We start from the raw sequence: 57,671 nt of genomic DNA on the forward strand, positions 1-57,671 counted from the left end.
ATGACAGGGCGTAACACGACCCCTCAAGTCATGTCGCGCCTGTCAGACACAGGATTTTATGGTGAGGTAAATCCCGGGCCTACCTGCTGGTGGGGCGTATGTCCGGACCATTATACTGGCTGCCACTCATTGGACGGTTGACGGGGGGCGAGACCAGTGAGTCTGGCCAGGCAGGTTCGTCTGCGGCGCCGGGTACGATGGCGGTGCGGCCACGCGGCAGGGATTGCGGCAGATCTTCGCGCAGGCGTTTGAGCATGCGTTCACGCAGATCGCAGCAGAGATTCCACATGCCATTGGCATCGCTGGCGCCCGCAATCAGGCGGATCGAGATTACCTGGGCATTGCTGTCGGCAACCTGACAGCCGACCGAATTCATGTCGTGATCCCAGTTTTCGCAGGCCTTGAGTTCCTCATGGAACAGGCGCCGTACCTCATCCATGGGCGTCTGGTAATCCAGCCAGAGAAACACCGAACCGATGAGAGAGGGCGAACTGTGCGTCCAGTTCTGGAAGGGGTTTTCGAGAAAATAGGCGATCGGCACGATATAGCGTCTGCGGTCCCAGGTGCGCAGCACGACATAGGTGGCGTTGATCTCTTCCACATAGGCCCAGTCGCCATTGAGAATAAGCATGTCTTCCATGCGTATGGGCTGGGTGATGGCAATCTGGATGCCAGCAATCAGGTTGGACAGGGCCGGGCGGGCCGAAAGACCTACAACGAGAGAGGCCGCACCGGCAGAGGCGAAAAGCGAGACGCCATATTGTCTGACAGATTCGAACACCATCAGCGCCGCACCCACAGTAATGACACCGCAGGTGATTTCGATCAGGCGTCGCAGGATGCGAATCTGGGTCTGGTGCGAGCGCACGGTGATATCGTCAACCTGCGCGCGGTTGGCGATGCGGTCGAGATATTTATCCGTGCCGAAACGAAAGGCCTTTATCAGCCCGAACCCGATGGTGATGATCGAGGCAAAGACGAAGAAATGGGCCAGAAACTGGATGGTCTTTGGCGTAAAGCCCGTTGTGGCAGGCAGGGCAGCACTGGCCGCCACAATCATCAGCAGCAGGCGGACATGGTTCTGCAGCCGGGCGATCGTCTCGTGAATGAAGGCGATACGCCGCAGGCCGGGCAGGCGGGGAAGTGCTTCCGTGATCAGGCGGCTGAAAAGCAGCGCGAACAGGGCGGCGGCACAGAGAAGCAGGGTGGAGGCGAGTGAGGGCGGCAGCCAGTCGAACCATGCGAGGAGCCTCGACATGGAGTGTACATAGTCTTGCTTGATCACAGTCTCTCCTGACGCTTTGCGGGAGGGGCGTCAGAATGTCACCTGTGCATGATCTCTCCTGGCGCCCCAGTCAGGGGTTTAACCGCTGACTCCTCAGGCGTTTCCCATGAAAGAGCCGTAAGAAAAGGTTTTTCAACCTTCTTCGCCGGAGGTATGGCGCGCGGCAAAGCGTCTTGCGAGCAGCGTGCAGATGAAAAGCTGGATCTGGTGATACATCATGAGCGGAAGCACGACCGTGCCGACTGCGGCTGCGGGGAACAGGATATTGGCCATGGGCACGCCGGTTGCGAGGGATTTTTTCGACCCGCAGAACATGAGCGAAATGCTGCTGGCTTCACTGAATCCGGCAAAACGGCCGATCCCGCGAGAAAGGAACAGAACCAGTGCCAGAAGCACCGTATCGAACACTGCCGTAATGAGCAGATCAGGCACCGAGACGCGATGCCAGATGCCTTCCACCACGGCATGGCTGAAGGCCGTATAGACCACGAGAATGATCGATCCGCGATCGCTGAGTGAAAGTAGTTTCTTGTTGCGTCGTGCCCAGTCGCCCAGACGTGTGTGCAGAAGCTGGCCCAGCCCGAAAGGCAGAAGCAGCTGGGTGGCGATGTCGATGATGGCGTGGCCGGACCATACATTGCCGCGCTGAACGATCAGCGCGACCAGAATGGGCGTTGCGACGATACCCGCCAGATTGGAGAGTGTTGCCGCACAGATAGAGGCGGGCACATTGCCGCGTGCGATCGAGGTAAGGGCGATGGAGCTTTGCACCGTCGAGGGCAGGCAGCACAGAAACAGCACGCCATGCCACATGTCGGGTTTGAGCAGGCCAGGCATGAGCGCGTGCAGAACGATACCGAGCACGGGAAACATCAGAAACGTGCAGCCGAGCACGCTGCCTTGCAGACGCCAGTCGCGCACACTTTCCAGCACGGCTCCGGGTTCAAGCCGTGCGCCTTGCAGAAAGAACATGATGGCGATGCAAAGCGTCGTCAGATGGGTCAGCAGCGTTGCGCCCAGCCCGTGACAGGGTAGGAACGTCGCGAGCACGATGGCGGCAATCAGGCTGAGCAGGAAAGGGTCGAGTTTGCGCATGGGGAGCGATTTCCACCGCAAAGCCATGGTTTGGCAAGAGGCCATGACGGGTTATTGCGCGGAGTGAGCGCGATCGGGAGACGCAACTCCGTGATCAGCGCGGAAGAACGGCGCGCAGGCTGTGGCTGGCAGCAGCAACGCGCCGTTTGTCTGGAGTCTGCTGGGAGCAGTCGTGTCTTCGTGGCAGCGTGGTCAGGCAGGATGACCGGACCGGGCGGAGGAAGCCGCCCGGTCTGGAAGACGTGTCAGGCCGTGATGCGATAGCAGGCCACTTCATCCTTGTCGGCAAGATAGGGGCCAGCAGCCAGAACCTGCACCGAGAGAATGCTGCCGCCGACCGGAAGGTCGATGTCCAGCGTGATCTCGGCGTTGCCTGTCGTCCATCTGGATTGATCGTTTTCCAGAGCAGTCCAGCCCTTGAGCGCTGCGATTTCGTGATGATCGGTCAGGCGCAGGGTACCCTGTGCAGTGAACACGCTTATCTCACCAACCAGAACACCGAGTTCGCGTCGATCATCGATAAAAGCGCCGATTGTATCGACAGGGCGACTTGTGCGGGAAACAAGGCTGAACTTTCTCTGGTTAGACGGCACCATGAAGATGGTGTGGCCGTTACTATGCCGCACCGGTCGAACGATCTTGCCCCCTTCCGTAACAAGATGAAGGTTGGCATCAGCGGTCAGGGCTGGCTGATTGATTTTCGTTGCCACACCCATCTGGGCTGCTCGCGCTTCGATCTTGCGATAGAGGGGCTCAATGACAGAGCGCTCGACTGTGAGCGGCGCTGCTGCGTGAGTCTCCCAGGTGATTCCTTTTTTCGGAAGGCGCACCACCGTATCGTTTCGGTCCATACGCAGGCTGTTGCCTGTGTCGAGATAACTTTCTGTCAGCACGCCATCTGCCCAGATGACCGAATGTGAAGCGGTTTCGACGTGATAGTAGCGAAACTGGGCCTCGCTCATATCGTAAAAAATACTGCTGCCATTGACGAGCATGCGCACCGGAACGAAAGCGCCATCGAGATAGAGACAGTGCTCAGCCGTAACGAGCATATCCTTGTGCGGGACGTTATCACCCAGAGCATCCTTGAGCACGCGCACCGGGAAGCCGGAGAGATCAGCAGGCAGAACGGTGCTGGCGTGAATTTCGCCACTGCCAATCCAGGTAACGGGGCGAGCAATTGTCGCGCCGGTCTTGGGATCGAAGGTGAGGATTTCGTCGCCAATCGACAGATCTTCTACAGCGGTCTCGCCGGACGGCGTGCGGATCATGGCCCCTGCGAGGAAGCAGGCCTGCGACCCGCCATAGATATTAGCGACGCCACCAGAGCCGACATTGAGTGGCTGAACCAATGTACCGCCGCTCGAAACTGTGAGAGTCGTATTCGAGATGGACGGGCCGGTAATGGATCCGCCCGACATCACCGTGACGGTGTCGTTGCCGCCATAGGTCGTATAGAAGGTATCATTGACCGAGCTGCCGCCGGCAGAGATGATGACGTCGGCAGAGTTGCCGTAATTTCCTGACATGTAGCCACCAGACTGAACGATGACGTAGCCATTATTGAGGGTCGAGTTGAGCAGTTTACCGCCATTCTGGACCGTGATGGTCGGGCTGCTCAACTGTGCCTGCAGCATACCGTCGACTGTTGCGCCAGATGTGATGACAAGGTTGGCACCGGTCAGGAAGACGGGGCCGGTGATGCTAACGGAGCCACTCTGATAATAGGTGGTGCCATTGACATTGACGGCGGACCAGGTGCCTCCGCTGAGATTGCCGTTTGTATAGGCATTATTGCTTGTGACCAGGCTGGGGTTCTGCGTCACATTGCTGGTATTGGAAGAGATGATAACGCCAGCCGATGTGACTCGCCCACCCGATCCGACGACGATGCCATCCAGAGTCGCGCCATTTACGGCGGAAAGTCTGATATTTGTGTTGACGACGGCACTTGTAACTGTCGCGCCGCTTTGAACCGTGACAGTGCTGGTACCTGTTCCCGCTACGTAGAAATCATCATTCTGCGATTTCGCACCCGTCGCATAGGTGATGGTGTTGCTATTGAATTCGTTGTTTGCAGTCGAACCGCCAGCACTGACCGTGATGACACCATTATTGACAGTCGAATGAATGAGTGAGCCACCGCTCATGACGGTGATGCGCGGTGTGCCGGTAGCGGCGGCGCCCAGGACACCGGAAGCAACGGCGCCGGATGTCACGATAAGCGTGGTATTGGCATTGAGAACGACAGGCCCCGAAACGGTCACTCCTCCGCTCTGATAAACCGTGGTGCCGTTAACATTGACGGCGGACCAAGTCGAGCCATTGAGCAGAGCCTGCTTATAGCGTTGAGCATCCGTCGCAAGGTTTTGGGTAACTGTTGAGCCGGTACCCACCGAGGCGCCATTTGCAATGCTGACGGTGCCGCCGTCGTGGCTGGTGAACGTGCCAACGCTTGCGCCACTTGCGGCGGACATGGTGGTGTTGGCCAGATCCGTGCCAGTAATATAGCCGCCATTCATGACCGTGACCGTATCGGCCGTTCCGGCAACAGCCTTGAACTGATCATTGACTGAGCTGCCACCGGCACTGACAGTTGTTTTTTGCGAGTCACCAATATTGCCTGAGGTCAGTCCGCCACTCAGGATATTGGTCGTGCCGTCAGTCAGCGTCGAATTACGCAGAACGCCACCGTTCTGCACATTGATGATGCCGCCCTTGGTCTGGACCAGACCATCCACAACGGCACCGGAGGTGACGTTAAGCGTTGCGGCGCCGAGGGTGACCGGGGCCGAAACGGTGACAGTACCACTCACGAATACCGTTTCGGTTCCCACTTTGACAGCCGACCATGTGCCAGCAGAAAGAGTTGTACCGACCGCGCGTGGCGTCACCGTAGCGTTGGCAGCGTTAGTTGTAACGCTCGAGGTAACGTCGGCCATCTCTTAGTTCTCGGTCATCAGACCGCAATACTGCGTTCCGGTAGAGTTGTTGCTCTCTACGCGCTTATTATTGTTTTGATACTTGCGACGACGTAAAAATGTCGGACAAGTCAGGTTCCCCCTAGTGAGGTTGCGATTATATAAACAATCAGCACCGGCGATTCCAATGACAAAACCTTTTTTTAATGTGTCGTAGTGAGATTGCGATTTCAGCATTCTCATTTTTATGTAAATTATGCAAAAAAAAGTGATAATTATAGAAAGATATACTTGAGATAATATGAAAAAAACTAAGTAAAGAAAATAAAGTTCACCAGCTGTGGGTTAATTTTTTGTAAATTTATACATAAGCAAATGTCGCATGGGAGAAAATATTAAAAAAATAGCTCTGTAAGTATATATTTTATGAAATGTACTAGAAATGTCATTAATGTATTTTCCGAGACATGTATATATCTGTATTGTGTCTACAAAACTAAGAGAGGGATGAGGTATTTTTTGCCGATCATATCTCCACCATTAAGGAGGAGGGGGTGGAAACGATCGGCATCTGTCTGTGTAAAGCTCTAACGGGTTGCAAGGCACGAACACGTTGTCGTGTTAAACGTCGGAGCCTCCTGACAAGCGGGGCAAGATCGCCTACAAAACGAAAATAGAATTTTCGTTTCGAAAGATCGTTTCTGATGTCCATGGGCGTTAATAGCGCGACTCTCAAACGCCGCCTTGGCATCATCGATGCTGTCAGGCGGGCCGGGTTCCTGCGCACAGAGGCGCTGGCGGATCAGTTTGATGTCTCCATGGTGACGATCAGATCAGATCTGGCCTATCTCCAAAGCCAGAATCTTGTGATCAGAACTAATGGCGGTGCGCGACCGGCCCATGATTACGCGGTCAATGCGCCGCTTGATGAAGCGCCGACCTTGTTCGAAGCCCGGGCGCTGGCAAGGGCGGTAGCTTTCCGGTTGCAGCCCGGACAATGCGTCTTTCTTGATAATTCACAGGCAGCGTCTTTCGTGCCGGTTCATGCGACCGCTGAAAATCTGCGTTTTGTGGTCAATAGTTTCGAGACTTATCATCTGGCGAGCCGATGCAGCGATGCGGCAGTCTCATTGCTTGGTGGCGAATATGACCGGCTCGGTTACCCGCTGATCAGCCCGGCGGCCAATCATGCGCTTTCATTTTATGATCTCGATCTTGCAGTGATCTCGGTCTCCCAGATCAGCAAGACCGGGTTTTCGTGTCTCGACCAGACAGGGAATTGCCTCGACGCTGCCATCTATCAGGCAAAGCAGGTTTTTCTGCTCACCGACCGGCTCGATCGTGTCGATGACGATCCGCAGCTGTTCGAATGGCGTGACACGATGTCGGTTCTGCATGGCGGCAGCCCGCCCGACGGCGCCGTGCTGTGTCAGGACTGGAGCGTTTTCGCTGACAAGCAGTCATCGCCCGACTGAGGGGCTTTTGCGCTCTTTGTTTCTCTTTTTCTCTTCCCGGATGGATATCTGACCATGGCATCCAGTTTTCTGATGGATCTCGATCCCGAAGCGCCACGCTGTATCGTCACGATTGGCGAGATTGTGGTCGAGATCATGGCCGAGACGCAGGGCGTCGGCTTTCTTGAGCCCATGACCCTGAAAGGCCCTTATCCCTCAGGCGCTCCTGCGATCTTCATCGATCAGGTGGCAAAGCTCGGTGGAGATTGCGGTGTCATCTCCGCGGTTGGACATGACGATTTCGGGACACTGAATGTCGAGCGCCTCAGACGCGACGGTGTCGATGTCTCGGCCATTCTGCGTGCGGAGTCCTATTCTACCGGTAGTGCGTTCGTGCGTTACCGCCCGGACGGCAGTCGGGATTTTGTCTATAATATACGTCAATCGGCCTGTTCGCAGGTTGGCCTGCATGAGGCGGCCCGGGGGCTGCTGAGGCGTGCCACGCATTTTCATGTCATGGGGTCGTCTCTTTTTTCCTTCCCAATTATCGATGCGGTGACGACGGCCGTGCATCAGGTGAAGGCGCAGGGCGGTACGATTTCATTCGATCCGAATATCCGCAAGGAAATGCTCGATATCCCGGATATGCGGGCCGCCCTCGAATTGATGCTGCAAGAATGCGATATCTTCCTGCCCAGTGGGCCCGAATTGCTGCTGTTCTGCACCGGTACGACTCAGGAAGAAGCCATCAGGGAAATTCTTGATATGGGTGTTTCTGAAATCGTACTGAAGCAGGGCGCTGAAGGAGCAACGTGTTTCTGCGCCGACAAGACGGTGCGCAATGCGGCATTTACTGCTCAGGAAGTCGATCCGACAGGGGCTGGCGACTGCTTTGGCGCCACCTATGTCACGTGTCGCCTGTCTGGCAAGACCCGTGAGGATTCCCTGCGCTATGCCTGCGCTTCCGGGGCTCGTGCCGTATCGGTCTTCGGGCCGATGGAAGGGACATCGAGCTTCGCAGAGCTTGACCAGCTAATCGCAGCGCAAAAGCCGGCAGGAGCCGCATCATGACCGCGTCACCTCTGTCCATGCTGCGTGCTCAATACGACAAGGGTCAGGGCCAGGCTCTCATTTCCGTCTGCTCGGCCCATCCGGTTGTCATTGAGGCGGCGCTTTTGCATGCAGCGTCGCGCAACCAGCCTGCGTTGATCGAGGCAACCTGCAATCAGGTCAATCAGGAGGGCGGCTATACGGGCATGACCCCTGAAGGTTTCAGGGATTATGTTTTCGGCATTGCCGATCGCATCGGTTTTGCACGAGAGCAGATCATTCTGGGGGGCGATCATCTCGGCCCCAATCCGTGGAAGTCTCTGCCGCCTGAAGAGGCGCTGCAAAAAGCATCCGACATGATTGCGGCCTATGCCGGGGCGGGTTTTACCAAACTGCATCTCGATGCCAGCATGGGGTGCAAAGGTGAAGCCGCGCATCTGCCCGATGCCGTCGTGGCCGAGCGTGCAGTGATGCTGGCCAGAAGGGCAGAAACCGCGGCGCCCGGTCAGGCTGTCTATGTGATCGGTACTGAAATTCCGACACCGGGCGGGGCGACAGAGGCGCTCGACCATGTGGTGCCGACCACGCCGGAAGCGGTGCGCGCAACCTATGCGGTGCATGAAGCAGCTTTCCGGGCGGCTCTGCCCGAAGCCTGGCCTCGTGTGATCGGCATTGTTGTGCAGCCGGGTGTGGAATTCGGTCATGACGATGTGGCGGTCTATCAGCCTGAGGCCGCCCGGGCGCTGGTAACGAGTCTGGCCGATCTTTCGGGGCTCGTTTTCGAGGCCCATTCCACCGATTATCAGCCGGGGGCTTCGCTGGCGCAACTCAAGCGCGATGGGTTCTGTATTCTCAAGGTAGGCCCCGAGCTGAGCTTCGCCCTGCGTGAAGCGCTGTATGGACTTGACGCGATCAACCGGTTTCGTCAGCCACAGGCGTCTTCGCTTGTTGAGACCATGGAGCGGGTAATGCTGGCAGCGCCAGCGAACTGGCAAAGCCATTACCATGGCGATGCAGAGGAACAGCGTATTCTGCGCCATTTCAGCTATAGCGACCGCATTCGCTATTACTGGCCGATGCCTGAAGCTGAAAAAGCGGTACAGGATCTGATGCGCTCACTGGGGCAGGATTCACTGCCCGAGACGATGGTCAGCCAGTATCTGCCCCGGTTTTTCGAGCGCGTGCAGGCGGGCGCCCTTGCCCCTGAGGCCGGGAATTTTCTGATCCAGTCGGTCCGGGATGTCCTGGATCGCTACGAAACGCTGTGACTGGCACAGCTGCAGGAATAGACACATGAGCACCAACAAGACGTTGCAGGATCGTGTTGCTCTTATCACCGGTGCCGCGCGTGGCATCGGCCGGGCTCTGGCCGAGCGCTACGCGCAGGAAGGCGCGAAGGTCGTGATCGGCGACCTGAACGAAGCGGGCGCCATCAGTGCCGCTGCGGCGCTGGGCGAGGAACATCTGGGCGTAAAGCTGGATGTCACGCGTCAGGAATCAATCGATGAGGCTCTGGCTGCGATCATTGCGCGCTATGGTCGCATCGACATACTCGTCAACAATGCCGGTCTCTTCGATCTGGCGCCGACAGTGGAAATAACGCGGGAAAGCTATCATCGCGTTTTTGCGGTCAATGTCGAAGGTCTGCTTTTCACGTTGCAGTCCGTGGCCCGTCAGATGATCGCGCAGGGCGAGGGCGGCAAGATCATCAATTTTGCCTCGCAGGCGGGGCGCCGGGGTGAGCCGCTTGTCGGCATTTACTGCGCGTCGAAAGCCGCTGTCATTTCGCTCACCCAGAGCACCGGGCTGGACCTTATCAAATACGGCATCAACGTTAACGCGATTGCGCCGGGTGTGGTCGATAACGAGCACTGGGATGATGTAGATCGTCGTTTTGCGCAGTACGAAAATCTGCCCCTTGGCGAAAAAAAGCGCCTTGTCGGCGCTTCTGTACCTTTTGGGCGCATGGCACGCCCTGATGAAATCGGCGGCCTGGCAGTGTTTCTGGCTTCCAGAGACGCCGATTATATCGTCTCGCAGACCTATAATATCGATGGTGGCAACTGGATGAGCTGAGGGTAGTCGTGGCTGTTATTGAGGGTCGCAAACGAGGGATCGCTTGCGGCCCTCAATAGGCAGGCCGTATCACCTGTTGCCCGAACAGGTGATTTTACCCACGATTACTGCCTCTAAGCGTCAGTTGTTTGGAAGCCCGTCAGCCACGTCGCACAGGCGGCTTTTGACCGGTCTTAGTCTAGCCTACCGCAGAACTCAGGATGGGGAGAAACCATATCTTCTACCGGTATGTCTTTTGAGACGAATGGTTCTGCTGCCGCTTTGATAGGGTGCTCTTTATCTCGCCGTTTTTCCTTGCAATCCTGCGGCGCAGGGACGGCCAGATGCAGGAGGGGTGACATGGGTGAGTGTGGTTTGTGGAAAAGAGTGGCCATGGCGGCGTTTGCTTCTCTGGTTCCTCTTTCGGCTCAGGCTGCCGAAGGCCGCTTTTCAGCGGAAGATCAGGCACGCCTTGCCGTGATCGAGCGCCAGTTGGTGCCCGTCAGACCGTTTGCCGAGCGTGTAGCGCTGGCATCGGCGATGTTTCTTGGTACGCCCTATCGTGCGAATACGCTGATCGGCGGCCCTGAGACTGCCGAGGCGCTTGTCGTGCGTTTTGACGGGGTTGATTGCTATACTTTTGTCGACATGGTGCGGGCGCTCACCCTGTCAGAAAACGAAGCCGGTTTTATCAGGGCGCTCAAAAAAACCCGGTATCATGATGGCCATGTTGCCTATCTGGACCGGCGCCATTTTCTGACGGACTGGGTGGCCCTTACACCGCAGAATGCGCGTGACATCACCCGGGCGCTTTCGCCTCATGTCGTGGTGACGCACAAGGATCTCAATCGTCGGGCCGATGGGGGCGTCTATATCCAGGGGTTGCCGGTTCATCCGCGCGAGATTGCGCATCTGGCGCCGGAATTCCTCACGCCGGAAGTGGCTGCGAAAATCCATACAGGCGATGTGATCGGGATTTATACGAAGCTGGACGGGCTGGACGTGACCCATACCGGTCTGGCCGTCTGGAAAGGTGGCGTGCTGTATTTCCGCAACGCCTCGTCGCTCAAGGCCAATATGAAAGTGGTTGACACACCGCTTGCCGCCTATCTGGCAGGCAAGCCGGGCTTTCTCGTCCTGCGCATGATGGAGGCGGGCTGAGTCACGCCGAGATCTCACTCCCTCAGGGAGAGGATGTCGTGTCCGGGGTGAGGCGGCATTCCCAGTCTTCCCCCTGAAGCGGCACGCCAAAGAGATTGTGCGGTGCCGTTGCGATGCACGCAAACCCGTTTCGTGCGTAGAGGCGGCGTGCCGTTTCAAGTACGGTATGGGTCCACAGAATGACGCGCTCATAACCCTTGTCACGTGCGAAGGAGAGGCAGTTCTGCACCAGCGCGTCACCGACGCCGCGCCTGCGTGCAAAAGGCTCGACATGCAGCAGGCGCAGCCGCGCCGTGCCGCCGCTCTCATCGGTCAGAAAAACGGCCCCTGCCATCACGCCGTCGAGTTCTGCCACCCAGCAGGCTTCGCGATCGGGGTTGAAATGGCGCAGGTAGCTGGCAACGGTTTCAGCGATCAGACATTCGAGCTTGTGTCCCCAGCCATGGCTTTCGGCATAGAGCGCCGATTGTCGTGAGGCAATCAGACTTGGTTCTCCCGCTCCTGCCAGGCGCAGGGTGAACCGGGCCTCGCTGACAGGCGCCAGCAAACGATACGCGCGGGAAAGGGAGTGCACGAGATCATTCTGTTCGATCGGGGGCAGGGCATTGAGGGTCTGCGCGAGCGCACTGTTTATCCGCTCTTCGAGCTGGGCAAGGAGTACCCGCCCTCTGTCAGTAAGGGAAACGGGGCGCGCGCGTCGGTCATGGGCCGGGCTGTTTCGTGTAACGAGGTCGTTTCGGACGAAACGCGTGATCATGCGGCTGAGATAGCCCGGATCGATCTGCATGATTTCCTGCAGTGTCGTAGCGCGCACCGGGGCACGTTCTGCGATTTCGTAAAGTAGCCGTGCTTCGGTTGCATTGACTTCCGAACCCAGAAATTGCGCGTCGATTGCGCCGACATGCTGAACGTAAAACCGGTTGAACCGCCGAATAGCCGCGATCTTCTCGTTCATGCCGTATGTCTCCTTCTTGCGGGACGCCCTCTTTGCGGGGTTCTGTACCATCAGTGTCTAGGGATGGGCATGGGGTGTGTCACGTCACCTTGCCGGGACCGGATAGGGTGGTGTGGCTTTGGCGTAGCACCCCCAGAGCGAAAGCTGACTCATCAGATAATATGCAATTGACAATGACTCGCATTCAAAAGAAATCCTGCGCGGGTTTTGAACAGTTTGATGTGAAATTTAAAGCGATGCGCAGGATAATCGGTCTCGTCGCCCTTGCCGCTGCAAGTGCCTCTTCCCTGACTGCCGCTCAGGCAGAAAACAGCCAGCCGGACTCAGTCCTGCGACAGAAACCGGCGCTTAAAAACACGGATCGGCAAAAACAGGCCGAAACGAAGCGCGACAAGGCGCACAAGGACAAGGCCGATGAGGTAATTGTCGTTTCGGCTACCGGGCTTTCGCAGGCAGGAGCAACGACGAAAACACGTACGCCCATCATCGACTCTCCGCAGACGATCTCGATCGTTACGCGTGAAGAAATCGAATTGCGGGCCTCGCCGACCATCGCCGACGCGCTTTCCTACATGGCGGGTGTGCAGGCCGAGCCTTCAGGCATCGATAATCGTGTGGATGAAGTTTCGGTACGCGGTTTCGGTGCTGGTGGATTTTCGTCCAACAACAACTTCGTCGATGGTCTGCGCCTGCCTTCGGGCGGGCAATGGACACGTACGTCATTCGACCCCTTTGCCCTGCAGCAGATCGAGGTGCTCAAGGGGCCGTCCGGTGCGCTTTACGGCCAGACAGCGCCTGGGGGTATCGTCAATCTGACAACCAAGCGCCCGACCGAAAAATCGCATGGCGAATTTTTCCTGCAAACCATCGGCTACACCAAGCTTGGCAACTGGCAGGGTCAGGCATCGGGTGATGTCTCCGGCAAGTTGAACAAGTCCGGAACGGTTCGTGGTCGTATTGTTGCTGTGGCACGTTACGGCGGCACGCAGGTCAATGATGTGAATAGTGGACGCTATTATGTCTCTCCCAGCCTGACCTGGGCCTATGCGCCGGGCTCGAGCTGGACGCTTCTCGCGCAGTATCAGCGCGATACCGGTGGCTCGACTTTCCAGTTCCTGCCCATGACTGGCACGCTTGTGCCGTCGAAGGGGCGCTATATCGCCAATGATGCAAATATCGGCGAGCCGGACTGGAATAATTTCGACCGCACGCAGGCGCTGGCAGGCTCGTTCCTCGAGCATCGCTTCAGCCGCATTTTCACGCTGCGGAACAATACGCGTTATACCTATCTCGATAACCTCTATCGTTCGACCGTGCTCTCGGGCGATACGCTCACCAAATGTACCGCCGCCATCAAGGGGTGCGTCCCTTATGACACCGTCAATCGCCGTGCGGTTGAGGGGCGTGGACGGTCACAGGGCGTCGCAACTGACACCCAGCTTGAGGTGAAGGCAAAGACAGGCATCGTTCACCATACGCTGCTCGTCGGCACAGATTATTTTTACACGAACTGGGAAAGCTCCCGCGATCTGGTGAATTCAGCGCTCGTGCTGCCCATGCTCAATATTTTCGATCCGGTCGCGCGTGGCACGACGGGTTATTCGGCCGGACTAGCACCGCAGGTCTATGGTGCGACTGAATCACAGCAGAACGGCATTTATTTTCAGGATCAGATCAAGATCCAGAACCTCTATATTACCGTGGGTGGGCGAGAGGATTGGGCGCGTGACAACACGCTCAATATCCTGACCCAGAAGCGCTATCAGAATAACAATGACAAGTTTACGTGGCGGGCCGGTGCGGTCTACCGCACGAAAATCGGTCTGGCCCCCTATTTCAGCTATGCGACTTCGTTCCAGCCTCAGGTCTCCGATCCGTCGACCGCGCTTGATAACAAGCCTTTCAAGCCGACAACGGGCGATCAGTATGAAGCCGGTCTGCGCTATCAGTACGGCAAGAATATCTATGTCACTTTCGGCGCCTATCAGATCAAGCAGCGCAATGTGACCACGCCCGCCCCGAGCGGGGTTCTGTGCGGCACCGCTACCTGCCTAGTGCAGACGGGCGAAATGCGGGCACGTGGCCTCGAGCTTGAGGGCCGGGCGACCCTGCCCTGGGATATGGCCGTCATTTTCACCGGCACGCGCAGCGATGCCAAGATCACGGAATCCAACACGCTGTCGCAGGTCGGCAATTACATGAATGCCGCGCCGAAATGGATGGCGTCGCTATTCGTCGATCAGCGTCTGCTTCATGGTCCGATGCGTGGTGCCGGTTTTGGCGGTGGTGTGCGTTATACAGGCCATTCCTATGGCGATACGGCCAATACGCTCTCAATCCCCGGCTACACGCTTTTTGACATGTTCCTGCGTTATGATTTCGGTGTGGCGCGGCCGCGCTATGACGGGCTCTCTTTCTCGCTCAACATGCGCAACATCGCGAACAAGCGCTTCGTTGCGACCTGCACTGCAGTGTCAGCCTGCTATTACGGCCAGGGCCGCAGCCTGACGATGCGTCTGGAGTATCGCTGGTGAGCCACGCACCGCTCTTCGTTCTGACGGGTGTGGTGCTGTCATCTGGGGCGGGTGTCCTGTTTTATCTGGCGTCGCACCAGCAGCAGATCCTGCCCAGGCGCCTGCCATTCAGGCCTGGCGTGACAGGAGGCATAATGCTGAGTGTGCTTACCTGTCTGGCCTTTTCCGCAGCGACGAGCCCTCTGGTCGGGATTTTCATGAGCGTTGTCGCGCTGATGACGGTCACGAGCCTGTTTCCGCTGGTCGTGGCGCTTGCGATCCATAAAAGGCGCCCCTCATGAAAAAACGCGTCATCGATAACCGGCAATGGCCCGCGAAGGTTCTGGCGGGTCTGATACTCGGCGCGATTTTCTCTCTGGGGATAATGGTGCTGATCGGTCATGTCTGTGGCAGCACGGGCAATCCGATGACGCAGTCGGCGCAATGGCTGATGTGGCTGGCAGCCCTGCTCTGGGTGATTTGTCTCAGTCTCTGTTTCCTGTTCCGCACGGGGTTGGGGGCATGGCTCGGGTTTGGCTGGCTGGCCTGCCTTGTCTGGCTGATCGACACGCTCCTTACGGGGTTTGACGCGGCAGGTGGGTCATGAAATTGCGTGCCGACATCGTGACCGTCTATCGCGAGCTTCACAGCTGGGTGGGCGTCGTGGCGGGGCTTTTCCTGTTCATCGCGTTTTATGCCGGTGCGATAAGCATGTTCGAGCCTGCACTGGAATCCTGGCTGACGCCGCGTGTCTCGCTTCCTCTGGCGGTGTCGCTCGACCGGACGCCTGAGCTGGCGCAGAAGGTGTTCGAGGCTTTTCCCGAAAGCCGCAAAAACTACACGTTCGTGGTCGCTCCCGATGCCGATCATCCCGCCCGTATGGTCTGGCCATTGACCGCATCGCGTCACGGCCATGGGGCGCAGTCTGTCATGATGGCCGCGCTCGATGAGCAGGGTGGGCTTGTGACAGCGCAGCGCAAACCCTCGGAAGTGGCGCAGCTGATCGATACGCTGCATCAGCAGATGGGGCTGCCTTTGCCTCACGAGATCGCCATGATCGTGATGGGTTTCATCGCTCTCGGTTATGCGCTGGCGCTTGTTTCCGGCACGCTGGTTTTTCTGCCAGCTCTGGCTCGGGCGCTTTTCGCGGTCAGGCTGGAGGGCAGTGTCCGTCGCAAATGGCTCGACCTGCATAATCTGCTGGGTTTCTGCTCACTGCCGTTTCATATCATCATGGCGCTGACCTCCGTGGTGTTTGCCTTCCACGATGTCATCTTCACGTTGCAGGCGGAATTTCTTGCCCATGAGCAGAGCGACGCCCATCGGGGGGGACATGCGGGCCGCGCCATGGCTGGAATGCCCCATGGCTCTCGTCCGCCCGAGGGAGCTGTGCCGCTTTCTCCGGCCGAAATCGTTTCGCGTCTTGCCCATGAGGCGCCCGGCTTCAAGCCCGATACGCTCGATTATTCAACGCATCCAAATGGCGCCATGATGCTGCGTGTTGCAGGCCATGACCCCGCGCATCTCATGCGCGGACCGAGCAGCGGTTTTACGACCATGGACCCTTATTCGGGTCGTCTGATCTGGCGTGATTATCTGCCCGGGTTCCAGCCGGGAGGCTTTGCGGCGCTTACCAGCTTTTTCGCGCTGCATTTCGGCAGTTATGGTGGCGCACCCATACGCTGGGCCTATCTGGTGCTCGGCTTTGCCGGGGCGTTTCTCTTTTATACGGGCAACCGCCTCTGGATTGCGGTCCGCCGACGAAAGGAAAAGGCGACCGGGCTTGAGACCGATACGCGCGGAACGTGGTTCCTTGGCCGCTTGACCGCCGGGTGCTGCGTAGGATGCATGGCCGGTATTGCGATGTTGCTCGACACGGCGCTCGTCAGACCGGGCTGGGTCTCTGATCATCACGCCATGACGGTGTATCAGGTCGTTTTCTGGCTGTTCGTTTTTGGCGCCTTTATCCCGCAGATAAAGGAGCGGGCCCTTCTGGCGGTCTGTGGCGTCTTTTACCTGCTGCTGACCGTGCTCGTTTTTCTGCATGGCGGACGCGACATGACGACCAGCTGGGCTGTCGCCCTTGTTTCACTGGCTCTTGGCGTCGCGCTATGCCGCCATGCCCTGCGGCGTCAGCGGTCGCGCGCAGCGTGACGAGCCTTTCTCTCGGCCAGAAGCTGTCCGAGAGAAAGCAGACTTCATTTCTGCAGTCCGTTGGCTATGGCGTTGAACATGAGGGACGCCTCCAGCGGTTGTTTGGCGAAAGAGGGTTCTGCCTCTGGCCAAGTCGACCACTGGACGATCACCAGCTTCTGTTCAGGGTCGATCGCGATAAGCTGGCCGAAAATACCAATGGCCCAGAGCGTCCGGGCGGCAGTCATGCCGTTTCGGGGGGCGACATGGCTGGCAGTGGCTGGAACATCGTTGTGCCACCACTCGAAGCCGTAAGTGCCATTGGGGTGAGACGGGGTGACCGAATGCAGCGCGCGTGTCCAGTCGCTGCATTCTTTCAGCCATGAATTGGGCAGCATCCTGCGGCCGTCGGGCAGAACCCCCTCATTCATTACGAACAGCCCGAACTTCCCCCAGTCTTCCAGCGTGGCGTTGAAGCCGTGGGCACCCACATCATGCTGGCCTTTGCGATAGCTGTGCCAGACGCCGTCATGGGTCATGCCGAAGGGCTGCCAGATGTTGTCCTGCAAGTTTTGTGCGAGGGTCTTGCCTGTCGCTTTTTCGAGAACGTCGCCCAGAACCCAAGCGCCGCCTGAGGAATAGGACCATTCGTTACCGGGTGCCGCGACCGGCTTGCGGTCTGGCGTGTTCACCAGTGTTGTGACGCAGGCATAGGGGTCCTTGCCCGCCTCACAGGCTGTCAGCTGTGAGAAATCGGAGGCCGGGTTTGTATAATCCTCGTTCCACGCGACGCCCGAGACATGCTGAAGCAACTGGCGGATCGTGATGTTACCCCATACCGTGTGCTCGAATTGCGGGTCATAGCGACTCACCCTGTCATCGAGCGACTGGATATGGCCCTGTTTGAGGGCGATACCGATCAGGGTCGAGACGACGGATTTGCCAACCGAACGCGAGGTCCAGAGCGTGTCTGGCGTGTTGCCGCTGCCATAATAGCGATAGACGATCCGGCCGTTCTTGATGACCATCAGGCCGGTGACGTTGTTGCGGCTCAGATAATCCGCAAGCGTGTAGCGTTTCGCGTCGACCTCGTAGTGAAGCGCCGAGAGATCCTGCAGGGCAACGGGGAGAGGTGACGGCGTGCCGGCTTTGAAGACATCGCCTTCATACATGCGCCAGTCATTGCGAAATCCGATGACCCGCTGTGCCTGTCCCCAGGTGAGCATGTCTTTGGCCGCAGGCAATGTCTTGTCGGCCGGTGTCGGACAGGATGAGAGGCCGAGTTTATGACACGCCTTACCGGCGGTACTGGCTCTGGCTACGGCAGTGCTGCCAAGCAGGAGAGCGCAAAGAAGGCTGACTGTTCTGATCTGCATTTTATGAGAGACCCTTCTTGTTCTTGCCGAAACGGTCAGCGGAATTCTGACCGCGATTGACGACAAGGGTGAGTCTCAAAGGGGCAAGGTCACGCCCATTTCATCAGATCGGTGCCCGGCTGGAGGCCGCGCCTACGCACAGGGCCGGGGCAGATTGCCCCCGGAGAAACTGTGCTCTCCGGGGGCGGTAACGCGTAATCTGATATCAGACTGTAATGCCGCTGGTGAGCATGGCGGTCAGGCGCTGCGCGAAGCCGGCGGCGTCGGGCAGGGTTTCGCCATCCTGGATACGGGCCACATCGAGCAGGACGCGTGCATAATCGGCAACGCTTTCGCCCTTTTCAACGCGGGCCGCCAGATCGCGGATGAGCGGATGGTGCGGGTTGATCTCCATGATCGGCGCAGAAGGCGGCATGCCCTGACCTGAGCGACGCATCAGGCGCTGCATCATCAGGTCTGGACCGCCCTCGCTCGTGATGACCACGGCGCTGCCGACCAGACGCACGGTGCCGCGTACATCCTTCACATCATCGCCAAGGGCCTCCTTGAGCGCCGGGATCAGCTTCTCGAGATCCGCAGCCTCGCCTTCCGGCGTGGGAGCCTCGAACTTCTCCAGATCGCCATGAGCCTGATTGATGGATTTCAGGGTCTTGTCTTCATAGGAAGACAGACGATCGGGCCAGAAGCCATCCACCTGATCGGAGAGCAGCAGCACTTCGATGCCACGGGCACGGAAGCCTTCGAGCTGCGGCGAAGCAGCCAGGGCCTCGGCATTTTCACCCGTCAGGTAATAGATTGATTCCTGACCCGGCTTCATGCGCGTCAGATAGGCGTCGAGCGTAGTCGGATCGTCAGACGCCGTGGAGCGGAAGCGAGACAGGGCGGCGAGTTCCTGGCGGTGCTCGGAATCCTCCCAGATGCCTTCCTTGATGATCGGGCCGAAATTTTCCCAGAACGTGCCGAAGGATTCGGCATTTTCCGTGTCCTTGGCGCGGTTCTTGATTTCGGTCATTACGCGCTTGGTCACGGCCTTCCGAATGCGCTGCAGCACCGGCGTTGATTGCAACATTTCACGCGAGACGTTCAGCGGCAGGTCTTCGGTGTCGACAACACCTTTCACAAAGCGCAGCCAGGCCGGCAGAAGCTCGGCGTCATCGGTGATGAACATGCGGCGCACATGCAGATGCACCTTGCTCTCACGCGACTGCTCCATGAAGTCGAACGGGCGCGCACCAGGAATGAACAGGAGCGCCGTGAATTCCGTCGTGCCTTCTGCGCTCCAGTGCAGGGTAGCATAGGGCTCGTCGAACTGATGGGCGACGTGACGGTAGAATTCGGTGTACTGCTCGGGCGTGATGTCGGATTTCGACTTGCGCCACAGAGCCGTGCCCTCATTGGCCGATTTGTCTTCCTCACCTTCACGCAGTGTGATCGGCCAGGAAATATGATCGGCCCATTTGCGGATGATCGAGCGCAGACGCCAGGCATCGAGAAATTCGTCGGCATCGGTTTTGACATGTAGAATGATGTCTGTGCCGGGCTGCTCGCGCGTGGCAGGGGCGATCGTATAGGCACCCTTGCCGTCAGACGACCACTGCCAGGCCTGATCGGAACCGGGCTGGCGTGAAATCACGTCCACCTTGTCGGCCACCATGAACGCTGCATAGAAGCCGACGCCGAACTGGCCGATCAGGCTGGGGCGGTCTTCAGGCTTGGCGCGGTTCAGCTTCTCGCCAAAAGCGCGCGTGCCCGAGCGCGCGATGGTGCCCAGATTGCTTGCCAGCTCTTCACGGCTCATGCCGGCGCCATTGTCGCTGATGGTCAGCAGACGGGCATCCTTGTCGGGGTGGATGCGAATGGCGGCATCGGCGGGGAGGGCCTTGGCGGCGTCGGTCAGAGCCTCGAAACGACGCTTGTCCGAAGCATCGGCAGCATTGGCCACGAGTTCACGCAAGAAGATCTCGCGCTCGGAATAGAGGGCATGGACGACGAGATCGAGCAGACGGCCGACTTCTGCGCTGAACTCATGTTTTTCGGCGCCCTGGACCTGATCTTTTTCTGTGTTTTCGGTCATGGATATCCCTTGAGACTGTGATGGCGCCGTAACGACGCCTATTTGCAGGGAGAAGTAGAAATGCGCGTCTCTTTTTTCAAGAGAGGCAGGGCCATAAGGGCAGTACGCAATCGCGCGTCAGGGGCGCGAGGGAGAGCGAAACGGCATCGTCAGGCGTGACCCAGCGCGCTTCGGCAATTTCAGCGGCGACCTTGATGGCGCCGGTCCAGCGCAAGGCGAAGAGTTCGGCCCGTACTGTATGGCCGGGCTCATTCGCCGCCGGGGCCTCAATCCGTTTCAGAAAGCGACAGGCTTCTGCCGAGGCCTGAAGGCCAAGTTCTTCGTCAAGTTCACGAAGCAGGGCGGCACAGGGTGTTTCACCGGGTTCGATCTTGCCGCCGGGCTGCATGAAGGCCGCAGTGCCCTGCTTGCGCACGAGAAGGAGGTGCCCCGCCCCGTCATGAAGCAGGGCGGCAGCAATATGGATCACAGGCATTGTCAGGCAGTCAGACTGTCTCGCCAAGAATGCTCAGACGGCCATCCTCGTTCTGATGGGCCTTGAGGGCCTCATATCCCGGAACGGTCGGGTGCGGGACGTCGACTGCATGGGTATGGGTGGCGGTAATCACCACCACGCTGGCATTGGCGGCTTCACCCGCCTTGATGCCGGCTGGCGCATCTTCGAACACGGCGCAGTTCTTGGCTTCGAAACCGAGACGCTGCGCGCCAAGCAGGAAGCAGTCCGGGGCGGGTTTGCCGTTTGGCGCGTCTTCTGCCGTGATAAGAATTTTCGGCAGGGGCAGGCCTGCAATCTGGATGCGCTTGAGCGCAAGATCGCGGGAGGCCGAGGTGACGATGGCCCAGCGATCTGCAGGCAGGCTGTTCAGAAAAGCCGTGGCGCCGGGAATGGGGTCAATCCCATGGGTGTCTTCCAGCTCCCGACTGGTAATCCAGTGCGCTTCCTCAGCCGGGTCGACACCCGGCAGTTTCTGGCGACGAATGGTTTCGATGGTCTGCACGCCATGGATGGTAGGCAGGAATTTGGCAACATCCAGACCGTGCTTCTGTGCCCAGAGGGTCCAGACGCGTTCTGCCGCGATAATCGAGGTCAGGATCGTGCCATCCATGTCGAACAGGAAGGCATCGAAGGAACGTCCGGGAAAAAGGTCATGCTCGGCCAAAAGACATCTCCGTCATGAGAACAGGGTCAGCAGGGTGGGAGACCCTGCATGACCTGTGTAACGCAGACAAGCTTGATTCAGATCAACCCGCCGTGTCGACGGCAAGACGGCCGAGGGCCGGGTCATCGGTGAAGAATCCGTCCAGCCCCATGTCGAGATAGCGTTTGACTTCGGCAATCATGCCTTGCGGATTGCGGGCATTCAGCGCGCCACCATCGCGCAATTCCTTGGGCAGACAGTAGTTTTCCGGACGCGCCGTGTAGGAATGAACCAGCAATCCGGCCGTATGCGCATCGGTGATCAGTGTGGTGGGGGTGCCCCAGGACCCGTCCGGATTGCGCGGAATCAGATCCGTATTGGATGGGCCGATGACATCGGCAAACCGGCGTATGGCGCGCAGGCCTTCGGGCTTCATGAAGTCGCCGAAGGTTTGGGCGGCACTCTTGCCCAGCAGATCGGGCGGTGTCTGGCCGGGCTCGCCCATCAGGAACATGACCCGTGCCTGCGGGTTGATCGCGCGCGTCTTGTCGCCGATCGCCTTCAGATTGGTTGTCTCGAAGGACTGAAGTTCCAGCGGGGCCTGACGGGTGTATTCATGCGCCGCAATGGTACGCAGGAACGCGGTTTCCGGGTCCAGACCGAGGCTGTGGAAATGGGTGGAATTCTTGATTTCGGGAATAAGACCGAACACCTTGCCGCGCGCGGCAGATTCACCAGCGACAAAATCGATGACCTCTTCAAAGGTCGGCACATCGAAATGCCCGTCATAGCGCGTGTTATGCGGGCGAAGCTGCGGCAGGCGCTCTTTTGCCCTCAGGGTCTTGAGTTCTGCCAGGGTGAAATCGGTGGTGAACCAGCCAGTCTCTTTCTGTCCATCAATGGTCAAGCTGCGCTTGCGGGTGGCAAATTCAGGGCGCGAAGCGACATCGGTGGTATCGGCGATATTGCTCTCATGGCGCACGATCAGCACGCCGTCCTTTGTCATGACCAGATCAGGCTCGATGTAATCGGCACCGTCTTCTATCGCCTTGGCATAGGAGGCCAGCGTGTGTTCGGGGCGCAGGGCGGAGGCGCCGCGATGCGCGAAGACCAGCGGCTTCGGTGCCAGGGAAGGAGCAGCGAACCCTTTCGTGGTCAGGCTCGGGGCGCTGATCCCGGCGAGGCCGAGAAACAGGGTATGACGACGTGACAGCAAATCAGCTCTCCTGAAGCCTGTCCCCGTCATGACCCGGCCGGGAAGAGGCGGTGTGACGACAGGAGCGATGCTGCCCGACCGGGTGGCAGATGGCGCTCCTGTTTTGTGGTCCCGGCTTTATGTCGCCTTGGGTCCGAACCGGATTACCAGGTGGCGCTAAGGGTCAAGAAATACATGCGCGGCGCGATGGGGAAGGCGGTGAACTGGTTTGAAACCTGGTTCACATTGACCGTGGACCATCCCTTGGTGTTGGTCAGGTTGGTGATATTACCCTGAACGCGCAAGGCCGGAATATGGGGGATACCATGAATGGTGTAGCCCGCATTCATGCTGAACTGCGCGGTCGGCGAGGCCCAGAGATCATTGGTGTAGGTCGTGTAGCGCTTGCCCATGACATCACCGATAAACTGGCCGTAGAAATTGCCCCAGTTGGTGGTGGCGACGAATTTCTCGGTCCAGTCAGGCTGACCGGCCACATTGCGGCCTGCAATGCGGATGGTGGACGTGCCGGAGTTGTAATTGTCGTTATAGACCGACTTGTTATAGCTCAGCCCGTTATAGAGTGAGAAATGCGGCCCGAACTGCGCGGTGAAGGAGAAATCCATACCGTCTGTCGTGACAGAGCCCACATTGGCGAGCGTCGTGGCCGAACCGATGATGGAAGACAGCGACTGCGTGGTGGCAATGGCGACCAGACGGTTCGAGAAATGCACGTGGTAATATTCGGCCTGTGCCGAGATATCGGTCAGCGGCCCAAGATTGACATGGTGATGGGTACGCAGGCCGGTCTCATAGGTCCATGAGGTCTCGACCTTGCCGTTCTTCTTGAAATCCTCGAAAGCGGCCTGGCTTGTGGCACCCCAGGGGGTGGCATTGCCGTAACCGGCGCTCTGATAGGAGCGCATGTTTTCCTGGATATTGGCGAACCACTGCTCGTTCGGCGTGATGTTCCACAAGGCACCGAATGAAGGCAGGAACGGCTTGGCCGCGGCAATCGTGCCGCCAGGCACGGTCACGGCGGTGGCAGGTGAGAGTGAGCCTGGCTTGCCAGCCACAGGCAGCGTGCCGTTGGTGTAGACCAGCTCGGATTTGAAGCCTGCCGAGAGCGTGAAGTTCTTCGTGACTTTCCAGCTGTCCTGCAGATGTGTGACGAAGGTGTTGGTATAGAAATAGTTGGTGTACTGCTTGATCAGCGCATCCTGCTGGCGATCATAAGGCGTCGTCGGATTATTGGCATCCAGCGGATACCAGCGACGGGCCTGGGTGTTGTTGTTGCGCTCGTACCAGCCCCCGACCTCAAGGTCGTGATGGCCCAGCTTGTAACGCAGCGTCGTGAGCAGGCCGCCACGGTTATCCCAATATTCCGTCGTGCGGGTGGCATAGCCCGACCCGCCGAACACGTTGCTGAGCTGGTTGGCACTCTGGTTCGGGAAATAGGCACTGAACAGCGTGGGCAGACCGGCAGCCGTGATCGGCCCCGCCACCACACCCTCACCAAGGTTGTGATGGTAATAGAGCTTGTTGTCCCAATGCAGATTGGCGTTGAAATCATGCTGCCAGCCCAGATAGGTCAGGAAATCCTCACGCTGGGCGGCTGAGTAGTAATTGCGATAATTCAGCCCGGCATTCTTGTAGGCAGCCGAGTTCAGATAGGATTTGGCGTAGGTGAAATCGGGATAGGTGAAGGGGCGCACATAGGTGCCATAGCCGTTGGGTAGCACGATCCCGTCTTCATTGGGTTCGACCTTGTCGGACCAGTCAAAGAAATAGGTGATCTTGTCCTTGCTGCCCTTGTGCACGAATTTTGCATTGACCTGATTGCCGCCCTGATGACCGGCAAAATCCCAGGCGCGGGCATCCTGACGGGCCCATGAGATATAGGCCGAGTTGCCGTTACCGAAATTGCCGGTATCGAAACGGGCAAAGGTGCGGAAGGTCGAGAAGCTGCCGAACGTCTGATCGAGTTGACCGCCCATCTTCTGCTTCGGGTCGAGCGAGGAGAACAGCAATGTGCCGCCCAGATTGGAGGTTGAGGCCGTGCCGAGGGCGCCAGAGCCGGTCGCCACTGTGGCATTGCCCACGTTTTCGCTGATCACGGCGCGCTGCGGTGAGAGGCCGTTATAGTTTCCGTAGGCCTGGTCACCCAGCGGAATGCCGTCAAGCGTATAGCCCAGCTGGTTCTGGTTGAAGCCATGGATGAAAAGCGAGGAATTCTGCTCGTTATTGCCCCAGGGATCGGCATTGTTGAAGACGACGCCGGGCAGGATCTGCAGCGCCTTGAGCGGGCTTACACCCGGCAGGATACGCTGAAGCTGCGTGTGGCCGACGCTCTGCTCCGAGCGGGTGCGGCGTGCGGTCGCGATGACCTCTTCCGCCGGTGCGGTAGAAACCAGAGCCTTTGCCTTGCGCGAGGCATTCTGGGCGTGGACCTGCGAGGCCGGTGCCGTATTCTGATGAACGGGAAGCTTCGCTTCTGCGGCATGAGCGGTTGTGCTCAGCAAAGCGATGGGAGAGCAGAAGAGAGACAGCGTAAGGGCATGGCGCTGCTTGCGAAGCTTCATCAGTAAACTTTCCTTTAAGGCGGGCTCGAACGCGGCGCACCCTATTCGGAGAGTTCGTTACGGTGTGTGAAGCTTCGGTGATTTGGGTATGACAGGCCTGTTACAGGGCCTGGCGGCAATTTCGCGCAAAAAAAAGGCCACCCGTCTGACGGGTAGCCTCTTCCATTCCAATGTTCCCGGGGAGGAGAAATCAGAAGCGGTATTCGATACCGGCGCCGACAACCGTCGGGTCAAGCGAGTCATGAGCCTTGATGAAGGCGCCCGACCCACGGTCGTTGGCCCAGGCATGCATGCGCATGAACATCTGCTTGGCATCGACGTTGAAGAACCAGTTGCCGACCAGCTGGTAGTCGAAACCGACATTGACCGACGGGCCACCCGTCACGCCGACATTGAGCTTCTGCACCAGGCCGCCAGCGGGCGACACGTTGTGGAACCAGGCAAGCGTTGCGCCCACGCCAACATAGGGGTTGAAGCGCTTGTGAGGGCGGAAATGCCAGGCCAGCGTGATGGTGGGGGGAAGCGCCCAGGCACTGCCGACATCGATGTTGCCGAGCGGCGTGCCCTTGGCAGCCACTTCGTGGCGGGTGCTGGCAGCGATCAGGTCGATCGAGATGTTATCGGTAAAGAAATACTCGAAGGTGAGTTCCGGCATGACCTGGCTGGTGGTCTTGACGCGGCCGGGAATGGCGGCACCGTTCAGCCAGAGCTTGCTGTCACGATCCTGCGGGATGACGCCCAGAGCCGACAGACGGACGATGAAGTCGCCCTTGCCCAGACCGATCTTGGTGGTGGAGCAGGTCTTGAACAGGCCACAATCGTCGCTCGACGAATGGGGCGCAGCCATGGCCTGAGCCTGGGGGGCGAGAACCATATTGGTCGTCACCGGCGTATTGACGACCGGGGTCGTCTGGGCCTGAGCGGCCGGTGCTGCGACAGCAGCAGCGACGAAACCGGTCAGGAGAGCGCTTGAAAGTTTGAAAGAGGTCTTCATCGACGTCATCCGTGATTAAACAGTGACGTTCACTCACCATGCGCTATGATGCGACGCCTTGATCCATATCAAAGCCATGACAACGTTGCTGATGACCGTGGGGAATTAGCAACAGTATATGACTTAATGTTAACGAATCAAGAATAAGAATAAAAAAGAGGACTGTTTTTCGCCATGGATGCCCAGACGAGGGAAAGTATCAGCATGCTCGGATCTTGCGGCAGTTGCGGGCAGTGCCTCCATTGCGAAGCGCGATCACGCAGTATTTGTTCCGTGATCGATCCGGATCACATGGCGCGACTCGCTCAATACTCTCATCGGCTTGCTGTCTCGCCGGGCAAGACGTTCATTCAGGAAGGGGAAGCGGCGAGCGATTTCTTCATCGTCACCTCGGGTCACGCCAAGCTTTTCTCGCTGATGCCCGATGGTCGGCGTCAGATCATGGGCTTCGCTCAGGCGGGTGACTTTCTCGGGCTGGCCAGCGGCGCAACCTATGCGTTCAGCGCAGAAGCTCTGGGCTCGCTCTCGCTCTGTCGCTTCTCCCGTTCGGGCCTCGCTCTCCTGCGGCGCGAGTTTCCCGATCTCGAGAACCGTCTGATGGAAGAAGCCTCGCGTGAGCTGGTTCAGGCGCAGAAAAGCATGATGCTGCTCGGGCGCAAGACGGCACGCGAGCGTCTGGCCAGCTTTCTTTTGGAGCAGCATCAACGCTCGCCCACCCGTGAAATCGTCATTCATCTGCCGATGAGTCGTACTGGTATTGCCGATTATCTCGGTCTGACCATCGAGACGGTCAGCCGCACGCTCAATGCGCTTCAGCGCGAAAAGCTGATAGCGATCAGCCAGGTCACGCAGATCACCCTGCTCAACCTGCCAGCGCTTGAAGTTCTGGCCCGTGGTGGCTGAGTTGCGAGCCAGGCGACGCCTGCCCAATTGATGCCTTGACGCCGCCATGATGAAGGGGGAGAGAAGACACTTTCCCGTTAGAGCCTCATCCTTCAGGAGCGACAGATCATGGACCGTTTCATTATACGTGGCGGCAGGCGTCTTGAAGGCGAGATCGTGATCGGTGGCGCCAAGAACGCCGGTCTCAAGCTCATGGTCGCGGGGCTTCTCACCTCTGAACGCCTCATTCTCTCCAACGTACCGAAAATTGCCGATATCGAGACCATGCAGACGCTTTTGCGCCAGCACGGTATTGCGGTTGAGCCGGTGGATGCAGAAGGGCGCACACTGTCGATCGGTGGCCCTATCACATCCGTCGAAGCGCCTTACGATATCGTGTCGAAAATGCGCGCCTCGATTCTGGTGCTTGGCCCGCTTCTGGCGCGTGCGCATGAGGCGCGTGTGTCGCTGCCGGGTGGCTGTGCCATCGGCACACGTCCGGTCGATCTGCATCTGAAGGGCCTCGAAACCCTCGGCGCCAAGATTCGTCTCGAAAACGGCTATATCAATGCCAGTGCCCCTGGCGGTCTGGTGGGCGATCGCATCCTTCTGCCTTTCGCGTCTGTCGGGGCTACCGAGAACCTGTTGATGGCGGCGACGCTGGCCAAGGGGCGCACGGAGATCGTCAATGCCGCGCGCGAACCGGAAATCAGCGATCTGGTCGAGTGCCTCAACCGCATGGGCGCGCGTATCGCTGGTGCTGGTACCGGTACGCTGGTGATCGATGGCGTCGAGGCGCTGACCGGTGCCGAACACGCCATCATGGCCGACCGTATCGAATGCGGCACCTATGCCTGCGCAGCGGGTATCACGGGCGGTGATCTGCGCCTGATCGGTGGCCGCGTTCGCGATCTCGGTGCCGTGGTGCGCACGCTTGAGGAAGCGGGCGTCGAAGTGCTCGAGGAAGAAAACGCCATTCGTGTGCGTCGTAATGGCCCGCTCAAGGGGGTCGATATTATGACCGAGCCCTATCCGGGCTTCCCGACCGATATGCAGGCCCAGTTTATGGCCATGCTTGCCGTTGCGGAGGGCGCCTCAATGGTGACGGAGACGATTTTCGAAAACCGCTTCATGCATGTGCCTGAGCTGAATCGTATGGGCGCGCGCATCAATGTGCATGGCTCTTCCGCCATTATCCGTGGCGTCGATCATCTCTCGGGTGCGCCGGTGATGGCAACCGACCTGCGTGCATCTTTCTCGCTGATCATTGCGGGTCTCGGTGCGCAGGGTGAGACCACACTAAGCCGCATCTATCATCTCGACCGTGGCTATGAAGCCGTTGATCGCAAGCTCTCCGCCGTGGGCGCCGATATCGAGCGCATCAGCGAATAACCAAGCTCGACCGTCTCTCTGATCAGAAGAAAGAGCTTTCCGAAAGAGGGGATGAAAGGGGCGCGCCCCTTTCCGAGGGGCGGGGCAGCGCCCCGCGAGGCTCAAAAGGAAGCGATGGCCCTATACCCTGCCAGAGGGCCATCGTCCTCCGGAAACCCCTTATTTCGCCTTGATGGCTTGGGCCGTGCGCAGGCTCAGAGCCATGATCGCCAGTGCCGGATTGGCCGCCGTAGCACTCGGGAAGATCGAGTGATCGCTGATCCAGAGATTATCGATATCGTGGCTGCGACCAAACGGATCGACGACCGAGTCATCAGGGTCGGTGCCCATACGACAGGTGCCGATCATATGGGCGGCACGGTCCATGGCCCAGATATCCCTCGCCCCGGCTGCTTCCCAGATGGCGGTCATGGTGCGGGCCATATGCTCGTGCATGGCCTGTTCGTTGGGGCCATAGCTGAAGGTGATTTTTGGCTTGGGCACACCGGCACGACCGATCTCGTCTGACAGCGTGACAAGATTATTGTCATTCGGCAGGCAGTCGCCATGAGCACCGAGCCCGGCCATATAGTTATAGCCGCGCAGATAATTGGTCAGGGCCTCGCCCCAGAGACCACGCCCTCGTGCCACGCCCGTGGCCCATGTCAGAGGCATCATGCCAAGTGACTGGATGAGATAGCCGCCTGCGAAATCGGCATCCTTGGGGCGCATCATGTCTTCTGTGATGGTGAGCGACGGATAGCCCTTGTTGGGACGGATGACCTCGTCGAACCGTCCCCAGACCTGCGTCGAGATATGCGCCATATAGTTGCGCCCGACTTGGCCGCTGCGGTTGGCGAGCCCGGTATGAAGCAGCAGACGCGCTGTTTCGACCGCGCCGGCAGCAAGAACGAGCGCAGCGCAGCGCTGCTTGCGGTCTTCGCCGTTCTCACGATAGACGACCGCTGTCACACGACCTGCGCTGTCGCGTTCGATACCATGGACGAAGCAGTTCGGCCGGATTTCGGCCCCGGCAGAAACGGCCAGCGGCAGATAGGTAACGTCGGTGCCGGATTTTGCGCCGTTGCGGCAGCCCTGATGACAGGCACCACAGCCGACACAGGCTTTGCGATTGCCCCAGTCACGGGTGATGAGGGCGGTCGGACCATCGGCGTTGCGAATACCAAGCGCGTTGCACCCCCGGGCCATGGCCTGCGCGGCACCATTGCGCTGCGGCGGCGGGTAGGCATAGCGGCGTTCGGGGTCCCACGGGTAGTTTTCGGGGCCGGAAACTCCGATTTCACGTTCAACACGCTCGATATAGGGAAGCAGCGTTTCATAACCGAAAGGCCAGTCCACGCCTTTTCCTGTTTCGGTATGCAGGCGCATGTCACGCGCGTCGATGCGCGGCATGAAGGCACCGAAATGGAGCATCGACCCGCCAACGCCTGTGCCGCTGTTATTGCCGCCAAATGCCATCGGGTTGGCGCCGCCAGACAGGCGTTCCTCCAGCCAGTAGATTTCAGAGGCCGTCGCCTCATCGGGCGTGTGCTGACGCGGATCGAAGCGCGGGCCTGCCTCGAGCGCCACCACCTTCAGCCCGGACCGGGCGAGTTCGGCCAGAAGTGGGGCGCCACCGGCGCCTGTTCCCACAACAACGACATCGACCACGTCATGATCGTCAAAGCGGCGTCTGTTCATCGGGCGCGCTCCTTGACTTCGGGTTCCCACGCTTCGCTCACGCCTTCTCCCATTGCGGAGAAGCCTTGGAATACGCCATCGCCGCCATTGAAAACGGCATCAATGCCGAGCTGCGCCTGGACGGCCGGGTGACTGATGAAGATCTGCACGCAATCCGCACGCAGATCCGCAAACCAGGCGCGCATCTGGGTCGCATCGAGCGATTCCGTGCTGAGGGCGCCTTCTGCCATCGTGTGGACGAGACTGTCCTGCAATTCGGCGTCGAGCCCGGTGAAACCGGCACCATGACGCTGCCTGGCTGCGGTATCGATCCCGGTCAGTGCCAGTTCATAGGCCTCTATATCGGGTGGCAGGGAAGCAAAACGCCAGCCATCTCCGGCCGATCCAAGTCTTGAATCGATGCGTGCAGCGATATTGATGGTGGCATCCGGAAGGATGGCGGCCTGGGGAAGGACGCGCGCCGACAGGGCGCCGAGCACGTCATAGGCGATTTGTGAGAGATGACGCGGCTTGTAGCCTGCGTCGCTGGTCTGGGCGCGTTCCTCCATGACCTGACGGGTGCGGCCCGAGATACGATCGGAATCCAGCAGCGCCAGATAATCCGGGTCGATGGCGGGGGGCAGAGAAGTCTGGCTCATGGTACGTTCCCAAAACCGTGATGACGCCTCTAACATGCCCGGAGTGGCGAAAGTTGCCAATGCACCTCTTCCGGCAAGTCATTGAGAATGCTTCTCAAAATCATCTTTGGCGTTGGGAAGGGGGTTCGTTGTCAGACGAATGGGGGTGCGCGCTCCCCCGCTCTCCAGCAAACGCGCCGTCGCTCCTTTACTCCTCAAGGGAATGAAAAAGGGGCAGCGCCTTTTTGGAGAGGCAGAGGGGCAAGGCCCTCTGCCAACCAGGTTTCAGAGGCGTGGTGTCGTGACGCCAAGTTGCTTCATGTATTTGCCGGCGCGGTCGGCATAGCTGGTCTCGCAGGGAGAGGCGCCCTGGAAGAACAGAAACTGGCAGATGCCCTCATTGGCATAGATGCGTGCAGGCAGTTTGGTGGTGTTGCTGATCTCGATCGTGACCTGGCCTTCCCATTCGGGTTCGAGCGGGGTGACATTCACGATGATGCCGCAACGCGCATAGGTGGATTTACCGAGGCAGACCACGAGGACGTCGCGCGGGATACGGAAATATTCAACCGTATGAGCCAGAGCGAAGCTGTTGGGCGGGATGGTGATGTCGCCTGTGCGGGTGACGAAGCTGTTGGCAGCGAACTGCTTGGGGTCGACTACGGCATTATCGACATCGGTGAAGATCTTGAAGTCTTCGCCAACGCGGGCGTCATAGCCATAGGAAGACAGGCCGTAGGAAATGACACCTTCGCGTTTCTGGGCCTCGACGAAGGGTTCGATCATGCCCTTTTCCTGGGCCATTTGACGGATCCAGCTATCTGGCATGATGGGCATGGCGCGATTTCCAGTACGGTGAGGAGAACGGGGTTTGCAGGTCTAGCGCCAGCGCCACGGCTCTGCAAACCGCCAGGGATGATCAGGCGATATGGGTCAGGAAGACAACCTTCGAGCCGCCGCCCTCGACCAGGGTCTTGATGGCATTATTGAAGATTTTGCCATGTTCCATGCCCATATGGGCCTTGAAGGCGTCTTCGTCGCGATAGGTTTCCTCGACATGGAAGAAATCGGGATCTTCTTCGAGCGTATAGACGACGAAACGCTCATTGCCGGGTTCGTTGCGCACGTCATCGGCAAGAGACGTCAGCAGTCGGGCAATTTCCTCGCGCTTGCCGGGCAGGGCGCGCATGGTCGCATAAAGAACCTTGGACATGATCATGTTCCTTTCAGGGGGATGAAGCCGGGCCGGGGCCTGTCGGTGCTTCCTGGTCTTCGGGGGCCTTGACCGCGCGATTGCGCACCTGCGCCTTGCGACGCAGCAGATTGGCACGCAGGGCAGCGGCCTCACGCGCCTGGCGCTTTTCCAGATCGGCTTGCGCCTTTTCGGTCAGGGTGGTGCGTGGCGGCGTGGTCATGAGGTGAGTCCCAGAAAGCGGTCTGACAGGCAGCCACCGAGCAGTTCATCATAGACAGCGAGTGTGGCTGATTGCATCTGCCGGGTGGTGTAGTTTTCTGCAATGTGATGGCGCGAGGTCTCTGCCAGAAGGGTGCGAGCGCCATCTGACAGGGTCAGGATCTGCGCCAGCGCCTCGGCCAGTGCCGTGGCATCGTCAGGAGGCACGAGAAGCCCGGTGCGGAAGGGAATGACCGTCTCCATGGCACCACCCTGAGCCGAGACCACCACGGGACGCCCCATTGCCTGCGCCTCGATCACTACGCGCCCGAAAGGCTCGGGACGCAGGGACGGTACGGCAACGACATCGGCCAGTGCATAAGCGGCGGGCATGTCCTGACACAGCCCGGCAAAACGCAGACGTTCGCGCAGGCCCAGCCGGATGGCGGTGGCCTCGACCTCCTGCACATAGCTGTCCTTGGGGTCGGCCGGGCCAACCAGAACGCAGAGCCAAGGTCCCGGAAGCTGCGTCTGAAGATGAACCATGGCCCTGAGCAGGAGAAGCTGCCCCTTCCATCGTGTCAGACGACCGGGAAGCATGATGACCGGCGTACCCGGCGGCACCTGCCATTTTTCTGCAAGAGCCTGAATCCGTGCACCATTGACGATATCGGGGTCGAAGCGGGTCATGTCGGCCCCGCGTGGAATCAGGCGCAGCCGGTCATCGCCCACGCCATATTCCTCTCTCAGGCGGGTAGCGATGTAGGTGCTGATGGCAATGACACGTCTGCCGCGCGCCAGAACGGCGTTATAGCGTTTCTTGCCGGGGAAGCCTGCCTTGTGAACACCATGCCATGTCGTGACGAGCGGGGTGCCCGTGCGCCGTGTGGCATGCCACGCCGCCCATGCCGGTGCACGGGAACGCGCATGGACCAGATCGATGCGTTCGTCCCTGATGAGCTGGGCGAGCACCTTTGCATGACGCCAGATGGCAAAGGGTGATTTCCGCCCGAGCGGCAGATCGATATGACGGGCGCCGATGGAGAGCAGCTTCGGCACGAGCGGTCCTGTGGCGCCTGCCACCAGCGCCCGCCCTCCTGCGGCGATGATTGCCTCGGCCATCTCTAGGGTGCCCTGCTCGATACCTCCCGTGCCGAGGGCCGGAAGAACCTGAAGGATATGAGGGCAGAGACGCGACATGGTCTGGCGGTAGCATGAAGCGCGCGCCGCAGGGAGAGGAAACGGGAGGACGCCATCAAAAAAGGGCCGGGGAAAACCCCCGACCCTTTTCGATATGCACCGTCAAAGGGGAAGACCCCTGGCGGTTCAGTGCTTCTGGTCTGCCGTATCAGGCAGAGCATAGACCACGAGCTGGTCAGACACGGGGGTCATCATGAAGTGGTGACCGCCTGCCATGATGGCGACGTACTGCTTGCCGTTGACTTCGTAGGTCATCGGGTTGGCCTGGCCACCGCCGGGCAGAACGTCAGACCAGACATCCTTGCCTGTGCGGATATCGATGGCACGGATCTGGTTGTCGGTCGCTGCCGCGACGAAAACGAGACCGCCCTTGGTAACGACCGAACCGCCATTATTGGGTGTGCCGATATTGAGCGGCAGACCTGTTGGCATGTTCCACGGACCATTGGCGCGTGCCGTGCCGAGCGGACGTGACCACAGAACCTTCTTGGTCTTGATGTCGATCGCTTCGATCATGCCGTAAGGCGGCTTGTTGCACATCATGCCCGTATAGTGATTCCAGAACGGGGTCACGACGATGCCATAAGGCGTGTCGGCCTGAGCGCCGTTGCCTTCTGCACCGCCGCCAGCCGGGTTGTAGCTGGGGTTGTCGATCGGCTTGAGGCCCAGCGCATCCGCCTTCTTGCGGGTGATGAGCTGGTCATACATCGGCGTCGAGTTCCAGTTGGCGATGACGATGCCCGATTCCGGGTCATAGGCCATGCTGCCCCAGTCACTGCCGCCGTTATAGCCGGGATATTCGATATTCGGCTTGTCGAGGGCAGGCGGGGTGAACTCACCCACATAACGCGCCTTGCGGAACATGATGCGGCAATAGAGCTGGTCGATGGGCGACATGCCCCACATGTCGCTTTCCTTCAGATCAGGGAAGGCAAGACGCGGGAAAGCGGTCGACCAGGGCTGGGTCGGGCTGCGCGGGTCGTCAGACATCGTGCTGGCAGGAGCCGGCTTTTCGACCACCGGGAATTCCGGCAGCGGCTTGCCTGTGGCGCGGTCGAGCACGAAGGTCTGTCCACGCTTGGTGGGCACCAGCAGGGCCGGGGTGACCGTGCCGTCTTCGTGGTGATAGTCGAACTTGGTGGCCTGCGAGCCGATGTCATAATCCCAGACATCCTTGTGCGCTGTCTGGAAGACCCAGCGCGGCTCACCTGTCTTGACGTCAATCGCGACGATCGAGGAGGAAACGGCGTTCTCCTTGTCCGTGCGCATGGCGCTGTAATAGTCGGCGGCCGAGTTGCCTGTTGGCACGTATACCAGACCCAGTTCGTTATCACCGGTCATGGCGGCCCAGGAGTTGGGCGTACCGCGGCTGTAGAACTTGCCCGGTTCGGGCTGGTGATGATCGTCGGGATTATTGACGTCCCAGGCCCATACGAATTTGCCGCTTTCTGCGTCATAGCCACGGATCACGCCGGACGGTGCCCAGCGACGCTGACCGTCGAGGACTTCATGATTGACCACGACGATCCCGTTGATGACCGGAGGCGGGGTCGTCATGGAGACGAAGCCCGGTACGGACTCACCCATGCCCTGCATCAGGTTCACCTGGCCGCCAAAACCGAAGCCCTCGCAAGGCTTGCCGGTTTCGGCATCGACCTGGATCAGCCGCATGTCGAGCGTGGCTTCCATGATGCGCGTATGGCAGGCCTGACCCTCGGGAACGGTCGAGGAGGTGTAGTAGGTCACGCCCTTGCAGGCAGCCGTGTAGGGAATGGAGTGGTATTTCACACCCGCATCATGACGCCAGATTTCCTTGCCGGTGGCAGCGTCGATGCGCATCATGTCGTTCATGGCCGAACACATGTAGAGCGAGTTGCCTACCTTGATCGGCGTCGTCTCGGCGGCCCATTTATTGGCCTGACCCGGACCGGGCTTGCTGCCCGTATGATAGACGAAGGCGCGCTTGAGCTGACCAACGTTTTCGGGTGTCAGCTGGTCGAGCGGCGAGTAGCGGTTCTGGCTGGAATCGCGTCCGTAGGCTGGCCAGTCTTCGCGGGCAGGTGTCGCGTCGATCTGCGGCACAGCGGCCGGAACCTCGTTGATGCCGATCTCAGAGATGTCGGGCAGATTGGCGGCATTGACGCCGGGGGCCTGCGGGGCCGAGGGCGCCGGCCCACCGAAGCGCCCTGCGCCGGCATTATGCGCCGTGGCCGCAGTAGTCGTTTCTTCGCCGGGTGTGCTGTTGGACGGCGGAATCTGCGCGAAAGCCATTGAGGCGGAAATCATGCCGCCCAGAATGGTGGCGGTCAGAAGGGCTGGTTTACGCATCAGACGGCTCCACGGGAAACTGGACGAACCGTATCCTGACGACGCAGAACCGGCAGGCTGAGCACGACCAGAATGGCGATGAGCGTCGGGCCGAAAAGGCGCGGCAGCCAGCCCCACCAGTCGAAACCAGCTTCATAGATGGTCCAGACGAGCGTTGCCGCCCAGGCAAGAAGGAAGAGATAGGCGCCAAGCAGACGGCCCATGGCCATGAGCCCCCCCGATGCCAGCAGAACGATGCCGCAGATCAGGTAATAGGGAGAACCGCCAAGGCTCAGAAGATAGCCGCCACCACCGACAAAGATGAGACCGAAAATAACGATCAGGATGGCGAGGCCCAGTGTTGCCCAGTCGCCAATGCGCCTGGGTCTGGAACGAGACGTCATGAATCCTCCTTGAGACAGGGTGTGCAGCCTATCCTGAACGCGAACAGAACAGAGCAACACATATCGGTGAAAACTCTGATACGTTTGATGAGATGCTCAGTTTGTCGATCACAGGATATCGTCTGGAGGTTATTCGCAAGAAGTTTCTGGTTCGTGTTCGCAGAACGAGCCGTATGGCCACCTCCTTCATGTCCCCTGTCGATCACGCAGGGCTTTGACCACTGACTGCACCGTCGAGAGGATGGTTTCACGGAGCCAGCGATGGACGGGGTCATTATCGAGTCGTGGGTGCCAGGCCTGAAAACTGACCAGATCCGGAAGCGGAAAAGGAAAGGCAAAGGCCTTTGCCCCGATACCTTCAAGAGGGAGGCGACGAATGATGATCTCCGGCAAGGGCAGGATCATGTCGGTTTCGCGCATGGTTTCGATCATGGCGTAGTCACTGGGTACGACCAGCGCAATCCGTCTCTCAAGACCATATCTTTCGGCGAGAACGGTATCGATAGGTCCATGTGCACGCCCCTTGCGAGAGGTGCTGATGTGATCATAGGCAACCAGAGTCTGTGGGGTGATTTCCTGATCGAGAATCGGGTGCCCGGCACGGACAACCGCCTCGAACCGTGTCTGGAACAAGGTCTGTTTCTTGATTTCGGGCAGCAGATCCTGGGTGGCGCCGATATACAGATCTATCGTGCCGCGTCTGAGTGCATCGCCGATCGAATCTTCTGTTTCTGGTGAAAAAACGACCTGACAGCGTGGAGAGGCTTCCCGAAGTTTCTGCGCAATGGCGCTGCCAAAAGCCCCGATAAAGAGGTCACGCGCGCGGATCGTGAAATGCGGTGCAATCTGTGACAGATCTAGATGGGCGCGCGCGCTGACAAGTGCTTCCGCCTCAGCCAGAACCGTCTGTACCCTTCCCAGCAGATCAGTAGCGAAAGGCGTCGGGACGAGTTGCCTTCCCGAGAGGACCAGCAAGGGGTCGCCAAAAAGCGTTCGCAAGGATGCAAGGTGGCGACTTGTGGCAGCCTCGCTCACCTTGAGCCTTTTCGCGGCACGCGTGACGCTTTCTTCTTCAAGCAGAACCTGAAGCCATCGGAGATGATCGAGCGAGTAGCCACGTTTGGCAGGCAGATTTCTGGTCATGAGGTGTGGCTCCGGATGTGCTGCACGGAATGCAAGAGATCTGCCGCACCCTTACGCCAGGTGGAAGGGTTTTTTACCTGGATTGCGGGTTATTGGCACGGCAGGGCGACGCTAGAGACCATGCGGAAAGGATACCCCCGCATGAGCGCACCCACAGGGCAGGAGGCAAAGACCTCGCCACCTCCTGCCGCCATACCCCCGTTCGGGCTTCGGACAATCACCGGATGTCTGGGCATGCTGCTGGCTGTGCATGTCGCGGGATTCAATGAACATGTGACGGAGCTGGGTCTGTCCGATCTGCGCGGGGCCATGCATCTGGGTCACGATGAAGGAACCTGGTTCATCTCGGTCTATGAGGCCTGCAACATTGCGGCGATGGCCTTCACGCCCTGGTTCTACATGACCTTTTCGATCTATCGATTTGCCCTGTTCATGACGGCGGCACTGGCTTTGCTGTCGCTTCCACTTCCCTTCATGACCGATATGGTCTCGATCGGCATCCTGCGCGCCATGCAGGGGCTGAGCGCCGGTTGTCTGCCGCCCATTCTCATGACGGTCATGCTGAAATATCTCCCACCGCCGCTCAAGGTTTTCGGCATAGGCGGTTACGCGATGAGCGCGACCTTTGGCCCCAATCTCGGCATACCTTTCGAAGCCCTGCTTTTCGAACGCCTTGGCTGGCACTGGCTCTACTGGGAGGTATTGCCGCTCGGCGCACTCGCGCTTGTCATGATCGCATGGGGGCTGCCGCAGGACCCGGTTCAGCTCTCGCGTTTTCGTGGCTTCAACTGGCGGGGATTTCTGATCGGTGCGCCTTCAATCCTCTGCATCGTGACGGTTCTTTATCAGGGTGACCGGCTCGACTGGTTTCGGTCGCCTCTCATCACCCATCTGACGTTTTGGGGCGGGGCCCTCTTTCTCGGGTTTCTGATCCATGAATGGCATCACCACAGTCCGTTCTTTCGTCTGCAATACTGGAAGAGCCGCAATATCACGATGTCTCTGCTGGCACTCGTGGCGGTGCTGATCGTCTGCGCCCTGATGAATGAGGTCACGACGACGTTTCTGGAAGAGATCAAGGGGTACCGCCCTGTTCAGGCGGCTCCCGTCGCCTTGACCGTCGCTTTGCCCCAGCTTGTCGTGCTGCCTCTGGTTGCGGCGCTGTGCAACATGCGTCGGGTCGACTGTCGATGGGTGCTCGGGATCGGCATGACCCTTCTGGGGCTGTCTGCCTGGCTCGGGCTGGGTCTGACATCCGAATGGGTGCGCGACAATTTCTATCTCATCCAGGCTCTTCAGATCTTCGGTCAGCCCATGGTGGTCATTCCGGTGCTGATGCTGGCCACGCTTGCACTCGGGCCGAGCGACGGGCCGTTCATTTCGGGCATGGTCAATATGCTCAAGGGTATGGCCAATGCACTGGCATTCGCCTTGTTCTCGACTCTGCTGCGCCGTCGCGAACAATATCATTCGACCATGCTGCTGGATCATCCCGGCATGGCTCATGACCCTTACGGCGCCGATATGGCCGGTCGCCTGCACGAAATGCTGTCTGGCCAGGCTCTGGTGCTTGCTCTGGTCGATATCCTGCTTGTCGTGGTCGTGATCTGCGCCGCCTTCGTCGTGCTGACGGCCATTCTCCCCGGGCGCGTCTATCCCCCCGGCAAGGCACCAGCCGATCGTGGCTCCCGCTTGCCTGCGCCGCCTTCGCCGCAGGCCGTGCCCTCTTCTCTCGCAGCACAGTAACGGAATTATTCAGATGGCTTACAAGAAACCGCTTCTGCTTGCGGGATGCACCGCGCTCGTTCTGACCGGTCTGGCCTGGAGCGCTGATCGTTTCTTTATCGGTGATGGTCGTCATCAATCGACCAATGATGCCTATATCACCGCAGATTTCACGCGTGTGGCACCCAAGGTCGCGGGGCGAATTGACCGGGTGCCTGTTGCAGACAACCAGAAAGTGCATGCGGGCGATCTGCTGGCACATATAGAAGATGACGATTATCGCACGGCGCTGGATACGGCTCAGGGAAAGAACCGCGCAGCCGAAGCCGATATCGCCAATCTCGCAGCTGCGCAGCAGCGTCAGTCAGCCACGATCGACGCGGCTCTCTCGACAATCGAGGCGGATGAGGCTGCCCTGCTCTTCGCTCGACAGAATGCAGCACGCTATCGCGCTCTTTCGGCCGGAGGTGCCAGTACGATCGAGCAGCAGCAGGCGGCCGAGGATCGTCAGCGCGAGGCGGTTGCGCGGCTTGCTCGCGACAAGGCAACCCTGAACGCCGATCGCGCCGGGCTTGCTGTGCTCGCCGCAGAGAGTGAGCGTGCGCAAGGTGTGCTGACCCAGACGAAAAGCCTTGTACGTCAAGCCGAGCTCAACCTGACCTATTGCACCATTACTGCCCCTGTCGACGGGGTGGTCGGAGCGCGTGACGTTCGTGTCGGGATGTATGTCCACCCCGGAACAGGGCTTCTGGCTGTCGTGCCCGTTCGCGAGGCCTATGTGATCGCCAATTTCCAGGAAACGCAGATGGCCCATGTGCAGACCGGCCAGAAAGCCGAGATACGGGTCGACAGTTTCCCGGGTGAGGTTCTCCATGCCCGTGTCGATAGTGTCGCGCCAGCGACGAATGTCGCCTTCGCGCTTATCCAGCCGGATAATGCGACCGGAAACTTCACAAAGGTGGTGCAGCGGATGCCGGTGAAGCTGGTCTTTGACGGCGGGCAGCCTCTGGCACGGCGTGTACGCGTCGGCATGTCTGTCGAGGCCATGATCGATACTGGCTCGTCTCGTGATGGCGCTCATGCCGCCGACGCGCGCTTTGTGTGGGAGTGAGGGGTATGAAACACATGTCCCGCACGGCTGGGCTGATCCTTCCTGTGATCCTTGGCGGATGTTCTGTTGGGCCTGATTTCCAGAAGCACGACCCTGCGGTGTCGCCTCACTGGCATGAGAGCGTGACGCCTCGGAAAAGCCATCCGGATGAAACCGCGCCTGTCGAGGCGCAATGGTGGAAACTCTATCAGGACCCGGTTTTGACGGCGCTGGAACAGGATGTGCTGACGGCCAATCTCGACCTGAAGGAAGCGGCCCTCCATTTCGAACAGAGCCGCGCCGAACGCAGGATCGCGGCTGCAGCGCGTCTGCCCCATGCGCAAGGCGCTGCCTCTTATGCCCGCGAACGCGCCAGCACGAACGGTATCCTGAGCCTGCTCGGCACTGAAGCGGACCGTGACCCGGCGCAGATAGCGGATGGAACGCAGGGGTTCGGTCCCGCTGCCGCAGCCGGGCCGAAGGGAAATCCTGCCTTCAACCTGCCCCAGTATGGGCTCAGTGCGTCCTGGGAGGTCGATCTGTGGGGACATGTGCGCCGTCAGGTCGAAGCCGCAACAGCCTCGATGAAAGCGATGCAGGAGATGCAGCGTGACACGCTGGTTTCGCTCATGGCCGAGACCGCGCAGGATTACATCGCCTTGCGCAATGTGCAGGCGCAAACCGAGATCACGCACCAAAGCCTCGACATCGCCCATCATAGTGTCGAGTTGACTGTTCTGCGCGTGACGCAGGGCACGGCAACAAAACTCGACCTCGCCTATGCGCGTGGGCAGCTTCACGGGTTCGAGGCGCGTCTGCCCCAGCTCCATCGCGAAGAGGTGCATCTCCTCAATGCCCTGGCGTTTCTGATGGCACGCGAACCGGGCGCCCTGTCACAGCGCCTTGCAGGCCATGGGAGCATTCCTCCGCTCCCGGCGTCCATTCCGGTAGGATTACCTTCGCAGCTTGCCGAAAGACGGCCGGATATACGCGCCGCCCAGGAGCGTTTGCATGCGGCGACGGCAACGATCGGCGTGGCCATGGCCGATTTTTTCCCGCGCATCACCCTATCGGGCAGTCTGGATGTTCAGGCGCTGCAGTTCAGCGGTCTTGGCTCTTGGGCGTCGCGCCAATACGGTTTTGGCCCGACAGTGACCATCCCGCTGTTCGAGGGCGGGAAACTGGCCGGACAGCTCGCCTTGCGGCGTCTGCAGGAGAAGGAGGCAGCGATCGCGCTTCAGCGAACGGTTCTTCATGCCTGGGAGGAAGTTGATGATGCGATGGCGGATCTGGGCACTGCACAGGAGCGCCACGACCGATTGAGCGAAGCGGTTACCGAAAGTGAGACGGCCGTTCAGGTAGCGCAGCTGCAATATGCTCAGGGGGCGGGAGATTTTCTCAACGTCTTGACTACGCAGAACGGACTGCTCGAAAGCCGGAGTGCGCTTTCGGATGCGCGGGCCGAGGTGGCGGTATCGATGGCGCGGCTGTATCGGGCCTTGGGTGGGGGCTGGACCCGATCTTAGGTGAACTGGGCGCTTACGATACGCGCTGCGCCGTTGCAGCTTCTGTTCAACCCGCCGGAATGGTGATGACGGCGCCGGGCGAATGACTGGTGGCGGCGAGGGCGGCCAGGATCTGTATCATGGTGAAGCTGAGTTTGCTGCGGAAATCGTCATCGCTGATCCAGTACCAGCGCCCGCGATAATGGACGGCGTCGTAATTATGCTCAGGGGCTGTCTTGCCCGAATGAATCACGACATCGGGACGCGTCTCGATGCCGACAGGACTGATCGTCGGCAGGGTGCGGCCTTCTTTCACATCGTCTTCAGGCACCTCCATTTCATAGGCGATCTGAGACAGCATGGCGAACATTGAACGCGTCAGGATGGCAATCTGTCCGGGCACCTTGGGATAGGGCCCGTAAACGATTTCGGCTTCCTCGGCATGCGCGTCGAGATGCAGCAGGCGGCGCACTTCCATCTGGATGGTGGTCAGCGCGGGGTCTGACGTCGCCGTCAGAACAAGATAGGCGTGTTCAGGCTGTGAACCCGAGGGCTTGTTTGCCGAGCCGGAGGGGGGCTGATCGCCGGAGGGTTTGGGGGCATCGGTCGAGATGCGGATCGTCATGGCGCCCTGGATCTGCAGCTGACGCAGATCGTGCAGCAGCAGATAGAAGCGTACCGATCCGCCGCCGGTCGGGCCCGCGCCAAGGGCGCGGACATTTGACAGACCGTCGATCGATTGTGCCGTCAGGCGCAGCAGGGTGTCGATCGGCAGGCCGCCAAGGCTGAGCGGCATGATGACCACGGGAGAGATCGGCCGGATGACGTTCTCGGCATATTGCTGCCCTGTCTCGGGCTGATAGGTGAAAGTCGGGCTTTCCTGGAGTGTCGCCGTACTGCCGCCGAACAGATAGCTGCCTACGCCGGAAGGAAAGGCGTTGAAGCCGCCATTGACCGACCGGTTGAACTGATAACCGGCAATGACCTGCGTTGTATCGAGAAAGGTTGGCGGGTCAGCATAGCGGATACGGATGATATTGAGCAGCATCGCATGTTTTTCCGCCTCGCCAAGGGCGCGGGAATAATCGAGCTGATCATGGGAAAGACGTGAGGGTCCGATGGTGATGCAGCCAGAGACCATGCAGGGCAGCATCACGAGGCACAGGGCGCGCAGGGGCGAGAAAATGGAACGTGAAATGATCATGGCCCCCGAGGCTTGGCACAAGTCACAAGCCTTAGCGTATCCGTGATCGGGGCGACCAGCCCACATTGAAGGTTTCTTCACGCGCCGCTGACGAAATGGGCTTTCTGCCGTCACTCTGCCGAGCGATTTTCTTCGCTGTCGAAAATGGCAGCGAGTCCTTCGCGATAGCTGGGATAGCGCCACTCCCTGTTGAGGCGTTGCTTTGTCAGAACGCTTTCGACCAGACGGCGCTCTGCCCAGAAACTTCTGGCCATGGGGCTCATCTCTTCCCATGCGGCCTCGAGCGTCAGTCTGGGCGGCAGCGCTGCACCGCTGAGGCGTGCGGCTTCTTCGAAGACGGCTGCCTGCGGGCTGGGGGTGTCATCCACAAAATTCAGAATACGACAGCCCTGGGCTGTTTCGATGGCGGCAAGCGTCGCCTCGGCAATGTCATCCCTGTGAATGCGGCTGAAGAAATGATCGGGCGCGTCGATGAGGCGCGCCTTTCCGGAACGGAGCGTATCGAATGCAGACCGACCGGGGCCGTAGATGCCGCCCAGGCGCATGATATCGCAGGCCAGTCCGCGTCTGGTAGCAAGGGATTGCCAGTCCTGTTCCGCCTTGACCCGTGCCGCGCTGCGCGTCTGACCGGGGGCTACCGACGTGTTCTCGTCAACGCGGGCGCCCTGCCTGTCGCCATAGACGCCCGTGGTTGAATAATAGCCAATCCAGCGCAGATGGGGGGCTTCTTCAAGAATCGCGCCGTAGCGGAGCAGGGCCGGGTCACCCGCCTCGCCCGGCGGGGCGCTGACCAGAAGATGCGTAGCGCTGAGTAATTCGGTTTCGACAGCATCGAAGGCCTTCAGCCCCGATTCTGCCTCAGGGGCGCGTTTCGTGCCTGTGACAGTCCAGCCTTGTGCACGCAGAAGCGTCGAAACGGCGCTTGCCGAATAACCCTGACCGAGAATGACGAGGTGAGGTGGCATGAAGGCTCCATTCCCGCTTGACCGCTGAGGCGCTGCCGCGCCAATCACAACGTATGAAACATGCTTTTGGTGCTCTGGCGATAGGAAGCAGTCTGTGGGCAGGAGCTGCTCTGGCTCATGCTCCTGCGCAAAGCCTTGCCCAATGTATCGCCCCTTTGCCCGATACCCCTGACCTTGTGCAGGAACAGGCGCAGGAATGGCTGCGTCATGGCGGCGGGCGCGAGGCCCATGATTGTCTTGCCCAGGCAGATCTGGCGTTGGGGGCCTATCGTGATGCGGCGCTGGAATATCAGGCACTTTCTGCGGTTCCGGCTCATGAGCGGAAGGGGCAGGCTGACGCAGCGGAAAAGGATGCCGGCTATGCCGAGCAGGAGGCGGGAGCCTGGCTCCTCGCCGGTGACGGCAAGGCGGCGGAGCGGGCTGCGCGGCTGGCGCTGAAACGTGATCCGTCCCGCCTTGGCCTGCGTCTGCTTCTGGCCCGCAGCCTGTCGATGCAGAATGATTTTGCCGGGGGTATCGCAGCTCTGGGCACTTTACCAGAACCGGGCGTGCCCGGCGGGGCAACAGATCCGTTTCTTGTGCGTGCGCTCGTCATGCGGGCGGCTGCCTATCGTCAGCTCGGCCAGAACGAAAAGGGGCTGGCCGATGCAAATCAGGCGCTGGCGCTTGAGCATGACAATATCGAGGCATTGCTAGAGCGCGGTATTCTGGAGGCGCGTCTCGCCCGCTATGCCGAAGCGCGGCATGACTGGGATCAGGTCATCGCGCTCTCGCCTGATGGCCATGCGGCCTATCTCGCCCGTCAGGACGAGGCCGTCATGGATTCTGACCCGGATCAGAACTGAGTCTGCCGGTGCGGCCTGCCGGATGAAGTGGGCAGGCCGCACCTTACGGGGGCTCAGCCGTGATCTGAGATGCTGCCGGTTGTGACGAGAGAGACGACTTCCTGCCACTCCGGGGCCGATTCTGCTGCGCCCAAGCGCGTTGTGGCCAGTGCGCCGCTGGCTGCCGCATAGCGAACGGCCTCAGCGAAGGGTTTACCCAGCGTCAGGGCCGTCGCCAGTCCGCCGTTGAAGCAATCGCCTGCGGCGACCGTATCGATAGCTCTCACCCTGTAGGGCGGCACGAAGCCCTCTTCCGAGCCACTGCGATAATACACGCCGCGTGCGCCCATCTTGACCAGGGCATGGGTTGCGCCCAGCTCCTGCAGCTTCAGGGCGGCTTTGGCTGCCTCCTTTTCCGTTTCCGGATAGATGCCGGTTAGAAGACGGGTCTCGGTTTCGTTTGGGGTGACGATATCGAGCGCGTTCCATAGGGCCTCGGGCAATCCTGCCTCGGGCGCAGGAGCAGGGTCGAGAATGACCAGTGTTCCGGCACGACGCGCCTCTTCGGCTGCGGCGATGGTGATGTCGAGCGGTATTTCGAGCTGAAGCAGCAGTGCTGAGGCTGTCTGGATGAGCGGCCTATGAGTTTCAACGTCGCCCAGATCGAGCGCCATATTGGCGCCGCCGGCGACGGTGATGATATTCTCGGCCTTTGCATCGACCGTGATGAGCGCGACGCCGGTCGGGTGGGCTTTATCTTCCCTGAGTGCAGAGAGATCGACGCCAAAGGGCGTCAGCAATGTGCGGGCCAGCGTGCCGAACTGGTCGGTGCCGGTGCGGCCAGCCATATAGACGCGCAGGCCGCATCCCTGACCCAGACGGGCGGCGGCGGCGGCCTGATTGGCACCCTTGCCGCCCAGCCCCGTGGCATAGCTGGCGGCATGAACCGTCTCGCCCGGATGAGGAATACGCTCGGCGCGCGCCGTAATGTCGATATTGACGCTGCCGAAAGAGAGAATATGAGAGGGCCTGTCGGACATGGCTGCTTTCCGGGCTTGCAAGAAACACCCGGCGTATCACCGCAACACGGTCTCGGCTAGGATCTATCCATGCTTCGAATTCTCGTGATCAAGCTCGGCGCGCTGGGAGATTTCATTCAGGCTCTGACCCCCTTCGCGGCTATCAGGGCGCATTGGCCCGAAGCCGATATCACCCTTCTGACGACGGCCCCTTTCGAGGCCCTGGCCTTGGCCAGTCCCTATTTCGATCATGTCAGTCTCGACGAACGGCCGCGCTGGAGCAATCCGGCTGGCCTGCTGCGTCTCAGAAACCAGCTGCGCGGGCATGATCTCGTGATCGATCTGCAGACGTCAGGCCGCACGACGCGTTATTTCCTCCTTGCCGGGCAGAAACGCTGGAGCGGTATCGCCAGAGGTGGGGCCTATCCCCACGACAATCCCTATCGCGATGCGATGCACAGTGTCGCCCGACAGCGCGACCAACTGGCCCGTCTGGGCGTGCCCGACGTGACGGGCATCGATCTTGACTGGCTGGGTCGCGAAGGGCCTGAGATCGCTGGCCCCTATGCTGTGCTCGTGCCTGGGGCCGCGCCGCATCGCCCGGCAAAACGATGGCCGGTGCAGCATTATGCGACGCTCGCGCGATCCCTGCAGGATCAGGGGCTGAAAATCGTGGTGGCAGGGACGCAGGCCGAGCGTCCTCTTGGTGCGGCCATTCTGGAGCAGGTGCCCGACGCGCTCGATCTGACGGGGAAGACGGATCTTCTGTCCTTGGGCGGCATACTGGCGCGCGCCTCGCTTGCCGTCGGTAACGATACCGGCCCGATGCATCTCGCAGGAGCAATGGGGTGTCCATCGCTCGTGCTGTTTTCGGCAGAGAGCAACCCGCGTCTGACGGCTCCGAACGGGGTACGACCCGGGCAGATGCGCGTTCTGGCGGTGGATGATCTGCGTGATCTGGACGTTTCCAGGGTTGCGGCTTGCCTGAACTGGGGCCATTAGAGCAGCTTCACTTACTTCTTACGCCAGGAGCGCAAGTCCATGCCTGCCATTACCCTGCCTGATGGTTCCGTCCGTACGTTCGACGGTGCCACGACCGGCACGGCAGTCGCGGCTTCGATCGGTCCCGGTCTGGCGCGTGCTGCCGTTGCGATGAGCCTTGACGGCAAGCTGGTCGATCTGTCGACAGAAATCGCCGAAGATGCGGCCATCCGCTTCATCACGCGCAAGGACGATATCGTTCTCGAGATGATCCGCCATGATACCGCCCATGTGCTGGCCGAGGCCGTTCAGGCGCTCTGGCCCGGCACGCAGGTCACGATCGGGCCGTCGATCAAGGACGGGTTCTATTATGATTTTTTCCGCAATCAGCCTTTCACGCCCGAGGATTTCGAGGCGATCGAGGCCAAGATGCGTGAGATCATCGCGGCCAATGCGCCGTTCGAGCGCGAGGAATGGGATCGTGACGCCGCCATTGCCTTCTTCGAGGAGAAAGGCGAGCGCTTCAAGGCCGAGCTGATCCGCGATCTGCCCGAGAGCGAGACCATCTCGATCTATCGCCAGGGGGCCTGGCTCGATCTCTGCCGTGGCCCGCATATGCGTGGCACGGGCGATATCGGTACGGCGTTTAAACTCATGAAGGTGGCAGGCGCCTATTGGCGTGGCGACCATCGCAACCCCATGCTGACGCGCATCTATGGCACGGCCTGGCGCGACCAGAAGGAGCTGGATGCGTATCTGCACCAGCTTGAGGAAGCCGAAAAGCGCGACCATCGCCGCATCGGGCGCGAAATGGATCTCTTCCATATTCAGGAAGAAGCCGTGGGCCAGATTTTCTGGCATGCCAAGGGCTGGCGTCTTTATACGGTGCTGCAGGACTATATGCGCCGTATTCAGACCCGTCATGGCTATCAGGAAGTCCGCACGCCGCAGCTGGTGGATCGTGCGCTCTGGGAAGCCTCGGGGCATTGGGACAAGTATCGCGAGCACATGTTCATCGCGACTGTCGAGGATGAGGACAAGACGCTTGCCCTCAAGCCGATGAACTGCCCGTGCCATGTGCAGATCTTCCGCCATGGCCTGCGTTCCTATCGCGAACTGCCGCTGCGTATGGCGGAATTCGGTGCCTGCCATCGCTATGAGCCCTCGGGCGCGCTGCATGGCATCATGCGCGTGCGCGGCTTCACGCAGGATGATGCGCATATCTTCTGCACCGAAGAGCAGATTGCTGCGGAGACGGCGACCTTTGTCGCGATGCTTGACGAGGTCTATCGCGATCTCGGCTTCGAGAATTTCCGCGTGAAGTTCTCGGATCGTCCTGACGCACGCGCCGGCGATGATGCGACATGGGACAAGTCTGAAAATGCTCTGAAGGAAGCCTGTGCGCTTGCCGGTGTGGCGTTCGAGACCAATCCGGGTGAGGGCGCTTTCTATGGTCCGAAGCTGGAATTCGTTCTGACAGACGCTATCGGCCGTGACTGGCAGTGCGGCACGCTTCAGGTGGATTTCATTCTGCCTGAGCGTCTGGATGCGTCCTATATCGGTGAAGACAGCGCCCGTCATCGCCCGGTCATGCTGCATCGCGCCATCCTCGGCAGCTTCGAGCGCTTCATTGGTATTCTGATCGAGCAGTTTGCAGGCAAGTTCCCGCTCTGGCTGGCCCCGACCCAGGTCGTGGTCGCCAGCATCGTGACCGATGCTGAGCCCTACGCGCAGGAAGTTGCCGAGAAGCTGCGTCGAGCAGGGCTGCAGGTCGAGGTCGATGGTCGCAATGAGAAGATCAATGCGAAGATCCGTGAGCACTCTCTGGCGCGTGTGCCGGTGATCCTGGTCGTGGGACGTCGCGAGGCAGAAGAGGGCAAGGTGGCGCTGCGTCGTCTGGGGGGAGCCGCGCAGGAGATCCTGGGTCTCGACGAGGCGCTTGCCCTGCTGACAGAAGAGGCACAGGCGCCGGACATGCGCCGCCTGCAGGGCTGACCTGCGACGACTGAGCGCGTAAACCTTGCAATTCCGGTGTTTCGAGCCTATGTCGGGGCACCGGGCTTCCCGCAAACAGGACGTTAATTTCGTCACGCTAAGGTGATGAAATTTTTGCCGGCCTTGCGCGTATTGAAGTGCCGACAGCAAGTTTGTTCGAAAACGTCGACAGGAGACGACCATAGCTAGACCACCGATGCAGGCCGCACCTACCCGTGAAGGGCCCCGAGTTAACGAGGAAATCCGTGTTCCTCAGGTGCGCTTGATTGACGCCGACGGCGAAATGGCTGGCGTCATGACAACGCGCGATGCTCTTGCACGCGCCTATTCGGTCGGACTCGACCTTCTGGAAATCAGCCCCACGGCTGAGCCGCCGGTCGTCAAGATTCTCGACTACGGCAAGTTCAAATACGAACAGCAGAAAAAGAAGAACGAAGCGCGCAAGAAGCAGAAGGTTATCGAGATCAAGGAAGTCAAGGTGCGTCCTAGCACCAACGAAAATGACTACCAGGTCAAACTGCGCGCGATGAACTCCTTCCTGGCCGAAGGCGACAAGGTGAAGGTATCCTTGCGCTTCAAGGGTCGCGAAATGGCTCATCAGGAACTCGGAATCAAGATGCTGGAGCGTATCCGTGTCGAGATGGAAGAGAAGGCCAAGGTCGAGCAGATGCCCAAGCTCGAGAATCGTCAGATGATCATGGTGCTCGCACCGCGCTGATTATGGCGATGTGATTGCGGTATAATGCCGCGTCATATGAGAACCCCGGCTCTGCCGGGGTTTTTTTTATGCTGCTCGTTGTATTTGCACCGCCTTGTCATGCCGTGAACCCGGGCCTGTCCAGCGTCTGGGCTTAAGGTGGCAATATTCAAATCACCCAGGATGATGCCAGCGTAGTGCAGATAACGTTCCTGAGCTGGCCGGGTCTTATGGTTGGCAGGTAACCTAAGTCTCCAGAATCGCAACAGAACTATGACAAAATATTTCTGAAAGAGGGCGGGATCGCGAGCCGACGCTGGCGGGACTCCGTATTTCCCGACGGCAGAAATATCATTTTGAGGACGGAGGGGCTCCCCACGCGCAAGAAGCGTTTCGAATCGCCTCAAAAAGTTTCGAAAATTTCCTATTTGTCACCATTCATCAATATTTAAAAATTAGTCGAAATCACCGCAAATGAGGACCGAGGCGGAGCGTTATCCGAAATAGTCGTCGATAAAGCACATATCGTTTATTACAGATGACGGTTGTTGGGATATTTGTTGACGAAGTTTGACAACTATGGCTGCGGTATACATAATAAAATCGCAAAATTCATTTTTGCGTGAGGTTTTTTTCGAAATTTCTCTTTAATCTCTTATTTCTATACAAGATAGTATTGAGAAATCTTTGAAATATCGTTGTTGTATTGGCATGTAAATTATCATCACATTCCAGTGATCATTTTGTTTGCAAATTAAGGTATTTTAAAGACACAAATAGCAAACTAGCGTGAGTTTGAAGCGTGTATGTCACATATAGCTGATAGAAAGTCGGATTAACGATGAGCACCAGTAACCAACAGACACTGACTGATGTCTATACTGACCCTAGTGTAGACGGCCCCAATCTTATCATGAATACTCAGCAGGTCGTGAATGGTGCCATCGTTTATAATGACGAATTGTCCGATCTTGATGGGGGGAGTTCGCCTGACTGGGCTATTATCCAGTGGAACGGTGCAACGGCACTTGATCCGTCTGCCGGGGACGACAGCCAGGTATGGGACGACAATTTCGGTTATTCTGTCGGTCACTGGACCCAGGGCTCTTCCACCTCGGTAGCTGGCAAGACGAGCTATAACGTATTTCGTGACCCGGATAATGGGCATTACATCTATCAGCTCGCTGCACAGGGTGGGAAGCTGCTGGATGTTCAGCTTTCGGCCGTAAAGGCGGTAGACGGGCAATACTCTTTCAATCACCAGCTGACCGCGACTTTCAATCAGGGTATCAGCAACTACTCAGGCACGACCGGTACCTATCAGGCTGGTATCAATTTCACGATTAATTTTCATAGCGCGACAATGAATTTCGGGCTGTTCCTGCAGTTTGAGACCGTCGATTACAAGGGTGTTCCGCAGACCTATGTCAGCCTGCCCAAGTCTCTCGGTGGTTCAATCTATAATGTCTCGGGCTCGCAGGCAGCCTATATCAATCCCAATGATCCCTCCAATAACGGGGTCATGTACCAGACCACAATCGATCTGAACCAGGGTTTGATGGCAGCCATCAAGGCAATGGTGGGTTTATATCCCAGCCTGGCGAGCCAGTTGCAGGACCTGAGTAACTGGTATCTGAGTGGAACCTATATCGGCGTCGAGTCAACGGGTACCGGTCTCTCGACCGACGTGACCGGAAATTACAACGTCGAAGACCCGACCATTACCTACGATACCTCGAAGACGGTCAGCTATGCCGATCAGTCGAATACCGCCCCCATCGTCTCGATGACGCCGGAAGAAGGCACCGGCAGCACCACAACAGCAACAAAATCAGAGGTCAGCATGCCCAATCTCGTCGTCAAAGGTGTCAACAACACTGTCTATGTTCCCTATGTGACCTCGGATACTGCCGGTGCGATGGCCAAGAGCTATGCATCCAGCCTGCAGTCACTGATCGCTGCCGGGTCTCTCGACAATTCCATCCTGACGACGGGTTCGAACAGCTTCGTGTCTTCCCAGAAAGCGTCTCAGGCGATCGTGGACACGGCTGGCTCTTACGGGGTTTCCGGAAACTACTCGAATATCGTGATTGCCTCGACGAGCAGCAATACACTTGGTGGTGCGGTCACGCTCGATACGACCCAGAACACAGCCAGCTATCTGAATATCGTTGCAGCTGATCAGTATGGCTCGACCGTGAAGGTGGGCAACAGCTCAGGCAGCTACGCAGGTACGCAGGGCAATAACGTCTTCAATGCCTCCAACTCGACTGGCAACTGGAACATCGCCACGAGCTCAGGCAACGATACGATTTACGGTGCGAGCGGGACCAATACGATCACGGGCGGCACCGGTAACAACGTGATCTATCTCGGTGGATCGAATAACTTCGTCACCTCTGTTGGCACGGACACCATTTACGGCGCAGCTGGCGCGATTGATACAGTCTCCCTGCAGGGAGGCAATTCGGTTGCCAATCTGAAGACCAATGCTGCTGTCATGGATTTCTCTTCGGGCAATAACATCACAATTGGCGATAACAGTTCGGTTTATGGCGGAACGTCGTCAGTCGTGAATGTGAGCTCCGGCTCGGCAACGGTGACGGGTACGCAGGGCGACACCATCTCGGCTGCAGGTAATCTGCAGGTCGTTCATGGTAGCAATCAGAATATCAGCGTCTCTGGGGCACTGACTTTCATCTCGGGTACGGGCCAGACCTCGATTGCTGCGGGCAGCGGCACGATTTTCGGCGCAGATGGATTGGTGGCTACCCTCAGCTCGGCTTCTCGTCTGCTTTTCACGGCGAACCAGCCTTATACAACCGGCAACCAGATGATCGACGGGCGCAATGTTGCAGGGGGGCTTTCTGCCTGGACTGGCGCAGGCCAGCAGACTGTTCTTGGCGGAACGGCTTCGGATCAGTTCTATTTCGGAACGGCCTTTACGGGGGTTTCGTCCTCAACGGTTGCCGCAACGGTGACTGGTGGATCGGGCGCAGGCAATATGTTTGGTATGCTGGCCAACCATACGGCAGGCAGTTTCACGATCACTGACTTCCGGGCAGCAGATAACAAGTTCTTCCTGTATAATTACAAGCCTTCCAGCAGCGACGCCGCGGCCCAGAATATTCTGAATACTGCTACCGTGTCTGGCGGTAATACGTCGGTCATGATTGATGGTACGGCCAAGATTACATTCCTGGGTGTAACCGATCTGAAGGTGTCTGATTTCACTATCAGCTAAACCATGTGCTGAGACAGAGCCCGCCAGCCCGCAGGCCTGGCGGGGCCACAGGTAACTGGGTTTGCGGGGAAGCGGGGGCATGATCGTATCCCCGCTTTCTACGTGCAGACAATCAATCGCGCTGTTGTAGAAAGCTTCTCAGGCGCAAATGCGCCTTGCCTACCCGCGCTCTTGTCCTGGCGTGCTATGAAAGCAGCGATGTGTTGCGTCGTGCTCATCTCCGTCGCGACCATCGGGAAAATGCGGCCATTCCCGCAAGGAGCGCTGCCAGGAAAACGAGCCCTTTCGCGTTACCTGTCAGAAGGGCTGCGACAGCAGGGCCGGGGCAGAAACCGACCAGACCCCAAGCCCAGTCCGAACAGCATGCTGCCGATGATGAGGTTGCGATCGATCGTTTTTGTCGTCGGAAACTGGAACGGCGCATCCAGCAAGGGGCGCCTCATGTAACGGCTTATCTGAACGCCGCCTAATGCCATAGCAAACGCGCCAGCGAGAACAAAAACGAGTGCGGGTTTCCACTCGCCTCGGAGATCCAGAAATGCCGCCACAGAAGCCGGATCGATCATTTTCCCTTCAATAAGTTCCAGGCTGAAAATCGTGCCACAGGCGAAGCTGGCCAAATGAATGAGCTTCATGGTCGTGTGCTGCCTGTGAGGAGATGGGAGAGCGTGGCCGTGAGCATCCCCGTGGCGAGAAAGCAGGCGAGGGATGGGATGTTCGCAATGAGGTGCCGCACATTGACTTCGAAACAATTCTGCACACAAGCTTCAGGGCAATCTTTGAGCAAAATCAGAGGTATTCGAAAATGAGAAAAATCCTCGCTATTTTTACTATTTCTCTTATGCCAGCTATGGCTTTTGCCGGCTCACTTCCTGGTGATACCAATAGTCCAGCGGATAGGGCCGTGAAGAGCGCTATTGATGCGGGTAAGATTATCCCGTGTGATAGCCCTGGTGGAAGTTGTCAGGGCAGGGAAATGAATTACAGGGTCTTTTATGGCCCCGACAAGACTACTGCTGTTGCATGGGTCTTTGGCTTTCCAACAGAAGGTACTGTTCACCTTGGACAGTATGCGGAATTCAAGGACTATGGTGGCTGGAAGCTGGTGAAGGTCTTCCAGAAGCCTTATGCAGATGCTCCAGCACCAGAAGATAAGGATGTAAAATTCTTGTCTGCATCAAAAGTGAAGGTCACTTACCATTTCAAAAAAGACAGTGACCCGAATTGTTGCGCTACAGGGCTTGGAACCACCGTTCTGAATCTTCAGTGAGACCAAAGCAGGGAAGTAAATCTTCCCCAACATATATTAATCAGTACAAAAAGAAGATTATTATACACACGTAATTTTTGTAAAAATTGAATATTTTCTTCTGGAATCTGGCATTGGTTAGCCGAGACACGAATGCGGACATACCATATGTGATGCCGTCTAATCATGCCGGGAGCCTGCAAAATCTGAGGTCCCTAGGGTAGCACTGAGATGTGCCACAAAGTGGGAACCTAAAATTTTTACTGTAAAGGCACTGGCGGAGAGAGTGGGATTCGAACCCACGGTACGCTATTAACGTACACACGCTTTCCAAGCGTGCGCCTTAAGCCGCTCGGCCATCTCTCCAGCGCGGGCGGACCATATCAGTTTCTGTCTGGCGCGCAAGTGCTTCTGGCATTTTTGATGAAGTTTCGGATCATGGCGGGAGATTTGCATCCCGGCGCCGTTTCCACGCCTGACGAAACATCCACAGCAGGGGCGTGGCTGGCGGCGATCGCCTGGGCGATATTGTCCGGGTTCAGGCCACCCGCAAGCATCCAGGGCAAGGGGGCGTGCCAGTTCCGGAGCAGGGCCCAGTCGAGGCTGATCCCGTTGCCGCCGGGGCGTGATGCATTGCCGGGCGCGCGCGGCTCTATCACATAACCGTCGAGATCCGCGTCTTTCGGAAGATCATCCCGACTTTCGACAGCACAGGACAGCCATACCGGCAGACCGAAACGGGCTTTGATAGCGCGCGCGCGCTCCGGCGTGTCGTATAGCTGCAGGATATCGAGTTTGACCGTCGCAAGCGTTTCGGCAATCTGCGCATCACTGGCCTTGACGAAAAGACCGACAATCCTGGGGAGAGCGCCTTCGTGCGAGGCGATCAGCTCTGCAGCGTCTGTTGGAGTCACAAACCGTGGTGACCGCTCGAAAAACACGAAGCCAATCCAGTCGGCTGTGGCGTCGCAGGCTGCCTTCAGCCCCGCACCATCAGTCAGCCCACAGATCTTGACCCCAGTCTTCATGCGGCGGCGAGTTCTGCCTGAATGGCCGCAGCCGCCGTAGCAGGATCGGCCGCCTGGGTGATCGGACGCCCGACCACAATCCAGTCTGCGCCGGCCTGCGCGGCCTGGCGCGGGGTCATGATGCGCTTCTGATCATTCGCGTCAGACCCTGCGGGGCGTATGCCCGGCACGACCAGAACAGGCGCTTCACCAAGCGCGTCGCGGAGCGGGGCAATTTCCTCGGCTGAACAGACCAATCCGTCTGCGCCTGCGGTCATGGCCAGGCGCCCGAGACGCACAACCTGCTCGCGCGGCGTCGTGGGAACACCGATTTCGCGCAGCCCCGCTTCGTCGATGCTCGTGAGTACCGTCACGGCAAGAAGGATAGGGCGATGCAGGGGCGGATAGGCAGCGTCAATCGCCTGACGCGCCGCACGGATCATGGCAGAGCCGCCGCTGGCGTGGATGGTCAGCAGGGAGGCACCGATCGGCGCGAGGCTGGTTAGGCCCTTGGCAACCGTATTGGGAATGTCATGAAGTTTGAGGTCAAGAAACAGCGTGCGCTCGCCCGCTACACTGCGCACGGCAGAGAGACCCTGTGCGTAGGTAAATTCCATACCCAGCTTGATGGCATCGACCGTGCCGTCGAGTTTTTCTGCCCAGTCACGTGCCTGGTCGAGATCCTGTGTGTCGAGGGCGGCGATCAGGCGGGTGCGCTTCATGGTCTCTCTTACTTGAACGGATGTGGTGATGGAAAAGTAAAATCAGGGAGCAACGGGCGTCGTGGCTGGGGCTTCATAGGGGGCACGGCTGGGGTCGGTTGCCACGGTCAGGCGGTCGATGCGCTGATGCAGGTCAAGCACCTGGCTTTCGAGCGCACGCACCTGCTGCTCGGCCTTTCTGGCGCGTGAGCGCTGCTTGATCTCGCCGATGAACATCACGAAGCCGCCCAGAAGGAAGCTGGCAGCGCCGACGCCAAGAACCAGCATGCCGACCGAAAACTGCCAGCCATAGGAAACCACCCAAAGCGATTGCGGGTCGGGGTTGCTCAAAGCAAAGGTAATGAGAACGACAAGAAAAACGACGATAACGAGTAAGCGCACCATCGGAAAGACCTCACTTCAACGGGTTATCGGCGCAAGAATTTCGAGCCGTAGACTGATCGTATCGCCTTACCCCGGGTTCCGATAAGCGGCAAGGTTTGTTGCTTTTTCTTGACGCTGGGTTCCGAGACGTGATCCGTTCATGGTCATTTCCGCCCCGTGATCAGGGAGGTCGTGCCCCTCATGTCGCAGCTTCTGATGTTCCGACCGCCTCTGCCCAATGCCGATCGGCTCTGGGCCGTCATTGCCTGGCAGGGGCGTCGCAGCCGTATTGCCAATGTACATGCCAGCCACGAGGCCGCCGAGGCCGATTGTGCCTGGCGTAGTCGGCAGGTGCATGAATACAGACACTTCCTTGTATCCGAGCAGAAGGCGCCTTTGCGCTATGAATTGAGGCAGATCGCGCGGGCCGAAATACCCAAAAGCTGGTCTCCTCTGCCTGCGCTGGGTTTTCTGCGTGGGGCCGGTTTCTGACGGTTGATGACCGCCCTGTATTAAATGATGAGCGTGATCGTCGTTTTGCCTGCTTTGGCTGGTCTTGTCCGGCAAGTCATGACACAAGCATTGGCGCTGTATGCTTTCGATCCGAAAGCATCGCTATGAAAAGATATCGAGGGAACGAGATTTCATGTCGGAACAGGAAGACACGGGCAAGGCCGGCCGCTCGGATCGGGTTGCACTGGAAACATTGCTCGTCTCCGGCACGCAATACCTGAAATCCTCCAGCATTGCTTCTGTCGGGGCTCCGGAGGTGTTCTATAATCTGCCTCCTCGTCCCCATGTGGGGCTGCGTATCGACGTCAATGCCCGGCAACTAGGCGAGGATCAGCCGAATTTCGAGGTCAGCCTTGTCATCCAGGGCATTGGTTATCGCACGCCGCCTATGCCGGAAATGCCCGAGCCTGAAATTCTCTATAAAATCGATCTGACCTATTCGGGTCTCTTCGCTCTGCAGAATGCCCGTCAGGACATGATCGAGACGCTGCTGCTCGTCGAGGCACCACGCCAGCTTTTCCCGTCTGCGCGTCATCTTCTTCTGAACCTGATCCGCGAGTCCGGTTTTCCGGTTGCCAATATCCAGCCCGTCGATTTCAACGCCCTTATGCAAAGCCGACGGGCAAAGTCCTGACGCATCGAGGCCGGTAAGATGACCGTGATATCAGAGACCTTGAGTGCGCTCGGACCGGGTGAAGAGCGCGAGACCCGTACACCGCTCTGGGCCGTTTTCGACCCTGTCTGGTATCGGGCACGCTACGGCCAGGCCGTGCTCGACATGATGGGTGCCCTGCCTGACGATCGCGGTCTTTTTGAATTCTGGCAGCGTGACGGCGCGCGCTATGCGCAGTCGCCGAACCGGTATTTCGACGAAATCTGGTACCGGCGGGTCAATCATGATGTCGAGACTGGCATCAGGATGGGTGTGTTCGAGTCCGGCTTCCAGCATTACTGCGAGACGGGTCACAGGGGACGCTCCTGTCACTGGCTTTTTTCGGAAAGCGACTATTTCCATCTCAATCCCGACCTGACGCCCGCCCTGGTGCGGGAAATGGGATACAGCAACGGCTACGATCATTATCTGGAAGAAGGGCAGCTTGAGCGACGCGTCAGCATGCCCTTCTTCGTGCCGGACATGCTGCGCGCGGAGTTGTTCCAGCAGCGCCTGCCATTCGACCCCCAGATGGGGGAATTCACGCGCCTGATCCTTTCGCAGGATCTCAACACGTCGCGTTGCTCCTGGTATTTCGATCCGGTCTGGTATCTGGCGCAGTATGAAGATGTGGCGGCGAAGATCGAGAGCGGTGAATATGTGTCGCCGCTTCATCATTATCTGTCCAATGAAACGCCAACGCATTTCAGCCCCAATGCCGCTTTCAATGAAGGCGAATATCTTGAGCGCTATCCCGATGTGAACGACCAGGTGCGCGCCCGCTCACTCCGTAACGGGTATGACCATTTTGTCCGTTACGGTCTGTTTGAGGGGCGGAGCCCGGCAGATGGCATTTCCCTGCCATGCACAGTGCTCAACGGATATGTGCCAACATGGCGTAGCATCTGCGACAACG

General features: G+C 58.9%; 51 protein-coding genes and 1 tRNA gene (1 of these 52 only partly in view). 23 read left to right on the plus strand and 29 right to left on the minus strand.

What is annotated here, in order from left to right:
- Nucleotides 1–79: 79 nt before the first annotated feature.
- From AAID99_RS12655 to AAID99_RS12665, 3 genes are all read right to left on the minus strand, one after another.
- The gene (locus tag AAID99_RS12655) at nt 80–1,258 is read right to left on the minus strand and encodes a mechanosensitive ion channel family protein (RefSeq protein ID WP_188427443.1); all 1,179 of its coding nucleotides are present in this window, start codon (nt 1,256–1,258) and stop codon (nt 80–82) included.
- Between the two features lie 159 nt (nt 1,259–1,417).
- Nucleotides 1,418–2,380: a bile acid:sodium symporter family protein gene (locus tag AAID99_RS12660; RefSeq protein WP_188427444.1), complete on the minus strand. Its 963-nt coding sequence runs from the start codon at nt 2,378–2,380 to the stop codon at nt 1,418–1,420.
- A gap of 245 nt (nt 2,381–2,625) precedes the next feature.
- Nucleotides 2,626–5,322 carry a Hint domain-containing protein gene (locus AAID99_RS12665; RefSeq protein ID WP_498494051.1) on the minus strand — a complete coding sequence of 899 codons (2,697 nt, stop codon included), beginning with the start codon at nt 5,320–5,322 and terminating at the stop codon, nt 2,626–2,628.
- A gap of 683 nt (nt 5,323–6,005) precedes the next feature.
- Between AAID99_RS12665 and AAID99_RS12670 the strand changes: the two genes are divergently transcribed.
- The 5 genes from AAID99_RS12670 to AAID99_RS12690 all read left to right on the plus strand — a co-directional run bounded on the left by AAID99_RS12670 (nt 6,006) and on the right by AAID99_RS12690 (nt 11,021).
- Nucleotides 6,006–6,776 carry a DeoR/GlpR family DNA-binding transcription regulator gene (locus tag AAID99_RS12670; protein ID WP_498494052.1) on the plus strand — a complete coding sequence of 257 codons (771 nt, stop codon included), beginning with the start codon at nt 6,006–6,008 and terminating at the stop codon, nt 6,774–6,776.
- A gap of 54 nt (nt 6,777–6,830) precedes the next feature.
- A complete protein-coding gene (locus tag AAID99_RS12675; RefSeq protein ID WP_498494053.1) occupies nt 6,831–7,826 on the plus strand; it encodes a tagatose kinase in 996 nt (331 codons plus the stop codon).
- A complete protein-coding gene (locus tag AAID99_RS12680; protein ID WP_498494054.1) occupies nt 7,823–9,073 on the plus strand; it encodes a D-tagatose-bisphosphate aldolase, class II, non-catalytic subunit in 1,251 nt (416 codons plus the stop codon). Before AAID99_RS12675 ends, AAID99_RS12680 begins: the two co-directional genes overlap by 4 nt.
- Before the next feature lie 25 nt (nt 9,074–9,098).
- The gene (locus AAID99_RS12685; protein ID WP_498494055.1) at nt 9,099–9,881 is read left to right on the plus strand and encodes an L-iditol 2-dehydrogenase; all 783 of its coding nucleotides are present in this window, start codon (nt 9,099–9,101) and stop codon (nt 9,879–9,881) included.
- A gap of 372 nt (nt 9,882–10,253) precedes the next feature.
- Nucleotides 10,254–11,021, plus strand: a complete 768-nt coding sequence (locus AAID99_RS12690; RefSeq protein WP_498494056.1) for an N-acetylmuramoyl-L-alanine amidase-like domain-containing protein — start codon at nt 10,254–10,256, stop codon at nt 11,019–11,021.
- Nucleotides 11,022–11,043: 22 nt separating this feature from the next.
- On the opposite strand, the gene AAID99_RS12695 is transcribed toward AAID99_RS12690, so the two are convergent.
- Nucleotides 11,044–11,976 (minus strand): bifunctional helix-turn-helix transcriptional regulator/GNAT family N-acetyltransferase, encoded by a 933-nt coding sequence (locus AAID99_RS12695; protein WP_498494057.1) that lies wholly within the window; start codon nt 11,974–11,976, stop codon nt 11,044–11,046.
- A 221-nt stretch (nt 11,977–12,197) separates the two neighbouring features.
- Between AAID99_RS12695 and AAID99_RS12700 the strand changes: the two genes are divergently transcribed.
- Genes AAID99_RS12700 through AAID99_RS12715 form a run of 4 tightly spaced genes read left to right on the plus strand, consistent with a single transcriptional unit; the run spans nt 12,198 to nt 16,643 of the window.
- A complete protein-coding gene (locus AAID99_RS12700) occupies nt 12,198–14,510 on the plus strand; it encodes a TonB-dependent siderophore receptor (protein WP_498494058.1) in 2,313 nt (770 codons plus the stop codon).
- On the plus strand, nt 14,507–14,791 hold the full coding sequence (locus AAID99_RS12705) for a hypothetical protein (protein WP_498494059.1): 285 nt from the start codon (nt 14,507–14,509) through the stop codon (nt 14,789–14,791). Before AAID99_RS12700 ends, AAID99_RS12705 begins: the two co-directional genes overlap by 4 nt.
- Nucleotides 14,788–15,096 (plus strand): hypothetical protein, encoded by a 309-nt coding sequence (locus tag AAID99_RS12710; RefSeq protein WP_188427454.1) that lies wholly within the window; start codon nt 14,788–14,790, stop codon nt 15,094–15,096. The genes AAID99_RS12705 and AAID99_RS12710 overlap by 4 nt, the downstream gene beginning before the upstream one ends.
- Nucleotides 15,093–16,643 carry a PepSY-associated TM helix domain-containing protein gene (locus AAID99_RS12715; protein ID WP_498494060.1) on the plus strand — a complete coding sequence of 517 codons (1,551 nt, stop codon included), beginning with the start codon at nt 15,093–15,095 and terminating at the stop codon, nt 16,641–16,643. The genes AAID99_RS12710 and AAID99_RS12715 overlap by 4 nt, the downstream gene beginning before the upstream one ends.
- Nucleotides 16,644–16,687: 44 nt before the next feature.
- Here the strand turns inward: AAID99_RS12715 and AAID99_RS12720 are convergent, their stop codons facing one another.
- The 7 genes from AAID99_RS12720 to AAID99_RS12750 form a co-directional block, all read right to left on the minus strand.
- Entirely contained in the window at nt 16,688–17,998 is a 1,311-nt protein-coding gene (locus tag AAID99_RS12720; RefSeq protein ID WP_498494061.1) for a serine hydrolase domain-containing protein, read from the minus strand.
- 205 nt (nt 17,999–18,203) lie between these two features.
- Nucleotides 18,204–20,072, minus strand: a complete 1,869-nt coding sequence (htpG, locus tag AAID99_RS12725) for a molecular chaperone HtpG (RefSeq protein ID WP_498494063.1) — start codon at nt 20,070–20,072, stop codon at nt 18,204–18,206.
- 76 nt (nt 20,073–20,148) lie between these two features.
- Nucleotides 20,149–20,547 (minus strand): NUDIX hydrolase, encoded by a 399-nt coding sequence (locus tag AAID99_RS12730; RefSeq protein ID WP_188427458.1) that lies wholly within the window; start codon nt 20,545–20,547, stop codon nt 20,149–20,151.
- 10 nt (nt 20,548–20,557) lie between these two features.
- Nucleotides 20,558–21,232 carry an HAD-IA family hydrolase gene (locus AAID99_RS12735; RefSeq protein WP_188427459.1) on the minus strand — a complete coding sequence of 225 codons (675 nt, stop codon included), beginning with the start codon at nt 21,230–21,232 and terminating at the stop codon, nt 20,558–20,560.
- 82 nt (nt 21,233–21,314) lie between these two features.
- A complete protein-coding gene (locus tag AAID99_RS12740; RefSeq protein ID WP_498494064.1) occupies nt 21,315–22,427 on the minus strand; it encodes a glycerophosphodiester phosphodiesterase family protein in 1,113 nt (370 codons plus the stop codon).
- Between the two features lie 143 nt (nt 22,428–22,570).
- Nucleotides 22,571–24,988 carry a TonB-dependent receptor gene (locus tag AAID99_RS12745; RefSeq protein WP_498494065.1) on the minus strand — a complete coding sequence of 806 codons (2,418 nt, stop codon included), beginning with the start codon at nt 24,986–24,988 and terminating at the stop codon, nt 22,571–22,573.
- Nucleotides 24,989–25,178: 190 nt separating this feature from the next.
- The gene (locus tag AAID99_RS12750) at nt 25,179–25,982 is read right to left on the minus strand and encodes an OmpW/AlkL family protein (protein WP_188427462.1); all 804 of its coding nucleotides are present in this window, start codon (nt 25,980–25,982) and stop codon (nt 25,179–25,181) included.
- Nucleotides 25,983–26,273: 291 nt separating this feature from the next.
- On the opposite strand from AAID99_RS12750, the gene AAID99_RS12755 reads away from it, so the two are divergent.
- On the plus strand, nt 26,274–26,885 hold the full coding sequence (locus AAID99_RS12755) for a Crp/Fnr family transcriptional regulator (protein WP_229719911.1): 612 nt from the start codon (nt 26,274–26,276) through the stop codon (nt 26,883–26,885).
- Nucleotides 26,886–26,993: 108 nt separating this feature from the next.
- Nucleotides 26,994–28,256 carry a UDP-N-acetylglucosamine 1-carboxyvinyltransferase gene (gene murA / locus AAID99_RS12760; RefSeq protein ID WP_188427464.1) on the plus strand — a complete coding sequence of 421 codons (1,263 nt, stop codon included), beginning with the start codon at nt 26,994–26,996 and terminating at the stop codon, nt 28,254–28,256.
- 159 nt (nt 28,257–28,415) lie between these two features.
- On the opposite strand, the gene AAID99_RS12765 is transcribed toward murA, so the two are convergent.
- From AAID99_RS12765 to AAID99_RS12805, 9 genes are all read right to left on the minus strand, one after another.
- Nucleotides 28,416–29,936 (minus strand): GMC family oxidoreductase, encoded by a 1,521-nt coding sequence (locus AAID99_RS12765; protein ID WP_498494066.1) that lies wholly within the window; start codon nt 29,934–29,936, stop codon nt 28,416–28,418.
- Complete coding sequence (locus AAID99_RS12770; protein ID WP_188427466.1) at nt 29,933–30,574, minus strand: gluconate 2-dehydrogenase subunit 3 family protein; 642 nt, start codon at nt 30,572–30,574, stop codon at nt 29,933–29,935. The genes AAID99_RS12765 and AAID99_RS12770 overlap by 4 nt, the downstream gene beginning before the upstream one ends.
- A 264-nt stretch (nt 30,575–30,838) precedes the next feature.
- Nucleotides 30,839–31,390 (minus strand): dCTP deaminase, encoded by a 552-nt coding sequence (dcd, locus tag AAID99_RS12775; protein WP_025841649.1) that lies wholly within the window; start codon nt 31,388–31,390, stop codon nt 30,839–30,841.
- A gap of 82 nt (nt 31,391–31,472) precedes the next feature.
- Nucleotides 31,473–31,766: a putative quinol monooxygenase gene (locus tag AAID99_RS12780; RefSeq protein WP_188427467.1), complete on the minus strand. Its 294-nt coding sequence runs from the start codon at nt 31,764–31,766 to the stop codon at nt 31,473–31,475.
- Nucleotides 31,767–31,779: 13 nt separating this feature from the next.
- The gene (locus AAID99_RS12785) at nt 31,780–31,968 is read right to left on the minus strand and encodes a hypothetical protein (protein ID WP_188427468.1); all 189 of its coding nucleotides are present in this window, start codon (nt 31,966–31,968) and stop codon (nt 31,780–31,782) included.
- Nucleotides 31,965–33,146: a glycosyltransferase family 4 protein gene (locus AAID99_RS12790; RefSeq protein ID WP_498494068.1), complete on the minus strand. Its 1,182-nt coding sequence runs from the start codon at nt 33,144–33,146 to the stop codon at nt 31,965–31,967. The genes AAID99_RS12785 and AAID99_RS12790 overlap by 4 nt, the downstream gene beginning before the upstream one ends.
- A gap of 126 nt (nt 33,147–33,272) precedes the next feature.
- Entirely contained in the window at nt 33,273–35,474 is a 2,202-nt protein-coding gene (locus AAID99_RS12795) for a pyrroloquinoline quinone-dependent dehydrogenase (protein WP_188427470.1), read from the minus strand.
- Nucleotides 35,474–35,857, minus strand: coding sequence for a glycerol dehydrogenase (locus AAID99_RS12800; protein ID WP_188427471.1), 384 nt, complete (start codon nt 35,855–35,857; stop codon nt 35,474–35,476). The genes AAID99_RS12795 and AAID99_RS12800 overlap by 1 nt, the downstream gene beginning before the upstream one ends.
- A 186-nt stretch (nt 35,858–36,043) precedes the next feature.
- Nucleotides 36,044–37,000: a LysR family transcriptional regulator gene (locus AAID99_RS12805; RefSeq protein ID WP_188427472.1), complete on the minus strand. Its 957-nt coding sequence runs from the start codon at nt 36,998–37,000 to the stop codon at nt 36,044–36,046.
- A 120-nt stretch (nt 37,001–37,120) separates the two neighbouring features.
- On the opposite strand from AAID99_RS12805, the gene AAID99_RS12810 reads away from it, so the two are divergent.
- From AAID99_RS12810 to AAID99_RS12820, 3 genes are read left to right on the plus strand one after another with little or no spacing between them, the layout of a single operon-like run.
- Complete coding sequence (locus AAID99_RS12810; protein WP_498494069.1) at nt 37,121–38,746, plus strand: MFS transporter; 1,626 nt, start codon at nt 37,121–37,123, stop codon at nt 38,744–38,746.
- 13 nt (nt 38,747–38,759) lie between these two features.
- A complete protein-coding gene (locus tag AAID99_RS12815) occupies nt 38,760–39,836 on the plus strand; it encodes an HlyD family secretion protein (RefSeq protein WP_188427473.1) in 1,077 nt (358 codons plus the stop codon).
- A 14-nt stretch (nt 39,837–39,850) separates the two neighbouring features.
- Nucleotides 39,851–41,341 carry an efflux transporter outer membrane subunit gene (locus AAID99_RS12820; RefSeq protein ID WP_498494070.1) on the plus strand — a complete coding sequence of 497 codons (1,491 nt, stop codon included), beginning with the start codon at nt 39,851–39,853 and terminating at the stop codon, nt 41,339–41,341.
- Nucleotides 41,342–41,387: 46 nt separating this feature from the next.
- Here the strand turns inward: AAID99_RS12820 and AAID99_RS12825 are convergent, their stop codons facing one another.
- Nucleotides 41,388–42,524: a hypothetical protein gene (locus tag AAID99_RS12825; protein WP_498494072.1), complete on the minus strand. Its 1,137-nt coding sequence runs from the start codon at nt 42,522–42,524 to the stop codon at nt 41,388–41,390.
- A gap of 110 nt (nt 42,525–42,634) precedes the next feature.
- Nucleotides 42,635–43,489, minus strand: a complete 855-nt coding sequence (locus AAID99_RS12830; protein ID WP_188427475.1) for a Rossmann-fold NAD(P)-binding domain-containing protein — start codon at nt 43,487–43,489, stop codon at nt 42,635–42,637.
- A gap of 53 nt (nt 43,490–43,542) precedes the next feature.
- Here AAID99_RS12830 and AAID99_RS12835 point away from each other — a divergent pair, with 53 nt between their 5' ends.
- The gene (locus AAID99_RS12835) at nt 43,543–44,334 is read left to right on the plus strand and encodes a tetratricopeptide repeat protein (protein ID WP_498494073.1); all 792 of its coding nucleotides are present in this window, start codon (nt 43,543–43,545) and stop codon (nt 44,332–44,334) included.
- 53 nt (nt 44,335–44,387) lie between these two features.
- Here AAID99_RS12835 and rbsK read toward each other — a convergent pair whose 3' ends face one another.
- Nucleotides 44,388–45,353, minus strand: coding sequence for a ribokinase (gene rbsK, locus AAID99_RS12840; RefSeq protein WP_188427477.1), 966 nt, complete (start codon nt 45,351–45,353; stop codon nt 44,388–44,390).
- Nucleotides 45,354–45,422: 69 nt separating this feature from the next.
- Between rbsK and AAID99_RS12845 the strand changes: the two genes are divergently transcribed.
- The 4 genes from AAID99_RS12845 to AAID99_RS12860 all read left to right on the plus strand — a co-directional run bounded on the left by AAID99_RS12845 (nt 45,423) and on the right by AAID99_RS12860 (nt 52,249).
- Nucleotides 45,423–46,334 carry a glycosyltransferase family 9 protein gene (locus AAID99_RS12845; protein ID WP_498494074.1) on the plus strand — a complete coding sequence of 304 codons (912 nt, stop codon included), beginning with the start codon at nt 45,423–45,425 and terminating at the stop codon, nt 46,332–46,334.
- Between the two features lie 39 nt (nt 46,335–46,373).
- Nucleotides 46,374–48,308: a threonine--tRNA ligase gene (gene thrS, locus AAID99_RS12850; RefSeq protein ID WP_498494075.1), complete on the plus strand. Its 1,935-nt coding sequence runs from the start codon at nt 46,374–46,376 to the stop codon at nt 48,306–48,308.
- Nucleotides 48,309–48,504: 196 nt separating this feature from the next.
- Entirely contained in the window at nt 48,505–49,026 is a 522-nt protein-coding gene (infC, locus tag AAID99_RS12855; protein WP_025885897.1) for a translation initiation factor IF-3, read from the plus strand.
- Nucleotides 49,027–49,918: 892 nt separating this feature from the next.
- A complete protein-coding gene (locus tag AAID99_RS12860) occupies nt 49,919–52,249 on the plus strand; it encodes a beta strand repeat-containing protein (RefSeq protein WP_188427480.1) in 2,331 nt (776 codons plus the stop codon).
- A 214-nt stretch (nt 52,250–52,463) separates the two neighbouring features.
- On the opposite strand, the gene AAID99_RS12865 is transcribed toward AAID99_RS12860, so the two are convergent.
- Entirely contained in the window at nt 52,464–52,589 is a 126-nt protein-coding gene (locus AAID99_RS12865; protein WP_371869892.1) for a DUF6691 family protein, read from the minus strand.
- Complete coding sequence (locus AAID99_RS12870; RefSeq protein WP_188427481.1) at nt 52,540–52,869, minus strand: DUF6691 family protein; 330 nt, start codon at nt 52,867–52,869, stop codon at nt 52,540–52,542. The genes AAID99_RS12865 and AAID99_RS12870 overlap by 50 nt, the downstream gene beginning before the upstream one ends.
- A 38-nt stretch (nt 52,870–52,907) precedes the next feature.
- Here AAID99_RS12870 and AAID99_RS12875 point away from each other — a divergent pair, with 38 nt between their 5' ends.
- A complete protein-coding gene (locus AAID99_RS12875) occupies nt 52,908–53,519 on the plus strand; it encodes a hypothetical protein (protein ID WP_188427482.1) in 612 nt (203 codons plus the stop codon).
- A 254-nt stretch (nt 53,520–53,773) separates the two neighbouring features.
- Here AAID99_RS12875 and AAID99_RS12880 read toward each other — a convergent pair.
- The 4 genes from AAID99_RS12880 to AAID99_RS12895 all read right to left on the minus strand — a co-directional run bounded on the left by AAID99_RS12880 (nt 53,774) and on the right by AAID99_RS12895 (nt 55,611).
- Nucleotides 53,774–53,864 (minus strand) — tRNA-Ser (locus tag AAID99_RS12880).
- Between the two features lie 17 nt (nt 53,865–53,881).
- The gene (locus AAID99_RS12885) at nt 53,882–54,526 is read right to left on the minus strand and encodes a phosphoribosylanthranilate isomerase (protein ID WP_188427510.1); all 645 of its coding nucleotides are present in this window, start codon (nt 54,524–54,526) and stop codon (nt 53,882–53,884) included.
- A complete protein-coding gene (gene pyrF, locus AAID99_RS12890; protein WP_188427511.1) occupies nt 54,523–55,227 on the minus strand; it encodes an orotidine-5'-phosphate decarboxylase in 705 nt (234 codons plus the stop codon). Before pyrF ends, AAID99_RS12885 begins: the two co-directional genes overlap by 4 nt.
- A gap of 42 nt (nt 55,228–55,269) precedes the next feature.
- Nucleotides 55,270–55,611, minus strand: coding sequence for a LapA family protein (locus tag AAID99_RS12895; RefSeq protein ID WP_188427512.1), 342 nt, complete (start codon nt 55,609–55,611; stop codon nt 55,270–55,272).
- Nucleotides 55,612–55,791: 180 nt separating this feature from the next.
- Here AAID99_RS12895 and AAID99_RS12900 point away from each other — a divergent pair, with 180 nt between their 5' ends.
- From AAID99_RS12900 to AAID99_RS12910, 3 genes are all read left to right on the plus strand, one after another.
- Complete coding sequence (locus AAID99_RS12900; protein ID WP_188427513.1) at nt 55,792–56,082, plus strand: hypothetical protein; 291 nt, start codon at nt 55,792–55,794, stop codon at nt 56,080–56,082.
- A 154-nt stretch (nt 56,083–56,236) separates the two neighbouring features.
- Entirely contained in the window at nt 56,237–56,737 is a 501-nt protein-coding gene (locus AAID99_RS12905) for a protein-export chaperone SecB (protein ID WP_188427514.1), read from the plus strand.
- An 18-nt stretch (nt 56,738–56,755) separates the two neighbouring features.
- Nucleotides 56,756–57,671, plus strand: the 5' end (the start) of a protein-coding gene (locus AAID99_RS12910; protein WP_188427515.1) for a glycosyltransferase family protein. 2,072 nt of this gene lie beyond the right edge of the window; 916 of the gene's 2,988 nt are visible here — the first part of the coding sequence; its start codon is at nt 56,756–56,758; its stop codon lies beyond the right edge, outside the window.

The sequence above is a fragment of the Asaia sp. Ae19-3 genome (genome assembly GCF_059801175.1).

Bases quoted from the DNA above. Each gene is read 5' to 3' on its own strand.
- AAID99_RS12655 (WP_188427443.1), bottom strand. From the start codon at position 1,258: ATGTCGAGGCTCCTCGCATGGTTCGACTGGCTGCCGCCCTCACTCGCC.
- AAID99_RS12660 (WP_188427444.1), bottom strand. From the start codon at position 2,380: ATGCGCAAACTCGACCCTTTCCTGCTCAGCCTGATTGCCGCCATCGTG.
- AAID99_RS12665 (WP_498494051.1), bottom strand. From the start codon at position 5,322: ATGGCCGACGTTACCTCGAGCGTTACAACTAACGCTGCCAACGCTACG.
- AAID99_RS12670 (WP_498494052.1), top strand. From the start codon at position 6,006: ATGTCCATGGGCGTTAATAGCGCGACTCTCAAACGCCGCCTTGGCATC.
- AAID99_RS12675 (WP_498494053.1), top strand. From the start codon at position 6,831: ATGGCATCCAGTTTTCTGATGGATCTCGATCCCGAAGCGCCACGCTGT.
- AAID99_RS12680 (WP_498494054.1), top strand. From the start codon at position 7,823: ATGACCGCGTCACCTCTGTCCATGCTGCGTGCTCAATACGACAAGGGT.
- AAID99_RS12685 (WP_498494055.1), top strand. From the start codon at position 9,099: ATGAGCACCAACAAGACGTTGCAGGATCGTGTTGCTCTTATCACCGGT.
- AAID99_RS12690 (WP_498494056.1), top strand. From the start codon at position 10,254: ATGGCGGCGTTTGCTTCTCTGGTTCCTCTTTCGGCTCAGGCTGCCGAA.
- AAID99_RS12695 (WP_498494057.1), bottom strand. From the start codon at position 11,976: ATGAACGAGAAGATCGCGGCTATTCGGCGGTTCAACCGGTTTTACGTT.
- AAID99_RS12710 (WP_188427454.1), top strand. From the start codon at position 14,788: ATGAAAAAACGCGTCATCGATAACCGGCAATGGCCCGCGAAGGTTCTG.
- AAID99_RS12715 (WP_498494060.1), top strand. From the start codon at position 15,093: ATGAAATTGCGTGCCGACATCGTGACCGTCTATCGCGAGCTTCACAGC.
- AAID99_RS12720 (WP_498494061.1), bottom strand. From the start codon at position 17,998: ATGCAGATCAGAACAGTCAGCCTTCTTTGCGCTCTCCTGCTTGGCAGC.
- htpG (WP_498494063.1), bottom strand. From the start codon at position 20,072: ATGACCGAAAACACAGAAAAAGATCAGGTCCAGGGCGCCGAAAAACAT.
- AAID99_RS12730 (WP_188427458.1), bottom strand. From the start codon at position 20,547: ATGCCTGTGATCCATATTGCTGCCGCCCTGCTTCATGACGGGGCGGGG.
- AAID99_RS12745 (WP_498494065.1), bottom strand. From the start codon at position 24,988: ATGAAGCTTCGCAAGCAGCGCCATGCCCTTACGCTGTCTCTCTTCTGC.
- AAID99_RS12750 (WP_188427462.1), bottom strand. From the start codon at position 25,982: ATGAAGACCTCTTTCAAACTTTCAAGCGCTCTCCTGACCGGTTTCGTC.
- AAID99_RS12755 (WP_229719911.1), top strand. From the start codon at position 26,274: ATGGCGCGACTCGCTCAATACTCTCATCGGCTTGCTGTCTCGCCGGGC.
- murA (WP_188427464.1), top strand. From the start codon at position 26,994: ATGGACCGTTTCATTATACGTGGCGGCAGGCGTCTTGAAGGCGAGATC.
- AAID99_RS12765 (WP_498494066.1), bottom strand. From the start codon at position 29,936: ATGAACAGACGCCGCTTTGACGATCATGACGTGGTCGATGTCGTTGTT.
- AAID99_RS12770 (WP_188427466.1), bottom strand. From the start codon at position 30,574: ATGAGCCAGACTTCTCTGCCCCCCGCCATCGACCCGGATTATCTGGCG.
- dcd (WP_025841649.1), bottom strand. From the start codon at position 31,390: ATGCCCATCATGCCAGATAGCTGGATCCGTCAAATGGCCCAGGAAAAG.
- AAID99_RS12780 (WP_188427467.1), bottom strand. From the start codon at position 31,766: ATGTCCAAGGTTCTTTATGCGACCATGCGCGCCCTGCCCGGCAAGCGC.
- AAID99_RS12785 (WP_188427468.1), bottom strand. From the start codon at position 31,968: ATGACCACGCCGCCACGCACCACCCTGACCGAAAAGGCGCAAGCCGAT.
- AAID99_RS12790 (WP_498494068.1), bottom strand. From the start codon at position 33,146: ATGTCGCGTCTCTGCCCTCATATCCTTCAGGTTCTTCCGGCCCTCGGC.
- AAID99_RS12795 (WP_188427470.1), bottom strand. From the start codon at position 35,474: ATGCGTAAACCAGCCCTTCTGACCGCCACCATTCTGGGCGGCATGATT.
- AAID99_RS12800 (WP_188427471.1), bottom strand. From the start codon at position 35,857: ATGACGTCTCGTTCCAGACCCAGGCGCATTGGCGACTGGGCAACACTG.
- AAID99_RS12805 (WP_188427472.1), bottom strand. From the start codon at position 37,000: ATGACCAGAAATCTGCCTGCCAAACGTGGCTACTCGCTCGATCATCTC.
- AAID99_RS12810 (WP_498494069.1), top strand. From the start codon at position 37,121: ATGCGGAAAGGATACCCCCGCATGAGCGCACCCACAGGGCAGGAGGCA.
- AAID99_RS12815 (WP_188427473.1), top strand. From the start codon at position 38,760: ATGGCTTACAAGAAACCGCTTCTGCTTGCGGGATGCACCGCGCTCGTT.
- AAID99_RS12820 (WP_498494070.1), top strand. From the start codon at position 39,851: ATGTCCCGCACGGCTGGGCTGATCCTTCCTGTGATCCTTGGCGGATGT.
- AAID99_RS12825 (WP_498494072.1), bottom strand. From the start codon at position 42,524: ATGATCATTTCACGTTCCATTTTCTCGCCCCTGCGCGCCCTGTGCCTC.
- AAID99_RS12830 (WP_188427475.1), bottom strand. From the start codon at position 43,489: ATGCCACCTCACCTCGTCATTCTCGGTCAGGGTTATTCGGCAAGCGCC.
- AAID99_RS12835 (WP_498494073.1), top strand. From the start codon at position 43,543: ATGAAACATGCTTTTGGTGCTCTGGCGATAGGAAGCAGTCTGTGGGCA.
- rbsK (WP_188427477.1), bottom strand. From the start codon at position 45,353: ATGTCCGACAGGCCCTCTCATATTCTCTCTTTCGGCAGCGTCAATATC.
- AAID99_RS12845 (WP_498494074.1), top strand. From the start codon at position 45,423: ATGCTTCGAATTCTCGTGATCAAGCTCGGCGCGCTGGGAGATTTCATT.
- thrS (WP_498494075.1), top strand. From the start codon at position 46,374: ATGCCTGCCATTACCCTGCCTGATGGTTCCGTCCGTACGTTCGACGGT.
- infC (WP_025885897.1), top strand. From the start codon at position 48,505: ATGCAGGCCGCACCTACCCGTGAAGGGCCCCGAGTTAACGAGGAAATC.
- AAID99_RS12860 (WP_188427480.1), top strand. From the start codon at position 49,919: ATGAATACTCAGCAGGTCGTGAATGGTGCCATCGTTTATAATGACGAA.
- AAID99_RS12875 (WP_188427482.1), top strand. From the start codon at position 52,908: ATGGGAGAGCGTGGCCGTGAGCATCCCCGTGGCGAGAAAGCAGGCGAG.
- AAID99_RS12885 (WP_188427510.1), bottom strand. From the start codon at position 54,526: ATGAAGACTGGGGTCAAGATCTGTGGGCTGACTGATGGTGCGGGGCTG.
- pyrF (WP_188427511.1), bottom strand. From the start codon at position 55,227: ATGAAGCGCACCCGCCTGATCGCCGCCCTCGACACACAGGATCTCGAC.
- AAID99_RS12895 (WP_188427512.1), bottom strand. From the start codon at position 55,611: ATGGTGCGCTTACTCGTTATCGTCGTTTTTCTTGTCGTTCTCATTACC.
- AAID99_RS12900 (WP_188427513.1), top strand. From the start codon at position 55,792: ATGTCGCAGCTTCTGATGTTCCGACCGCCTCTGCCCAATGCCGATCGG.
- AAID99_RS12905 (WP_188427514.1), top strand. From the start codon at position 56,237: ATGTCGGAACAGGAAGACACGGGCAAGGCCGGCCGCTCGGATCGGGTT.